The sequence below is a fragment of the Pararhizobium sp. O133 genome, from assembly GCF_051669845.1.
In the GTDB taxonomy this organism is placed as follows: domain Bacteria; phylum Pseudomonadota; class Alphaproteobacteria; order Rhizobiales; family Rhizobiaceae; genus Pararhizobium.
The window spans coordinates 114,308-157,550 of record NZ_CP196430.1 but is presented as its reverse complement, the minus strand read 5'-3'; the positions used below and the strand labels follow the sequence as shown (position 1 = coordinate 157,550).

The 43,243-nt window shown below is 57.9% G+C and carries 41 protein-coding genes and 2 pseudogenes (1 of these 43 only partly in view); 24 read left to right on the top strand and 19 right to left on the bottom strand.

The features are described from left to right. Positions 1 to 465 precede the first annotated feature (465 nt). Positions 466 to 891, bottom strand: coding sequence for a hypothetical protein (locus ACST81_RS27880; RefSeq protein ID WP_438754851.1), 426 nt, complete (start codon positions 889 to 891; stop codon positions 466 to 468). Between the two features lie 427 nt (positions 892 to 1,318). Between ACST81_RS27880 and ACST81_RS27875 the strand changes: the two genes are divergently transcribed. From ACST81_RS27875 to ACST81_RS27860, 4 genes are all read left to right on the top strand, one after another. Then, positions 1,319 to 2,311 carry a hypothetical protein gene (locus ACST81_RS27875; RefSeq protein ID WP_438754850.1) on the top strand — a complete coding sequence of 331 codons (993 nt, stop codon included), beginning with the start codon at positions 1,319 to 1,321 and terminating at the stop codon, positions 2,309 to 2,311. Between the two features lie 124 nt (positions 2,312 to 2,435). Then, positions 2,436 to 2,717: a hypothetical protein gene (locus ACST81_RS27870; RefSeq protein ID WP_438754848.1), complete on the top strand. Its 282-nt coding sequence runs from the start codon at positions 2,436 to 2,438 to the stop codon at positions 2,715 to 2,717. Further along, positions 2,717 to 4,582: an AAA family ATPase gene (locus tag ACST81_RS27865; RefSeq protein ID WP_438754846.1), complete on the top strand. Its 1,866-nt coding sequence runs from the start codon at positions 2,717 to 2,719 to the stop codon at positions 4,580 to 4,582. Before ACST81_RS27870 ends, ACST81_RS27865 begins: the two co-directional genes overlap by 1 nt. After that, the gene (locus tag ACST81_RS27860) at positions 4,579 to 5,307 is read left to right on the top strand and encodes an ATP-dependent Zn protease (protein WP_438754844.1); all 729 of its coding nucleotides are present in this window, start codon (positions 4,579 to 4,581) and stop codon (positions 5,305 to 5,307) included. The genes ACST81_RS27865 and ACST81_RS27860 overlap by 4 nt, the downstream gene beginning before the upstream one ends. A 1,167-nt stretch (positions 5,308 to 6,474) precedes the next feature. On the opposite strand, the gene ACST81_RS27855 is transcribed toward ACST81_RS27860, so the two are convergent. After that, entirely contained in the window at positions 6,475 to 6,873 is a 399-nt protein-coding gene (locus ACST81_RS27855) for a WGR domain-containing protein (RefSeq protein ID WP_438754843.1), read from the bottom strand. A gap of 820 nt (positions 6,874 to 7,693) precedes the next feature. On the opposite strand from ACST81_RS27855, the gene ACST81_RS27850 reads away from it, so the two are divergent. After that, positions 7,694 to 8,788, top strand: a complete 1,095-nt coding sequence (locus ACST81_RS27850) for a hypothetical protein (protein WP_438754841.1) — start codon at positions 7,694 to 7,696, stop codon at positions 8,786 to 8,788. Between the two features lie 1,377 nt (positions 8,789 to 10,165). Further along, positions 10,166 to 10,462, top strand: a complete 297-nt coding sequence (locus ACST81_RS27845; protein WP_438754839.1) for a BA14K family protein — start codon at positions 10,166 to 10,168, stop codon at positions 10,460 to 10,462. Between the two features lie 187 nt (positions 10,463 to 10,649). On the opposite strand, the gene ACST81_RS27840 is transcribed toward ACST81_RS27845, so the two are convergent. Further along, the gene (locus tag ACST81_RS27840; protein WP_438754837.1) at positions 10,650 to 11,516 is read right to left on the bottom strand and encodes a transglutaminase-like domain-containing protein; all 867 of its coding nucleotides are present in this window, start codon (positions 11,514 to 11,516) and stop codon (positions 10,650 to 10,652) included. 258 nt (positions 11,517 to 11,774) lie between these two features. Here ACST81_RS27840 and ACST81_RS27835 point away from each other — a divergent pair, with 258 nt between their 5' ends. The 6 genes from ACST81_RS27835 to arsH are packed head-to-tail and all read left to right on the top strand — an operon-like array spanning position 11,775 to position 15,294. Beyond that, positions 11,775 to 12,128, top strand: a complete 354-nt coding sequence (locus ACST81_RS27835; RefSeq protein ID WP_060509672.1) for an ArsR/SmtB family transcription factor — start codon at positions 11,775 to 11,777, stop codon at positions 12,126 to 12,128. Then, the gene (gene arsN2, locus ACST81_RS27830; RefSeq protein WP_438754835.1) at positions 12,125 to 12,565 is read left to right on the top strand and encodes an arsenic resistance N-acetyltransferase ArsN2; all 441 of its coding nucleotides are present in this window, start codon (positions 12,125 to 12,127) and stop codon (positions 12,563 to 12,565) included. The genes ACST81_RS27835 and arsN2 overlap by 4 nt, the downstream gene beginning before the upstream one ends. A gap of 15 nt (positions 12,566 to 12,580) precedes the next feature. Further along, a complete protein-coding gene (locus ACST81_RS27825) occupies positions 12,581 to 13,108 on the top strand; it encodes an arsenate reductase ArsC (protein ID WP_438754834.1) in 528 nt (175 codons plus the stop codon). Then, positions 13,108 to 14,166: an ACR3 family arsenite efflux transporter gene (gene arsB, locus ACST81_RS27820; protein WP_438754832.1), complete on the top strand. Its 1,059-nt coding sequence runs from the start codon at positions 13,108 to 13,110 to the stop codon at positions 14,164 to 14,166. The genes ACST81_RS27825 and arsB overlap by 1 nt, the downstream gene beginning before the upstream one ends. 2 nt (positions 14,167 to 14,168) lie before the next feature. Further along, on the top strand, positions 14,169 to 14,591 hold the full coding sequence (gene arsC, locus ACST81_RS27815) for an arsenate reductase (glutaredoxin) (RefSeq protein WP_438754830.1): 423 nt from the start codon (positions 14,169 to 14,171) through the stop codon (positions 14,589 to 14,591). Continuing rightward, positions 14,566 to 15,294, top strand: coding sequence for an arsenical resistance protein ArsH (gene arsH, locus ACST81_RS27810; protein WP_438754978.1), 729 nt, complete (start codon positions 14,566 to 14,568; stop codon positions 15,292 to 15,294). Before arsC ends, arsH begins: the two co-directional genes overlap by 26 nt. A 3-nt stretch (positions 15,295 to 15,297) precedes the next feature. Here arsH and arsK read toward each other — a convergent pair whose 3' ends face one another. Genes arsK through ACST81_RS27795 form a run of 3 tightly spaced genes read right to left on the bottom strand, consistent with a single transcriptional unit; the run spans position 15,298 to position 17,377 of the window. Continuing rightward, positions 15,298 to 16,503 (bottom strand): arsenite efflux MFS transporter ArsK, encoded by a 1,206-nt coding sequence (arsK, locus tag ACST81_RS27805; RefSeq protein WP_438754976.1) that lies wholly within the window; start codon positions 16,501 to 16,503, stop codon positions 15,298 to 15,300. Next, the gene (locus tag ACST81_RS27800) at positions 16,496 to 16,861 is read right to left on the bottom strand and encodes an ArsR/SmtB family transcription factor (protein WP_438754828.1); all 366 of its coding nucleotides are present in this window, start codon (positions 16,859 to 16,861) and stop codon (positions 16,496 to 16,498) included. The genes arsK and ACST81_RS27800 overlap by 8 nt, the downstream gene beginning before the upstream one ends. A 3-nt stretch (positions 16,862 to 16,864) precedes the next feature. Then, positions 16,865 to 17,377, bottom strand: a complete 513-nt coding sequence (locus ACST81_RS27795) for an ATP-dependent nuclease (protein ID WP_438754826.1) — start codon at positions 17,375 to 17,377, stop codon at positions 16,865 to 16,867. Positions 17,378 to 17,588: 211 nt separating this feature from the next. On the opposite strand from ACST81_RS27795, the gene ACST81_RS27790 reads away from it, so the two are divergent. Then, entirely contained in the window at positions 17,589 to 18,041 is a 453-nt protein-coding gene (locus tag ACST81_RS27790; protein ID WP_438754825.1) for a GNAT family N-acetyltransferase, read from the top strand. An 890-nt stretch (positions 18,042 to 18,931) separates the two neighbouring features. Here ACST81_RS27790 and ACST81_RS27785 read toward each other — a convergent pair. Further along, positions 18,932 to 19,186, bottom strand: a complete 255-nt coding sequence (locus tag ACST81_RS27785; protein WP_438754823.1) for a hypothetical protein — start codon at positions 19,184 to 19,186, stop codon at positions 18,932 to 18,934. A 305-nt stretch (positions 19,187 to 19,491) separates the two neighbouring features. Between ACST81_RS27785 and ACST81_RS27780 the strand changes: the two genes are divergently transcribed. From ACST81_RS27780 to ACST81_RS27760, 5 genes and pseudogenes are all read left to right on the top strand, one after another. Then, positions 19,492 to 19,806 (top strand): hypothetical protein, encoded by a 315-nt coding sequence (locus tag ACST81_RS27780; RefSeq protein WP_438754821.1) that lies wholly within the window; start codon positions 19,492 to 19,494, stop codon positions 19,804 to 19,806. A 79-nt stretch (positions 19,807 to 19,885) separates the two neighbouring features. Then, a complete protein-coding gene (locus ACST81_RS27775; protein WP_438754819.1) occupies positions 19,886 to 20,653 on the top strand; it encodes an EAL domain-containing protein in 768 nt (255 codons plus the stop codon). 457 nt (positions 20,654 to 21,110) lie between these two features. Beyond that, positions 21,111 to 21,359, top strand: a complete 249-nt coding sequence (locus tag ACST81_RS27770) for a hypothetical protein (protein WP_438754817.1) — start codon at positions 21,111 to 21,113, stop codon at positions 21,357 to 21,359. Beyond that, a pseudogene (locus ACST81_RS27765) lies at positions 21,356 to 21,756 on the top strand (DUF2177 family protein). Before ACST81_RS27770 ends, ACST81_RS27765 begins: the two are co-directional and overlap by 4 nt. A 56-nt stretch (positions 21,757 to 21,812) precedes the next feature. Then, positions 21,813 to 25,061: a DEAD/DEAH box helicase gene (locus ACST81_RS27760; RefSeq protein ID WP_438754974.1), complete on the top strand. Its 3,249-nt coding sequence runs from the start codon at positions 21,813 to 21,815 to the stop codon at positions 25,059 to 25,061. A 328-nt stretch (positions 25,062 to 25,389) separates the two neighbouring features. Here ACST81_RS27760 and ACST81_RS27755 read toward each other — a convergent pair. Next, positions 25,390 to 25,572, bottom strand: a pseudogene (locus ACST81_RS27755) (carbohydrate kinase); the annotation flags it as partial. Between ACST81_RS27755 and ACST81_RS27750 the strand changes: the two are divergent. Beyond that, positions 25,507 to 26,064, top strand: a complete 558-nt coding sequence (locus tag ACST81_RS27750) for a cytochrome b/b6 domain-containing protein (RefSeq protein ID WP_438754972.1) — start codon at positions 25,507 to 25,509, stop codon at positions 26,062 to 26,064. The pseudogene ACST81_RS27755 and the gene ACST81_RS27750 sit on opposite strands and share 66 nt — an antisense overlap. A 147-nt stretch (positions 26,065 to 26,211) precedes the next feature. On the opposite strand, the gene ACST81_RS27745 is transcribed toward ACST81_RS27750, so the two are convergent. From ACST81_RS27745 to ACST81_RS27730, 4 genes are all read right to left on the bottom strand, one after another. Beyond that, on the bottom strand, positions 26,212 to 26,907 hold the full coding sequence (locus ACST81_RS27745) for a VIT1/CCC1 transporter family protein (protein ID WP_438754816.1): 696 nt from the start codon (positions 26,905 to 26,907) through the stop codon (positions 26,212 to 26,214). After that, complete coding sequence (locus ACST81_RS27740) at positions 26,904 to 27,308, bottom strand: OsmC family protein (protein ID WP_438754814.1); 405 nt, start codon at positions 27,306 to 27,308, stop codon at positions 26,904 to 26,906. Before ACST81_RS27740 ends, ACST81_RS27745 begins: the two co-directional genes overlap by 4 nt. Before the next feature lie 1,104 nt (positions 27,309 to 28,412). Beyond that, positions 28,413 to 28,874, bottom strand: a complete 462-nt coding sequence (locus ACST81_RS27735; protein WP_438754812.1) for a hypothetical protein — start codon at positions 28,872 to 28,874, stop codon at positions 28,413 to 28,415. A gap of 193 nt (positions 28,875 to 29,067) precedes the next feature. Beyond that, positions 29,068 to 29,889 (bottom strand): universal stress protein, encoded by an 822-nt coding sequence (locus ACST81_RS27730; protein ID WP_438754810.1) that lies wholly within the window; start codon positions 29,887 to 29,889, stop codon positions 29,068 to 29,070. Positions 29,890 to 30,133: 244 nt separating this feature from the next. Between ACST81_RS27730 and ACST81_RS27725 the strand changes: the two genes are divergently transcribed. Continuing rightward, positions 30,134 to 30,763 (top strand): Hsp20/alpha crystallin family protein, encoded by a 630-nt coding sequence (locus ACST81_RS27725; protein WP_438754809.1) that lies wholly within the window; start codon positions 30,134 to 30,136, stop codon positions 30,761 to 30,763. Here ACST81_RS27725 and ACST81_RS27720 read toward each other — a convergent pair. Beyond that, on the bottom strand, positions 30,729 to 31,376 hold the full coding sequence (locus ACST81_RS27720; protein ID WP_438754807.1) for a BON domain-containing protein: 648 nt from the start codon (positions 31,374 to 31,376) through the stop codon (positions 30,729 to 30,731). The genes ACST81_RS27725 and ACST81_RS27720 overlap by 35 nt on opposite strands. 142 nt (positions 31,377 to 31,518) lie before the next feature. Between ACST81_RS27720 and ACST81_RS27715 the strand changes: the two genes are divergently transcribed. After that, entirely contained in the window at positions 31,519 to 31,977 is a 459-nt protein-coding gene (locus tag ACST81_RS27715) for a pyridoxamine 5'-phosphate oxidase family protein (protein ID WP_438754805.1), read from the top strand. A gap of 119 nt (positions 31,978 to 32,096) precedes the next feature. Here the strand turns inward: ACST81_RS27715 and ACST81_RS27710 are convergent, their stop codons facing one another. The 3 genes from ACST81_RS27710 to ACST81_RS27700 form a co-directional block, all read right to left on the bottom strand. Continuing rightward, on the bottom strand, positions 32,097 to 32,930 hold the full coding sequence (locus ACST81_RS27710; protein ID WP_438754803.1) for a universal stress protein: 834 nt from the start codon (positions 32,928 to 32,930) through the stop codon (positions 32,097 to 32,099). A 157-nt stretch (positions 32,931 to 33,087) separates the two neighbouring features. Beyond that, positions 33,088 to 35,001 (bottom strand): PAS domain S-box protein, encoded by a 1,914-nt coding sequence (locus ACST81_RS27705; protein WP_438754802.1) that lies wholly within the window; start codon positions 34,999 to 35,001, stop codon positions 33,088 to 33,090. A gap of 14 nt (positions 35,002 to 35,015) precedes the next feature. Further along, positions 35,016 to 35,864 carry a Crp/Fnr family transcriptional regulator gene (locus tag ACST81_RS27700; RefSeq protein ID WP_438754800.1) on the bottom strand — a complete coding sequence of 283 codons (849 nt, stop codon included), beginning with the start codon at positions 35,862 to 35,864 and terminating at the stop codon, positions 35,016 to 35,018. A 53-nt stretch (positions 35,865 to 35,917) separates the two neighbouring features. Here ACST81_RS27700 and ACST81_RS27695 point away from each other — a divergent pair, with 53 nt between their 5' ends. Beyond that, positions 35,918 to 36,631 (top strand): response regulator, encoded by a 714-nt coding sequence (locus tag ACST81_RS27695; protein WP_438754798.1) that lies wholly within the window; start codon positions 35,918 to 35,920, stop codon positions 36,629 to 36,631. Positions 36,632 to 36,638: 7 nt separating this feature from the next. Here ACST81_RS27695 and ACST81_RS27690 read toward each other — a convergent pair whose 3' ends face one another. Beyond that, positions 36,639 to 37,088, bottom strand: a complete 450-nt coding sequence (locus ACST81_RS27690; protein ID WP_438754796.1) for a hypothetical protein — start codon at positions 37,086 to 37,088, stop codon at positions 36,639 to 36,641. Positions 37,089 to 37,309: 221 nt separating this feature from the next. Here ACST81_RS27690 and ACST81_RS27685 point away from each other — a divergent pair, with 221 nt between their 5' ends. Continuing rightward, positions 37,310 to 39,193, top strand: coding sequence for a heavy metal translocating P-type ATPase (locus ACST81_RS27685; RefSeq protein ID WP_438754795.1), 1,884 nt, complete (start codon positions 37,310 to 37,312; stop codon positions 39,191 to 39,193). 233 nt (positions 39,194 to 39,426) lie between these two features. Continuing rightward, positions 39,427 to 42,057 carry a magnesium-translocating P-type ATPase gene (mgtA, locus tag ACST81_RS27680; protein ID WP_438754970.1) on the top strand — a complete coding sequence of 877 codons (2,631 nt, stop codon included), beginning with the start codon at positions 39,427 to 39,429 and terminating at the stop codon, positions 42,055 to 42,057. Here the strand turns inward: mgtA and ACST81_RS27675 are convergent. Both ACST81_RS27675 and ACST81_RS27670 read right to left on the bottom strand, forming a co-directional pair. After that, positions 42,029 to 43,012 (bottom strand): zinc-dependent alcohol dehydrogenase family protein, encoded by a 984-nt coding sequence (locus ACST81_RS27675; RefSeq protein ID WP_438754794.1) that lies wholly within the window; start codon positions 43,010 to 43,012, stop codon positions 42,029 to 42,031. The genes mgtA and ACST81_RS27675 overlap by 29 nt on opposite strands. A gap of 183 nt (positions 43,013 to 43,195) precedes the next feature. Further along, positions 43,196 to 43,243, bottom strand: partial view of a BON domain-containing protein gene (locus ACST81_RS27670; RefSeq protein ID WP_438754792.1) — the 3' end only. It continues 270 nt past the right edge of the window; only the last 48 of its 318 coding nucleotides appear in the window; its start codon lies off the right edge, out of view; the stop codon is at positions 43,196 to 43,198.

The window sequence follows — 43,243 nt, the reverse complement described above, 5'->3', positions numbered from 1 at the left end:
AGGACCTTGGACCATTCTGTCGGTAAAATCACCGAAATCAGCGATATGCCGTCATTATGTCCGATTCTCTAATTCCAGCAAGGAAAATTGAGTTAACAAAAGGTTAACGACGCTAAGCAGTTGGGGGAGACCAGTCCTGGAGGCGTGAAAATGGACTAGCGCAGCTTATGTTATAGGGGTTGACTGCCGTCAATTTTACAGATTTCACAGCAACTCCAATAGCTTGGATAAAGATGCCACTTTCGTTTCCGCTCTGGTTCAGCCGCTGGTGCAATATCGGTATATTGGAATGGGTTTCGAGGCGCTGACCTCCGCATCATTTACCTTTCTTCGGTTAAAATGCCCGCGTAGCCGATCAGATTCCGGGCAGGGCGACGACATGACGGTTCGACGGCTTCGCGACATATATGACGTTGTGACCCATTGAAACAAATTGCGTTCGTTCGATTCACGACTTCCAAATTCTCATTTGCTATCAGCGAACAACGCTTCGTCCGGAATGGTGGCGACGAGGGGAGGCGAGGGGACATTGGCATGGCCAGAGAAACGAGAGCCGAGCGTAACAGGAAGCAGCGGGAACGGCAGCGTGCGCTGCGTGCTAAGCAGAAGACCGAGCGGCGACCGGGCCGTGACGACGTCGCGCGGGTGATGTTGCACTGGTTCATCCTTGGTGCGAAAGCAAAGGGCCGCGAACAAGAGCTCGACAGATCGATGGACGCCGTTGTGCGTCGGCTTGTAAAACAGGGGTTCGAGGAGCGCGCTTCCCTCGAGGTCTTCGAGCGCCTGATCGAAAAGTACACCGAGGAAAAATGGGACTTCCAGCACAAACAGCGCCTTCTCCATCCTGAGCAAGAGGGTGACGCTTCGTTGAGGTAGGATTTCCCGCCCCATTCTGTGGGCCCCCCATCGTGTCACCTGCTTTCAGCCTTTTCCGCGCAAACGTCATCCTGTGAAACGAACCGATTCCCCCCGTTACTCCGTCAAACAGCGTTTGCAGAAGAATCGTCTTCGACCGATCTCCGCATCGCGCGACATCATGGTGGGGTAGCGGAGGCAGCCACGTCCGGAAAAAGTAGCCTGCGTCTTAACCGAGAATTCACCACGATGATGACGCAGGGGTTCCCGCACGGCCAAAATGTGAGCCCGCCGTTAACGGTGATCGAGCCCATTTGATTTTTTTCGATAGGGATCCTTGAGATCTCCTGCGGGTCCTGCCAGGACTATGCGACTTCGGGTTGTCCGGAGTAGACGGCCCAAGCCGGTGTTTGCACCACCGACATGGGCCTGACCCTCAGCCTTCGTTGAAAGGAATCGGGCTATGAACACCAATACTGCCTCCATCACCATCGGGGAAGTTTCCTCTTCGACCATCGCTTCGATCTCGGCGATCACGCCACCGGCGCTGCGTCGCCATCCCCACATCGTCAACTATGCCGATGTCGCCGCCGATTTCGACGACCTCATCGACAAGGCGATCACCGCGATCAGCACCGGCGAGGCCGTTGCAGACGAAATCCTCGGGCATTATGTCCAGGTTGCCTCCCTCGTGCGTGCCGTCTCCTTCCGTGAAGGCAAGCTGCTCGAGCAGGCGATGCTGCGCCTGTCGCAGGTGAACCCCGATCTCGTCGTGCTGACCCAATCGCTCAAGCTGCCGCTGGTCAAGGCCGCGATCGAAGCGGTTTCCGGCAACGACTGGAGCGTGCTGGAAAGCATTCGCCTCGATTGCGACGCCGCGTCCAAGGGCACCTACACGCCCGACCTGGTCGTCATCAACAAGACGCGCCATGCAGCCGTGATCCTCGACCTCAAGCGCTCGCTCGCATCCTACGGCGACACGACACGCATGGAAGAGCTCAAGCTCAAGATGATGGCAACTGCGATGATCCTGCCGGACTGGCTGTACCGCACCCAGAAGCGCCTGATGGTCGATACCGTCGGCGTTGCGATCGTCGATGGCGCCAGCCGTCCGAGTGACCATTCCGCCGGAATCTGGGCACTGAACGAGATCGACGATCTCTTGGAAATCGATGGTGCTGCCGCCTGCATGGCGCATCTGCGTGCCCGCTTCGGGCGTCGCGTTCAGCAGCTTCTTGAAGCAGCAGCACGCCGTGCCCTCGATCTCAGCCAGCCGCCGGTGATCGCGGATTCGGCAACCGGTTCGCGCGTGCATCTGTTGAGCACCAACGGCACGACGACGCATGATCGTTCTGACGCCGATCTCGATGGCGAGATGGATCCGCATCAGGATAGCGATGCGCTGCCTGCGTCGCGCATCCGCATCGGCTTTGCGCGCCGCATGCTCGGCGCCTAGCACAGCACAGCAAACCCCCTGACCGCGGCGTGCTGACGAACGTCAGGCGAGAGCCGCGGTCTGCGCTTCCCAACTCCATGTCCACTGATCCCGATCGCAACACGCGGTTCGGCAAGGAGACCGCATGTCCTCGACAAAGACGAACAATTCACCGACCGCACACCGCATCAAAACTTCCCGTCCAATGAGACGGGGAGGAGAGGGCAGCAAGCCCTCTGATACGAATGTGGATGCCGCACTGATCATCGGGCTGTCGCTGGCACTTGCCCGAAGCCACGGGGCAGGGGACGTGCCCGATGCCCTTCGCCAGCGACTGGCAGCACTTGCTGAAATCGGCAACCCGGCTGCGGCCCTGGTCTGCGCATGGCTTGAAGCCAAAACCGCGACGTCGAAGGCGGTGCGGTGATGGACCGGCTCTCATCACTCTTCGTGCGACGGCTGCGCCAGATGGCCCGTCGTGCCCATCGTCACGTCGCATTGGAATGCGGCCTCGTCGACATGACGGTCGTACAGGTCGGGCGCCACAATATCCGGGTCTACCGTCCAGTGTTCGAGGTGGACGCCCTGACCGGCATCCTCGACACCGACGTGCACTGGATGCGGGCGCGCTTTCCAGCGCTGCTGACCAGCGATCCGATCTCACGCAGCGCCACCGGCGCCCATGCTGTTGACGGACCGTCGATCTGGCGCGGCCAACCCGACCGGACCTCGGTTGTTGATCGCCTCGATGCCTATGCGATGCGGGTCATCGATGCCTCGGCTCCGGACCTCCGTGCATCCGATCTTACCGTGACCCTGTTGTTGGCGCGCGCGCTCAGGGCCGACACCCATAATCTGCGCGATGTCATTGACGTTCTTCGGCAACCCGCACCCATCGTCAGCGTCACAGCCTTTGTCGAAGGATTCGAAAAGTCCTTCCTGCGGATGATCGAGACATCCGATCTTGTTCCGTTCGGACCCTACGTCAGCGCCAGCATCCAGTATCCGGTCGCAGGCCATGTGCGAGCCGATCTCGGAGATCAGCCCAGACGCCGTCTGCTTCATTGTGCCGCCGGCGATGTGCGCCGTGAGCGTGATGCGGCGCTCAAACGGCTCCTGGGGCAAGCGGTAGAGGAGGGGTGCCCGATCGTCGCTGTTGGCGAGACCGAGGACACCATCGTCGATAGGCTCGATGCAGCATCGGACCTGTCGCTTCACGCGCACGGGATTGATTCAAAGCTGATCGGTGATCTCGTCGAGTTTTTCTACGGCGCCATGGGAAAAACGTTGAGCGAACCGCTTATCGAACGGATCGAAACCGCAGCGCTGTCCCTGCACGATCTGAACCTGGCGTTTCGGCCGCGCCGTCCAATCGATCATGCCATGTCCGTGCTGGCGCGCCTCGCAGCCGTGCCTGGCGACAGTGACGGCGAGGATGAGAGCGCCCGGTCCGACCGCAAGATCATCACTGAGAGCACCGCGCAACGCAGGGAGGCCAGCCAGAAGGCGACGACGCAGCAGACCGGTTCGCGGGAGAAACGGCATACAAAAACCTCCGGGGCGGACATTATCCAACCCGTGGCGCCAGGGGAGGGCGCCGACACCAACGGGATCGACATCCTGCTGATCGAAGATCTCGCGGGTTACGGCGAGGCAAAGACATGGGCGCTCGAGTTGAAGGATGATCTCGTCGCCTACCGCAACGAAAGCGTCCGCTGGGCTGATTTGAGCACGCGACTGCTGCTGAGCGGTCCACCCGGTACGGGCAAGACGACATTCGCCAGGGCGCTTTGCAACAGCCTGCAGGTGCCGCTGGTGGCGACGTCGGTTTCGACCTGGCTTGAGGGCGGACATCTCGACACGGTTCTGCAGCGCATGAGCATGACGTTCCAAGAGGCGACCGCCCTTGCACCCGCGATCGTGTTCGTCGACGAGATCGACGGGATCGGCAAACGTGTCACGTCAGATCGAGACTATGCCGACTATTGGAATGCTGTGGTCAACAAGGCCCTCGAACTGCTCGACGGTGCCGTGAAGACGCACGGCATCGTCGTCATTGGCGCCACGAACCGGCCGCAGCAGATCGATGCTGCCTTGACCCGGTCTGGACGGTTGGAGAAGCACATTGTCATTCCCACGCCCGACATTGATGCCCTTGCAGGAATTCTGCGGCATCACCTGAAGTCGGACCTCGCTTGCCTTGCGAACCCGAACCCGCCACCCGTTGATGAAGACGTCGCCGGAGTTCTGGCGCCAACACCGCAGGATGATACCGAGGAGGGCCGCGGATGACGCACCAGAGATCAATCGCCACGGTCGAAGACAACTTGCGTCGTCTGGCGACCCGCGCCCAAGGTCAAAGCGGCGCCGATATCGAACGCGCGGTGCGAGAAGCCAGATCACGCGCCCGCAGGCAAGGCCGCGCGCTGACATACGCCGACATCGAGGCGGCCATTCGTGGTCGTCGACCGCCGCTCAATCCGCGTACGCGATGGCGCATTGCCGTTCATGAAGCAGGCCATGCGATTGTGCACCATCACCTTCGTCTCGGGTGCATCCAGGGACTGACCATCGACACCGAGAGCGGCGGACACAACACGCTGACGTTCAACAACCGCCTGCGCGACGAGCGCGCATGGTACGACAACATGCTGGCGATGTTGATGGCCGGGCGCGCAGCCGAAGTGCTTGTGCTTGGAACGGCATCCGGCGGTTCCGGCGGCGCCGACGAAAGCGATCTGGCACGGGCCACCCGGATGGCGCTCGACATGGAGACGGTGCTTGGCTTCGGGACCGACCCGTTGGTGTATCGTCATCATGCAGATCCGACGCGGGCCATCGCCAACGACGCCGGGCTGCGGCAGGCAATCCAACGGCGGTTACACGTGGCGCTCGGCTTTGCCACGGAAACTCTGATGGAGAGACGACCCGTCTTTGATCGGCTGACGCGTGAGCTGTTCGAGATGCAGGCGATGGACAAAGACGCGGTCGCCACAATCCTGATGGAGCCGGCGTGAAGCGGGAGGCAGGGAGTCGTCAATCGAAATACGTCGTCACAGGTTGCCGGCAAGACGAAACAAATTGCGGTCATTCGATTCGAAGTTATCGGGGAACGATTCACTGTTGCCGGCGAACGATTCAAAACTACAGATTTTTGATTCCAAACGCGTGCCGGGCGATTCCGCGTCGGGGTCAAGACCCGTTGCGAGGTGCTGGCAATGGAATGAACATTGCCGGCACGTTGAGACAAATTGCGCTCATTCGATTCCAAACCCTGGAATTCCGATTCTTTTTTGAACGGATGGGGCAAGGGGGCTCCAGCGCAGGGAGCTGTGCCGCCGGCATGATCTGTCAGCAAATACTGATGCCAGGGCGCCCGTTGGGCGCCCTGTCTCAAATCTTGGCGCCAGCCTTCCTGCATGTGGGTTCCCACTGAGGCGAGGAGGGGCCGGGCCGGCGGCATGAGGGGCCTTTGTCTGACAAGAGGCCGGCTGTACCCCGCGCCCGCACCGGATGCGTGCCGCGAGCATTCAGGTCTCCATTTCTAGTCCTTGGCGACGGTCATCGGACGCGATGAGTCTATCGTCTCCGCCTGTGCCCGATTGTGGCGCCGGACATCCGCCCTTTCCGTCCGTGGCCTCTTTACCGGGCAATCGTCCTCTGCCTGTCAAACGTCGTTTGCATGATTTGACATTGCTCCCCCCATTACTCCTGCAAACAGCGTTTGCAGCGGAATCGTTTAATTTGGATGCTTCACGGGTTTGCACACGAGGTGCTTACCGCGCCGAGGCTCAGGGCAGGTACCGCCAGCGACCTCAAGCAGCGCCGGTTCTCCGCCACGAGCGCTGGCTGCGTTCAGCCGTCCTTCAGTCCTGATATACCCCCAGGGCGTCGGTTCACGCGAGTTCTGGATTGATCAGGCCTGTCCGCAGCCGCGAGACCCGGCACGGGGGAGGAGGGCACGCCCGAAGCAGTCTTCTTACGTTAAACGCCGATGCCGACCCGTCGAGGCTCGAAGCGACCCTGTGCTCCTGAAGGGCTGCTCTCTATCCTGGGACAGGCCCCTCTGCACGCCGTCGTCGTGGTCACCTGACAATCGGTCTCTCTCCATCAAGTATCGTTGCAGATTGCGGCATTTCTCCCCCCGTTACTCCTGCAAACAACGTTTGCAACGTAATCGCTCGTCATGCCTGGTCACCAGTTTTAACGACCGGCAGATAACCGCGCCTGCGCTTCACACCGAGCAGCATCAGAAACTCTCGAACGGCGTCGTGCTCACGGTCGTGGGTTCTGACGCGCTGTCGGCCGCCGGTCCCGATCCGTCCCCAGCGTCGCACGAGCGTCATCTCTCCAAACAGGTTCGTCTCGATAGACAGGGCATAGAAGCGGGCCATGCCCCGCGCGGCGTCCTTTCGTTCGATGTAGATACGGTACGGTGTGATCATGCGACGAATCTGCCGCGGGACGCGTGCGCCGTCCAACGACAAATATGAATCGATCGTCGCTGATTGATTCACGATTGTGATCGTTTCCGTCGCGGAGAAGTTGGTCGTGAGGGTTGGTTCCGCAAGAATGATCAACATCCGAGTGGCCGTCTCGGCACGCGTTCACTTGATGCAATCGGCGTTTGCAGCTGAATCGGAAATCTCGGTTTTTGAATCGTTGCCCAGCACCTCCGAATCAAATGTCCGAGGCTTTGAATCGAATGAGCGCAATTTGAGATGCGTTGCCGGCACATTGCCACAGCTTGAAATGACGTACCCCTCACAGCTGCTCCCGGTGAAACACATTCCCGAGGGTCTGAATCAAAAATCTCGAAAAAAGAATCGAGTGACCGCAAATTGTCTCAACGTGCCGACACGTTGAAATGACGTGGTGGCAACCGTCGATCGGCGATAGAACGGTCGCCAACGGGCATTATGGCGGCCCTGGGCGCAGAGCAGTCGCCACCTCTCCTCCCAATGTGGGGGTGGAAAAATGCCGTGGATTTATCCAGCCTCGCGGGCAGCGTCGACACCTGTTCGGGTGCGAAAATTCGAATACTGGGATTTGCAGGCAGCGGCCACAAAGTTACTGATTTGCTCGCCCTCCAGCTTGCGGAGGAACTTTGGACGAGACCGTTTAGCGTTGCGGCAAGATCAGCTCCATTACCTGCTGACTGCTCCGTAAATAACGTCGATTTTATTATCAAGCAACATAATTGATACGGTAAGCAACAGAGTTTCAGATTAATTATCTACATCGCCAATATTGCGTATATCTGTCATTTTTAACGTCATTTTAAAGTTTTAAGCGCAGTTATTACTTTAACACACCGTTACTTGCGATTTGCGTTTCTGCAATATTCGGGGATAATAGGGGCATCCGGTCAAACGGATACAACGAGTTCAACGGAGTACTACAATGTCTCAGACAAGCCAGACTGCTTCTTCTTTCCTCACCTCCACCAACCTTGCGACGCTCGGTGTTGACTTGGCGACACAGGCCAAACTTCAACGGGTCGCCGAGGACCTCGCTGCCTTCGGACGACGCAGTACCGAACAGGCTTTCGGTGTTGGAGAATGTCTCAACGAGGCAGCAAAGCTTCTGCCGGAAGGGGCCTTCCCCAAATGGGTGAAGCCCGCCTGCGGTCTCCAGGTCCGCAGTGCCCGCGCCTACATCGCGGTGTTCCGCAATCTTTCTCCGTACCGCGACGAGCTCGTCGACCTGGCGGTCAGCACCACGGTGCTCTTCCATCTGAGTGCGGCAGCACCCGACCAGATCGAGGCGGCAATGACCTTTGCCGAGGACAATGGACGTCTTCAGGTCGCAGATGTGAAAGCGATCCTTCGAGAGGGCGATGAAGGCGACGGCATGAAGCCAGGCTCCGATCACTTCTCTGCCGGCGGTCTCGCCGGCCTGAAGAGTCTGATGGCGATCAAGGCGCGCGATGGCCTCAAGCTCTATGTGGCACATGTCGATCAGATCCGGCAAAAGCTCCTTGCTGCGCTCGGCAAGAAGCGGGTCATCAAGGAGGCGCTGGTCAAGGAAGTCCAGGATCTCGCCCGCATCGCCAGGGCGGAGCTGGAAAGCCTTGCCCTGTTCATCGAGACGGACGGCGACTTCCTGGGCCGCAGCCCTCGGGCAACCACCTTCCCGAAGGCCAGCGAATGGGCAGGGGTCAACGACACGCTCTTGAAACTCGGCAACGTCGAGAGCTGGCCGAAGTCGGCCGCGGTGCGAGAGTGGCTCGAGACCGAGGTCCTGCCGGTGCTTGACTGGTCGACCTCGAAAGAGCGAAAGCCGAAATGGCCGTTCGCTCGCCCTGCAACCGAAGCGTCAGCGACCGAACCTTCGATCGCCGCGGATAACGACAACGCGTCTGAAGAGGTCGACGCCGACGGCTTCGAGCCTTCGGAAGACGCCGCAGTCGTCCGCCAGCAGGTAGCCGAAGCTCCGTCGCTTGCGAACGAGCAACAAGACCTGGACGAGACCTCACCGGCGGTCGCCATGGCGTGAGCGTCACAACACATCGAAGGCCGGCTTTGCCGGCCTTCGAAAACCAACACCGAGAGGGCCGCATCGCGGCCCTTTTCCATGTCCGGACTTCTGGCATCTCGACGCCGATGAAATCCGCCTTCGCTGCCAAAGCGGTTCGGCGGATGTCGACAGCGTCGAAACGGTCATGAGGTCCGGTGCTGGAAAACATCCCGCGACCTTGCTCCGTTCATGGTTGCCCGGTTCGTCCGGGCCCCTAAAGGCCGAGCGAGCCTTCGAAGCTGGTCGCCCCGGCATCGGCTCCAGACTTCCCCACTCTTGTCGTTCTTGTCATCGCCGGCAGTCACGATCCGATCAAACAGCCCCCAGGCTCTGCGCCGCGATGCTCGGGTGTCATCTGGTCGTAGTCGACACAGCAGTTCCACCGACCGCCCCGGCGGTCGACGCAGCCCAATCCGGGAAAACGTCGAGGTCGGCTCAGCCAGTCGTGGGGTCCTCGCGGTGCAAACGTCCTCCGAATGTCACCCCGCGCGGATCTCGCGAACTCACTTTCCATACAAGCTTCGGCCGAATTGAGTTGCCGGGCGAAATCCAGACTGACCTTCACCCGCTCGGAACGACCACATGGGACGGTGTCCCAGCTTACACATGCAACGCCGGTCACGTGGGCCTCACGCTCGTCCATCGAGCCTTCCGCCGTTCGTGCCGCCGTGTCTCTCGCGCAAAAGAGAGTTGACGTGTCTCAACGCCGAGATTCCAAAAGTGCAATTATTGCACCGATGGCCGGAGGGCGGATCAATTGATAAACCGGGTCAATTGCCTGCAATTCGGGGAAGCGGGCGATCTCGCCACCAAATCGGCCCAAGCATGTGTCGACGTTTCGTCGCGCACCGAATGCGACGAAAGATCGAGCTCTCGACCGTGCGCCGTTGTTTGAACGTGAGAGGCATCGCACCAATGGCAGGGACTTGATGCCCAATGCCTGTTTGATCTGCCTCCCATCATGGACTTCCGGTTCGTCCGTCAAGCCTTGCGCCGTTCGTGCCACCGCTTCTCTCGCAAAAAAGAGTTCACGGGAGCCAACGCCGGGATTCCAAAAGTGCAATTATTGCACCGACGCCCGCAGGGCGTATCCATCAACAAGGCGTCTCGATTGCTCGCAATTCTCGCAAGCAGGAGGTCTTGCCGCCAGGTTGGTCCTTGTGGATGCGATGAAGTCTGGCTCATGACCGTGGGACGTTTTTGAACAGGCGAGGGGACATCGCCACCGAAGGAACGATGAACGCCTGCTACCTGTTTTGATCTGCTTCCCATCATGCAGTTGCGTGCCTGCCATGTGGCAGGGGAACAACTTCCCGAAATCGGTCGTTCACTGATAATCAAACACTGGATTTTCCGATGCCCCGACTGACCGAAATCCTTACAACGCTCGCGATGACAGGCCTGCTCCTTATTGTAACGCAGGTGTCAGCCAGCGCGTTTCATCTCCAGCCGTCATCCGGCGCGGTGCCCTCAAGCACCGCATCATTCGCAGAAGGCAGCAACCCAGAAAATGAGGCAAGTGTCCCACTGCTGTCGCTGCTGGACGTTCAACATATCCGCTGGTGTGCGGCTCGGTACGCTTCTTATCATCCAACGGATAACACCTACGCCAGCCGCTCCGGCCATCGCTTGGTATGTCGGTCACCGGGCTGAGATGTGGCGAAGACGCGTATCGCCGCTACGGCTTTGCGCCTTCATTTCGGCTGTTGAGGTAACTCGGGCGGACGCGTGATAGCAGGCTATCTAGTTACTACTTCCGTGAAGCGTCAACACCGTAATTGGAACCTTCGGTCGCATAGTACCCGAGCATGCAGAACTTCAGCCGACGAGCTTTGAGTACCTACTGCGCCACTGAAACCGTCTCGCGAATCTGCCTGACAGCATTGAAGACCTCTCCAGGCATGCCGAACCCTGGAGTGCCATAGAGTAAACGGAGCTCTTCCCAATGACGGTCGGGGTCGAGCAGGACCTCCGCTAAATGATCGAAGCGTCGCAGTTGCTCCGCGCTGATCTCCGCGTCTGGGGATGGCATCGCCCCCCAGTCGTCCCACGGCAGCATCTCGACCTTGTTCAGGCTGGCGAGGTCACGGATCATATTTGAGGCGATGAACCAGAAGCCGCCTTCATCGAAGATGCCAAAGCGATTGGGGTCGTCCTCGCCACGCCGGCAGAGTTGCCAGGCCTGGGCGGCCAGCAGGAACTCACCCGACGGCAAGTCGAGAGTGTCGAAGACCAGCCCCAGTTCTGCACGCTGAAAGTCATCGATCTGAAAATCGACCATCCGCCAGCGATCACCATTCCAGACCTCCACGACCCAGTGGTCGATCGCCTTGTCGGGAGCGAAATAAGTGCCGAAACCGCACCGCGACCTGGCCGCACGGCCGTTCGCTCGCAAGGCCGACACCGCGAGCAGCGAGAAATGGCTGCAGACACCAACCGCGCGATCCGCAGCAGGACGTGGTGAATTGCCCCCCGCAAGGAGGCCGTCCAGTATGGCATCCACCGATCTCCTTTGCGAGAGTTCTCGGCGCTCCGGGGTCAGCTCTTCGCCATATTTCGACGCCCAGTGTTCGTGAAGCATTCTTCCCTGGATCCAGGTGGCTAGGTCGGCGATGTTCGTTGGAGCGCCTGCCAGCCCGGCCTTATTCTTCTTTGCCGTGGAATGCGGGCCCGGCTCTCGGAAGTAGTCCAGCGTAACCATGTCCATGAGTATCCTCCAAGGCCGGATGATCCAGAGAGGGCGCATCGGTGTCAAGCACACGGTGAACGGCCGCGTCGGGGCCGGCCGCGGAAATGATTTCCGCAAAGCGCCTTCATTTCTGTCATAGCATCCAAAGTAGCGGCGCAACAAAAGCGGACATTGCGGTAAATTTGGAAAAGGCATTGTGCACCGAAGGGCACTTATCCCAACTCCGACCATCCTCCGGCGGGTTGACACACGTTATATATCCGTTATTCTGGATATATGGAAAACAACAGTGCAATCAGCGCGCTCTCGGCGCTTGCCCAAGCGACGCGGCTCGAAACCTTCAGGACCCTGGTTCGTCATGAACCCGAAGGTGTTCCCGCCGGCGAGCTTGCGAGGATGCTCGACGTTCCACAGAACACAATGTCAGCCCACCTTGCCACGCTGGCGAGGGCAGGGCTCATTAAAAGCGAGCGCCAGAGCCGTTCAATTATCTACCGGGCGGATCTCGACGTGTTCCGTGACCTGACACTGTTCCTGCTGAAGGACTGCTGCGGAGGATCGGCCGAACTGTGCGCACCGTTGATCGCCGAACTCACGCCCTGTTGCGCGCCTGCCGCGAGGCCGTCATGACGTCGATCAAGCTTGAGCCTGTCGGAGGCGACGACCCCGGATTTAAGGCGGCTCTGATCGAGGCGCACCTGCCGACCGACGATATTGGCGACAATGGCCGCTCGTTCTACAGGGCCGTGACGGATAACGGCGCCATCGTCGGTTACTCCGGAATCGAGGACTGCGGCGACGCCTGCCTCCTCAGGTCGCTGGTCATTCTGCCGGAATACCGTCGCCGAGAGTTAGGCAGAATCCTTGTACACATGACGATTGAGCAAGCGGGAGAGGCATCGACTGTCTATCTCGCGACCACCACAGCCTCCGGGTTCTTCGAAATCCTGGGCTTTTCCGTCGTGGCCCGACCTGACGTTCCCGCTGCCGTTCTTTCGACCCGCCAGCTTTCGGGCATCTGCCCGGCCTCGGCGACCATCATGAAGCTTACTAGGCCACCGACCTAACAACGGAACACGACCATGACCGACAAGACCTACAACGTGCTGTTCCTCTGCACGGGCAATTCCGCTCGCTCTATACTCGGCGAATCCATTCTCAATCATGAGGGCAAAGGCCGCTTCCGCGCCTTCTCCGCTGGCAGCCATCCCAAGGGCGGAGTCAATCCACATGCTCTTCGCGAGCTTGTGGCGCTCGGTTATCCATCCAAGGGTTTCTCGTCGAAGAGCTGGGACGTCTTTGCAGAACCCGGCGCTCCCCAGATGGATTTCATTTTCACCGTCTGCGACAGCGCTGCGGGCGAGGCCTGCCCGGTGTGGCTCGGCCATCCGATGACAGCCCACTGGGGTGTCGAAGACCCGGCGGCCGTCGAAGGATCGGACGCCGAGGTGCAGCGCGCCTTCGCGCAGGCCGCGAGATTCCTCAAGAACCGCATCTCTGCCTTCCTCAGCCTGCCGCTGACCTCGATCGACAGAATGGCGCTTGAGCAGAAGCTCCGCCAGATCGGTCGGATGGAGGGTTCGACCGGAACACAGGGGAAGACAGTCTGATGTCCATGTTCGAACGCTACCTGACCGTATGGGTCGGCCTGTGCATCGTCGTCGGGATCGCTCTCGGTCATCTGATGCCCGGTGTATTCCAGACCATCGCTTCGGCAGAGATCGCCAAGGTCAACATTCCCGTGGCGATCCTCATCTGGCTGATGATCATCCCGATGCTCCTGAAGATCGACTTCCGTTCGCTCTCCAAAGTCGGTAGCTACTGGCGCGGCATCGGGGTGACGCTCTTCATCAACTGGATGGTCAAGCCGTTCTCGATGGCCCTGCTCGGCTGGCTATTCGTGGGATGGCTGTTCCGGCCCTATCTGCCCGCCGACCAGATCGACTCCTATATTGCGGGCCTGATCATCCTGGCGGCAGCGCCCTGTACGGCAATGGTTTTTGTCTGGAGCAATCTCACCAAGGGCGAACCACTGTTCACGCTTTCACAGGTCGCGCTGAACGACGCCATCATGATCGTCGCATTTGCACCCGTCGTCGGACTGCTCCTTGGGCTTTCTGCGATCACCGTGCCGTGGGACACGCTGGCGATCTCGGTGGCGCTCTACATCGTCGTGCCGGTTGTGATCGCGCAGATCATCAGAGGTCGCCTCACGGCTGGTGGCACGGAGCGCGCGCTCGACGCCGTTCTTGCGAGGCTCCAGCCGCTGTCGCTTGTCGCGCTTCTGGCGACGCTGGTGCTGTTGTTCGGCTTCCAGGGGGAGCAGATCATCGCGCAGCCGACGATCATCGCCCTCCTGGCTATTCCGATCCTGATCCAGGTCTATTTCAACTCCGGGCTCGCCTATATTCTCAACAGGATTGCCGGGGAGCGCCATTGTGTTGCCGGCCCCTCGGCTCTGATCGGAGCATCCAACTTCTTCGAACTGGCTGTCGCCGCCGCTATCAGCCTTTTCGGCTTCCAGTCCGGGGCGGCGCTGGCGACCGTGGTCGGCGTCCTCATCGAGGTCCCGGTGATGCTCTCGGTCGTCTGGATCGTGAACCGCTCCAAGGGCTGGTACGAAGCTGCGCCCGCCGTCTCCCGAAACACTGCTACGACAAGGACCTGATCATGGACGTCACCATCTATCACAACCCCGATTGCGGGACCTCGCGCAACACGCTGGCCATGATCCGCCATGCTGGCATCGAGCCAACCGTCGTCGAGTATCTGAAGACCCCGCCGACGCGCGAGGAACTCGTCAAGATGATCTCGGATGCCGGACTGACGGTCAGGCAGGCGATCCGCGAAAAGGGGACGCCGTACGCGGACCTTCGCCTCGACGATCCGAGCCTGACAGACGACCAACTGCTCGACGCAATGCTGAAGGAGCCGATCCTCATCAATCGACCGTTCGTCGTGACGCCCCTCGGCACGAGGCTCGCCCGGCCGTCCGAAGCGGTGCTCGACATCCTGCCCGACACCTTGAAGGGTCCCTTCACCAAGGAAGATGGCGAACAGGTTATCGATCGGGAGGGCAAGCGCATTGTCTGAGACATTCCCGGCACTCAAGGAGGATTACCTCCATCAGCCCGATCTCGAAGCATTGCGGCCAGCCTTCTCGACGCACAAGCCACGCATCCTGATCCTCTACGGCTCGCTTCGGGAGGTGTCTTACAGCCGACTTCTTGCTCATGAGGCTCGAAGACTGCTCGAACGCCTCGGCTGCGATGTCAGGGTCTTTGATCCCAAAGGACTACCGCTACCGGACGAGTCCGCGGCGACCCATCCGAAGGTGATGGAATTGCGCGCGTTGTCCGAATGGTCCGAGGGCCAGGTCTGGGTCAGTCCGGAGCGTCACGGGGCGATGACCGGCGTGATGAAATCGCAGATCGACTGGATACCGCTCGCGGTCGGATCGGTGCGCCCCACGCAAGGGCGGACGCTTGCGCTGATGCAGGTGTCGGGAGGGTCGCAGTCCTTCAACGCCCTTGGGCAGATGCGTATCCTCGGCCGGTGGATGCGGATGATCACGATCCCGAACCAGAGCAGCGTCGCGAAAGCCTATCAGGAGTTCGACGCCGACGGCCGGATGAAGGCGTCGTCGTATTACGACCGTGTCGTGGATGTCTGCGAGGAAATGGTGAAGTTCACCATCCTGACAAGGGACGCGTCATCCTACTTGACGGACCGTTACAGCGAGCGCGTCGAGGATGCCGCCAAGCTCGAGCAGCGGGTCTCGCTGAAATCCATTTGAGGTTTAGTTCGCCGCCGTTACTGGCCGTCTCGACGATGTCGCGACGGCGACGAACAACAGAATACCGAGAACGCCGAGCAAGGCGTTGGCGAACAGGGCGACACCGATACCGAGGTTCTCCATCGCGGTGGAAAAGACAAACGGAGCCGCGGCGCCGACGGCGAGTCGAGCGGCCGCCATCTTTCCGGTTATCGCCCCGTAGCCTTCGCTTCCGAACAGGTACAGCGGCAGGCTTCCCTGAGCGATGCTGTTGATGCCGGAACCCAGGCCGAGGCAGACCACGAAAACGACGGCGCCGGGCAACGATCCTCCTGAGATTCCGAGGATCGCGACTCCAGCGACGATAAGCACGGCCGACAGGATGGCCAGGGCCGGTGGTGAAAGGCTCGTCCCGAAGATCATGTTGATCAGGCGGCTCAAGACCTGAGCAGGCCCGAACAGCGCTCCGATCATGACCGCTGCGGTACCGAGACCAAGCGCTGTCAGCATCGGCACCATGTGAGCGAGGATGGCCGCCAGCGTGAAGCCCAGAAGCGCAAACGCCATGGAGACGAGAAGCATGCCCCTGCGACGCGTCTCAGGTTCGAGCGCACCGGCGACGACCTCCCGCGGTCTGACAACCTGCGCTTTAGAAGCGACCCGTCCGACGCGCATGATCCAAACGTGCAGCGGCATACAGACAAGAAGGTTGAGCGCGGCAAAAACGAGGTAGATCTCCCGCCACGACAGAAAGCCCGTGAGAGCTGCGGAAATCGGCCAGAAGATAGTCGAGGCGAACCCTGCTATCAGCGTGAGATAGGTGATGCTCCGCGCCGCCGTTTTGGGGTCGCTTTCCACCAAAGCGGCGAAGGCAGCCTGGTACTGAACCATCCCCGACGCCACTTCGAGAAAGACGATGGCAAGCGCGAAGACGGCCACGGACGGCGACCAGGCACACAATGCCAGCGTGGCGGCGGAAAGCGCCGACCCGGCCGTCATGACGTTCGCCGCGCCGACACGGTCCATATGGCGGCCGATGAAGGTTGCCGAAAGGCCTCCGACGAAGAGGGATATCGAGAAGATGCCGAACACCCATTCCAGGCTTAGGCCAAGATCAGCGGCCATGCCCGGAGCGAGGATCGAGAACGAGTAGTAGAGCGTGCCGTAGCCGATGATCTGGGTCAGTCCCAGCGCGGAGACGATGCCCGCAGGGATATTTGTTTTACGCAACGGTCGCGTCCCCGAGTGCCTCTTGCGGCGCACAACACCCTTCCGATCGCTCGACCGATGCGCGGATGACCGGGTGAGCAGAGCAGCAATCCTCCATCAGGAATTTCACCAGCTCGGCGAGTGCGTCGTAGCTTGCCGTGTAGATGATGGAGCGGGATTCACGTCGCTGGCTGATCAAGCCAGCGTGGTCCAGTTCCTTGAGGTGAAAACTGAGGTTAGACGGCGAGACGCCCATGCGCTCAGAGATCGCGCCGGCAGCCAGCCCCCCTGGTCCGGCTACAACCAGCGTCCTGACAATCCCGAGACGGGTTTCCTGAGAGAGGGCTGAAAAACTGGCCAGGGCTTGACGTTCATCCACAATTCAACAATCCTTGAAGCATTGAAATAACTGAGTAGCAAAGATGAACCACAGCGACAAGGCCGCCAGTGCCCGCTTTGCGTCCCGCAGCGGCGGCAAATAGACATGTCGCACCATGTCCTGGCAGCCGGGCTCGGGCGCGTTGCCTTCCTTGCCGGCCCAGATTGTCGGGCGAATTCCCGTCCGGCTGCCATCAAAACGCAATCCGAATGAAGCTTTGGTCAGCGTGGCATCGGTGGCAGCGCTGATCAGACGTCCTTGCTGGCCGGTCGTCAGGCCTGAGAAATGCGCCTCGAGTTCGAAGTGCGGAACCGCGCTCTGAAACCTCACATCCGTCGACTCGCAGTAAATCTCGCGGCGGCCGCCGAGCGGTATCGTCAGGAGCCGGATCGCATCGATCGCATTACTTTTGCCGCCGTTGTTCTCGCCCACCAGCACGGTCAGATCTTGCTGAAAATGGATCTCGCAATCGTCGAATGACCTGTAATTTTTGAGTTTCGTGGAAGATAAATACATTCACTGCCCCCACAGTGTTGTCATGATTTCATTTTTGCGGTGATTATAACTGAATAGTATCATCCAGCGATAGTCTTGGCGGAAGAAGCGGGACGGCGCCGTCGCATGGACGGTCTCGTTGCCCCGGCCGCTTGAGCTGGTATGCTGCCCGTGCTGCCACTCGATGTCGATGGCGTGACCGGGGTAAGCGCATTCAACGGGAGGACCACGCTTGGATCAATGCCACGCCGGACAGATTGCCACCTTGCTCAACACGCGCAATCAGCTCGTTAAAAACTATGACGCCAAGGCCATTCTGGCTGCGCGCGCGCGATTTCTGTTCGAGGTGCGTGATGATCAGGTCGTTGGGTGCGTCGAAGTGAAGAAAGTCCAGTGGTATCAGGCGGAGGTCAATCACCTCACGGTCCACGAGGACTATTGTCGGCAGGGGATAGCGCAGGCGCTTCTCGATGCTGCCACCGCGCGTGCCATCAAAGACAGAGCCCGCATCCTGCAGTGTACGATCAGGGACAACAATGATGAGAGTGCGGGCCTGTTTCTGAAGAACGGCTTCGTGCGAACAACCTTGTTCCTGTACCCGGACACCGGGAACAATGTCGGGGTCTACCAGAAGGTGATCTCCCCAGCCAAAGCAGCCGGATTAAGCGCCGCAATGGGCGCCTGAAACTTTGCGTGGCGGTAACGGACAGGCAAACTTTGCCCGATGCGATGGAGGAGAATGGCAGGTTACCCCCGAGCGCTCCCCAGCACCGGACCATCTGGAATCGGCCCCATTTCGGTCATTCTGCGTAAGACAACGCGACGTAACGCGCTTAGCGATTTCAGCGCGTTAGATCTGTTAAAATTACCGGGGCGAAGGTTCGGATCTTTTCCCACCGGGGTTGTGGAAGCTCGGGCGCTTGAAGGTTCGTGACAACGCTGAACTGCGATGTTGCCATACGCAGGCGGCAATTAGATGATGCCGGTTCAGCTCCACAATCATCGCCCTCAGCAGGCAGTACGATTCAAATCGCGCTGCTTAAGGGAACCACCAGGCCTGCACTTGGTTGCTCTTTACGCTAGGCATCTGTCCGCACGGGTTAGGATGCGTGAAACACTTTTCAGAAGGAGAAACGAATGAGTCACTCTGACGACCATCCTGAACAAGATCCTGCCGAGGGTTCGCGAGAAATCGTTGAGCGCGATCTCATCAAGCAAGCCGATAAACGGCGAGATGCCAAGAACGGTGAGAGCCACAACCCCGCTGAAACGTCCTCCGCTGGCGCAGAGGCGGCCGAGCCGTCGCCGGGAAACTGAAGATTTGCAATCAGAGAGAATGGCTATGGCAGATCGCAGCACCACCACGATTATGGCCGTGTTCAATACGCGCGCGGCTCAATATGTGTTTCCCGCAGCCAATGACGGTTTGTAGTTAACGGACGAAGTCGGTCGCTTGCGACCGGGGACATGCGAACTGGACCGCCTTTAAGGCAAATCGAGAAAGGGGTCTCCATAGTGCGCCGAAGGCAGTTGATGTGGATGCGCTAGATTGTGATGTCGGCCGGAATAGCCGTTTCAACCAGCGCGAATGCACAGGCAATCCAGATTGTCGCGCTGGGCGATAGCAATACTGCTGGTCTTGTGGTCGGAAAAAAGAAATGCTTTTCCTACAATTATGGAAACGTCGCTTCGGCTGCCGGCTACGATGTCACAGTTTCCAACCAGCGAATCACCGGCGACACGACGAGCGGCATGCCTTCCCGCCTCGGGCAGGCTGTTCCATGTGGCCGCAAGATCGCCGTTGTACAAGGCGATAACGATCCGGGTCACGGCGTTTCGCCTCAAACTACGGGCGAAAATGCGATACCAATCTGAGGAGATTACATTCCAGCGGACTAAAAGTGGTCCTTTGCGGATTGTCCAGCGACCAGTGGAGCCGAATTGCGCGTCGCCATCACGCTATGCGACTTCCGGGCAGCGTGTGTTTTGACGCCAGTAATCGCGGATTTGACGATCTTCACATGAACAAAGCCGGCTACAAGGTCGTGGCGGCACATCTCCTTCCGATCGTTCGAGATCTTCTGGGCCGGCAGTAGGAGAAGTCGAGCGGGCAAGGCCGTGAGCAGCAGCTCGCAATGCAGGCCTATCTCAGTAGTGGGGCGGTCAAGTCTAACCAAACATCAGGTGGTCAAGGATTGCATAGTTGCGTCGACGACGGCAAATTGGCTTTGTCGACCTCATGGCGAAACCGTCGCAACTATCGTGCGAAAGCTATGACCGCAATCGCCGATCCAATTCGACGCGCAGGCATTTGCATGCTCGCTGAAACAATTCTTGTCGTCGAAGATGAATTGCAGATCCGCTTCGACATCGTTGATGCCTTCAAAGCAGGGCGGCATAGGGACGCAGTGCGCCTGCTCGCATATCAGCGGGAAATAGGATGTTCATAGATGAGAAGTTGCGTGGTGAGGAGGGAAACTTAATCAGTTCCCTTTAGACCTGTGGACTTTAGGAGAGAGGATCCCCACCGTGTCGACCCTATGCAACGGATGTCGTGACGGCCAAGCGTTCGACTTGCCCTTTACGATGGCATTCCAACCAATCGTCGATCTTAAAACCGGCGCCATCTTTGCCCATGAGGCGTTGGTTCGAGGCCCGGACGGTGAAGGCGCCGGCTCGGTCTTGAGCCAGGTCAGCAACGGTAATCGCTATGCCTTCGACCAGCAATGCCGCGTGAAGGCCATCGAGCTCGCCGCGAGGCTCTACAACGCTGACGACGATGTCAAACTCTCAATTAATTTCATGCCGAACGCGGTGTATGAACCGCGTGCCTGTATTCGGTTGACGCTTGCGACCGCAATGAAGGTCGGTTTCCCGCTACACCGGATCATCTTCGAATTTACCGAAGACGAGAGGCTTGACACAAAGCATGTCCTTCACATCCTGCGCACCTACCGAGACATGGGGTTCAAGACGGCGATCGACGATTTCGGAGCGGGGCATGCCGGTCTCGGCCTGCTTACTCATTTCCAGCCCGACATCGTCAAACTGGATATGAACATCATCAGAAAGATCGATACCGATAAAGTGAGGCGCACGATCGTCAAGCACACCCTTCAAATGCTTGAAGAGCTTTCCATCGTCCCGTTATGCGAGGGCGTGGAAACAACGGAAGAATTGAAGGTCTTGCGTGATCTGGGCGTCTCGCTTGTTCAAGGTTATGTTTTGGCCAAGCCAATGTTGGAAGGCCTCGCCAAGCCGGTCGCTTTCGACCATTTGCTTGTCGACGCAGCTTGACAGGTCCGAGATAGACACTTCATCGATGCGGCCAGGGATGAACCCTCGCCGATTGACGAACACGCCGTCCGCCATGAGCTGGCAGATGGCCGACCTTACTCAACTGCCGTATCTTTGAATCATGCGCATTGCCGCCCGTCATTCGTCCCACCACCGTAGGTTCGAACCAAGGCTGTGAGAATTGCAGTCCCGCGCGCAATAAGCCCGGCCACGAGGTCATAGGCGTTTTAGCAACGCGATAACACCTCTCGGTAAGTGGTCCATCGATCATCGTCGTCTGTCGATCGCGCGAACTCAAAAGCGTTGAACGACTATCTCGTGGTCCAGCGAGTAAGCTGGAGCGAATGTATCACAACACTGACGATCAACGGGTTCGGATTTGGGTCTGATAGTCGCCGCTCAATTCCAAAGGCTAGGAACAGCCAACCGATCCGCGAGTTATCGCGAAATGAATGGAATGATCACGAACACCGACACGATCGCGGCACAAGTCAAAACAGAGCTTTTGGCTCGTCCACTTGCCGAGACGGGTGGCAGCTTCGCAATTTCCTCTAATGAATTAACGACTCCATCCGCGACATGTTTGCTGACCATTTTAGTTCGAAACAATTCCGCACATGAGCGCTTCAAAATGCCGAAGCATGCGAGCAAGACCGCGATGCCTCGTCAGAGCACCGACTTACGGCAGAAAGGACGCCCACAATGAAAACATTCGCAATTGCTTATATTGCAACCCTTATTTCCTTCCTGATCACCGATGCCGTATGGTTGGGCTTTGTCGCTCGCAAATTTTACCAAGAGCAGCTCGGCGACCTGACGCTTCCGTCGCCCACTTTGCAGTCGCCGCGGTTTTCTACGTCTTCTTCGCTGCAGCGATTGTTGTGCTCGCCGTTCGACCGGGTCTTGAAGTCGGGTCGCTCTGGACTGCGGCCGGCTATGGCGTGGTGCTCGGTCTGGCGGCCTATGGAACCTACGATATGACCAATCTGTCAACGTTGAAGAACTGGCCAGTATTACTCACCATTGTCGACGTGATCTGGGGAGCTGTGTTGACGGGAATTGCGAGTGGATGCGGATATGCTGTCGCTCGACATTTCGCATAGCTGTCCTGATCCTCAACCAACTTGTAACCCTCAACAAACAGGAGATTAGCTTGCGCGTGCCCGAGTATTCAACAAGTGAGGCATCACCTGCTCCTGTCGAAATCTCAGATTCGTTGACCGCTGCAAAACTGATCGAAATCATGGATTCCGACCAGCGTCCGCATGCCTACATCGCGTTGACGGGGGGATCAGCAGAGCGGGTCGCAAGGGCAGCCACCTGTCTGGACCAAACTATCGAGGTTATCCTGCTACCGCCGTGGGACTGTCTTCCCTACGATCGCGTCGCACCGTCGAAGCAGGTGATGGGACGGCGTATGGATGCGCTGCGTGTCTGGCTGCAACCTTCATCCAAGCCGCGTCTGCTTATCACCTCACTAGCCGCATCGCTGCAGTCTATCCCGCCTTTTTCCGTCATTCGAGAAAGCGAGATGACTCTCAAAGTAGGACAGCCATTCGATCGTGACGCGTTCAAAGAGTTTGCTCAACGCACCGGCTACGTTGAGGAAGCGGTCGCTGACGACCCCGGCGAACTGGTCGTCCGCGAGGACGTCATAGATATTTTCCCCGCTGGCAGCTCAGTCCCGATGCGGATCGTTCTCGATGACGATGACGGGATTGAAGAGCTGCGGTTTTTCGATCCAAACACACAGCGAACCACCGATACTGTTCATGAAATGACATTTGGGCCCGCTTCAGAGCTTGTTTTCATGGATATTCCGGACATGGTTGGTGAGCGCACTTTGTCTGTCGAAAACCAGATGCTGCAGGCTTACCCTATAATGCAAACGCTCTTCGATATTGTTGCGGGCAGTTCCCTCTGCTTCCAGGAGGGCTGGGAAAGCAAACTGGAAGAACTCGTTGCGACCATACGAGACGCAACAGAAGCCCGTGCAGAGGCAAAGTTCGGCGAGCACCACCGACGAAATTCCTTCTACCTTGATCAGGGCCGGTTGCTGAAGGAAATTGCTCGTTTCGCCCGCTTCGACATCGATTACGCCGACGCTCGTCCACAAGGCTCGATCGAAGGACGCAATCGCCGAAAAGCACTGGTCAATTTTATAGATCAGCAGAAAAACGCGGGTCAATCCGTAGTACTCGCCGGCTGCGGCTCGGTTATGGATGGTGTGCTGCGCGCCGTGGCTCAGACGTCAGATCTGACGCCTGTCGATGATTGGAAAGCATGCCTTTCCGCGCCGGCGGGAGCTCTAGTGACTCTGAAATGCCGTTTGGATAGAGGGTTTGCGGTCCGACACATTCAGGTCGTGACGGCTGCGGACATCTTGGGCGAAGAGCCAGACGAGATCGATACTTCCTCATTCTTGAACGAGCCGCAAATTCAGCTCGGCGACGTTGTGGTTCATGAGGATCACGGCGTAGGAATATTGAAGGCGCTTGAAACGCTTGACGTTGAAGGAATTGGCCAGGATGCGGCGCGGCTTGAATATCGGGGCGGCGCCTCCATCCTCGTGCCGATGGCCGAGTTCGGTAGGCTTTGGCGTTACGGATCTTCGCCCGAAACAGTCACACTGGACAGCATACAGACCGAGGCGTGGTCCAAGCGTCGTTCTGCGATCGACAAGGACATTGAAAAAGCTGCTCGGCACCTGAAGCGGCTTGCCAAGGTTCGTCGGGAAACCTCCGCGGAGATTTTCGTCGCGCCTCAACGGGCGTACGCAGATTTCGTGCGGCGGTTTCCCTATTCCGAGTCAGCCCATCAGTCATTAGCGATCCGAGCGGTGTTGCAAGATTTGAGCTCTGGAAAGCCAATGAACCGCCTAGTCTGCGGCGATGTCGGTTTTGGCAAGACCGAGATTGCACTAAGGGCGGCCGCCGCTGTCGCCTTATGCGGTGCGCAAGTGGTGGTGATCGCTCCAACGACGGTTCTGGCCCGTCAGCATCATATCACCTTTGCGCGCCGGTTCGCCAACACGGATGTCAAAGTGGAGATGCTCTCAAGGATTGTCGATCGAAAGTCATCAGCGGATATAAAATCCGGCCTGGCCTCCGGCAACATCGGCGTTGTGATCGCGACGCAGGCGATTCTTGCAAAAGATGTTCGTTTCTCTCGGCTGGGGCTTTTAATCATTGATGAAGAGCATAAGTTTGGCTCGCGCGATAAGGAGGCGATGAGATCGCTTTCCCCTGAGTTGCATGTGCTGGCCATGTCGGCGACGCCGATCCCGCGGACGCTGCAGTCTGCGATGATCGGTATCCAGGATGTCAGCATCCTTGCGACATCACCATCAAAGCGTCGTCCTGTCAGAACGACGCTCGGATCATTTGATCGAGCTTCCATGCGCGTGGCGCTGCTGCGTGAGTTCCGTCGCGGCGGACAGAGTTTCGTCGTTGTGCCGCAAATCGAAGACATCGATGGTGTTCACGAAATGCTGAAAGACCTCGTTCCTGAACTATCGGTCCGCATCGCGCACGGCAAAATGAAAGCTGCGGACCTCGATGACGTCATGGTCGGATTTGGCGATGGGGATGGGGACATTCTTCTGTCCACCAACATCATTGAAAGCGGCCTCGATATCCCGCGTGCAAACACGATCTTCATATGGCGGGCCGATCGATTTGGCCTCGCTCAGTTACATCAGCTTCGGGGGAGGGTCGGACGTAGCCGGATCCAAGGCTCTGCGATGCTTCTTGCAGATGATGATATCTCGGAAGAAACGCGCGTTCGACTGTCAACCATGGAGGCATACGATCGCTTGGGCGCAGGCTTTGCATTGAGCATGCAAGATCTCGATATGCGCGGCGCCGGCGACATTGCGGGTGACGATCAGGCAGGGCACATGAAACTACTTGGCGTTAGTCTCTATCAGAAACTCTTAGAACGCGCGGTGCTGGCTAGCGGCAAAGAGGGATTTCGTGAACAGCAGGATGTTGCGATCAATATTGGCATTACCCAAACGATACCCGAAAACTACGTGTCGGACGGTACGGTGCGGCTCAACCTTTATACTCGACTGCTTCGCGCTCGTGATCAGAATACCCTGGATGAGTTGGAAGACGAGTTCAACGATCGTTTCGGTGAAGTTCTTGACGAAGTCTCCATACTTATCCGCCTTGCCAGGCTTCGCGTGGCAGCCAATCGATTTGATATCTCCAAAATAGCCGCTGGATCGCGTGGATTGGCGATCAGCTTTGCAACAAAGCCCAGTCGAAAGCGGCTTGAGGCGTTGCTGCAGAGCCATAACTGCGAATATCGCGACGATAGGCTCGTTATCAAACTACCGACGGACGATGGGCTAGAGCGGCTGTCATTCTTGGAGAAGGTGTTGCGAGAAAAAGTGCCAGCATGATCCTCAACCCGTTCCGGGTTAAACGTCTTCCAAAACACGATCGCTCTTTGTTCCTTTCGCACCGATTGGATGCCGGGGAACGACTTCGAAGCGTTGAAGGCATGCGTAGTGGTGCGACGGCGAGCGAAACAGCGACCCTTGCTATCACACCTGCCGGACCTGACGGCCCCGGATGAACGGCATGTAATAAACTCGCGGCCGGGGACACGCCTAAGCGTACCAAGAAATTCAAAATATTATATATTAATCAATGACTTGATGAAAAATGCATAAGCATATTTATGGAACTTAAACCTCTTTTTTTGTGAATGCCTTATGTTTTGTCCGCCTAGGTGATCTCGTAGCTCCAAGGTGAATTTGCGCCTGCGCGCGACACAGTGACGGCGGCCGCTTTGGCGCTCAGCGTCAGACCGTCGCACACGGCGCTTTCGCTCAGGGTTGCAACCTGCGACTTGGTAAGCAGGTCGTTCATCCTCAGCGAAGCCAGAATGCCCGCATCGAACGTGACCCCGTAGTCAGGCTGTTCCACTGGGCGCTGGTAGGTTTTTTCGCCTTCTCGTTCTTTACGGGCGACGAATGGAAGTCGGCTCATATTCTGTCGGGCTACATGATCGGGGTCCTGGTAGCCATCCGGGTTGTGTGGGGTCTCTTCGGGTCGGAGCATGCCCGGTTCGTCAACTTCGTTCGCAACCCCGTCACCGTTCTCAGGTTCCTTGCCGATACCGCCCGTATGCGCGCCAAACGCTACATCGGGCACAACCCAGCAGGCGGCGCGATGGTGATTGGGCTTCTCTTGATGATTGCGGGCATCGTCACCACCGGCACCATGATGACGACCGATGCCTTCTGGGGTATCGAATGGGTGGAAGACACCCACAAGACATTGGTCTATTCGACCGTTGGCCTGATCGTGCTTCACATTCTCGGGATCCTGCTCGCCAGCATCGAGCACCGCGAGAACCTCGTCCGCGCCATGATCACAGGCTGGAAACGCAGAAACTGAAATCGTAAGCCGGTCCTCAATCATCCTGCCGACATTCATGTTCCCGTGAAAGCATGCGCGGGAACGATCTCGTGAACCATTCGCGAAGCCGGTCCGTTGGTCGATCACGAAGTCTCGCCACGCGCCTCCGACAGACGCGTTGACCGTTCAGATGGCCTTCCCGACGACCGCACCGATACCTGCCGTCAGCGCCATCGCAAACGCGCCCCAGAATGTTACCCTCAAGGTCGCCCAGACGACATTTGCGCCGCCGGCTTTTGCGCCTATGGCACCCAGAAGGGCAAGAAACGCAAGGGAGGCAACCGATACGGTCGCGACCAGCATGGAGGCGGGTGACACCATGACCATACCAAGGGGCATCGCTGCTCCAACCGCAAAGGTTGCCGCCGAGGTGAGTGCGGCCTGAATTGGCCGCGCGGTGGTGATTTCGGATATGCCGAGTTCATCCTGCGCATGTGCGGCCAGTGCATCCCGGGCCATCATCTGATCGGCGACCTGTCGCGCCAGAATAACGTCGACGCCGCGCTTGACGTAGATCTGGGCGAGTTCTTCACGCTCGGCTTCGGGCTGAGTTGCCAGTTCCTTGCGCTCGCGGTCGAGGTCCGCCTTTTCGGTGTCAGCCTGCGAGCTCACCGAAACGTACTCGCCCGCCGCCATCGACATGGCACCCGCGACCAACCCGGCCACGCCTGCAACCAGAATTTCAGAGCTTGCCGCCGAGGCCGTCGCAACGCCGGCGATAAGGCTTGCCGTCGAGACAATGCCGTCATTGGCACCAAGGACGGCGGCACGCAGCCAGCCAATCCGCGAGACGAGGTGATTTTCCGAATGCAGACGGCTCATGTTTTTCTCCCGATCACGCCCTCGAGACGCACTGCGGCGGCGATCGTGTCGGAAATTGTACCGTACTTGCGGACATTCTTGTGCAGCAGTTCAAGGCGCTGATCGCTTTCAGTCGTATCGATGACCAATTGATAGTCGATCGAGGTGATTTTGGGCGGCGCGTCCTGCCGAACGGCATGAAGGGTGATGTCGACGCCCTGAAATTCGAAGTCGAGCATGGGTGCAACGCGTTCGATGCCCTTGATCATGCAGGCGGCCACCGCCGCCAGTAGCAATTCGGCTGGATTAAATGCGTCATCACGACCTGCAAGGCAGGTATCGAGCCATATTTCAGCCTGCTTCGCGAATGCAACACCGCCGAGCGCATCGACCCGGCGGGCATTGACTTTGTACTCCAGCATCGACGGAAACCTTTTCAAATCATGGCATGCCCGACGGCCACCCGTACCACCCTATCAGCAAGTCGAGATGCGCCGTTTGATCGGCATCAAGAAGACAGGACGATATTGAGAGCCAGGAGAACCAGGCTGGCAATAAGACCGGCGATGGAGACTTTAGAACGGGTGGACAAAAATACCGGGTAGCCGCGCGGCCACCCGCATCTTTGCGCGAATAGGGAAAGAGTGACGAACTATCGAAATACCCCTCGCGGTCGCGACGAGCGGGGTGATACGTCCTCGCAAGCACCGCGCGAAGCGATGCCGTCGACAAAGGGCGCCCGGCGACCCAGATACAGAATAAGCCTCCTCCGCTGTCGTCCTTGCACGCGTCTGAACGTTCAATATTGTTCGTGTCGACGACGCAGATCGTATTGTCCCACAAGGCTTGCCTACACTGGCTCTTCCCATTACACGAGGACGCTGCAGAGGGAGGATGCTAGTTGCAGCAGCGCTTGACATGCCTGGAAAGATCACATGTTTCAGTTGCTGCCGAACGCTGATTGTCAAGTTGATGATTGGTGGGATTGACCGTTTTCACGGCTGGAGCGGTTCCAAACGTAATTCTTCGAACCGGACGTCGCCATATCTCGTCGCCTCTTCCTCGGTACGGAACGACCTGTGCTCACTGTGGTCAACCGCCGTAAGGGTAACGACCCAAACACCTTGAAACGGAAGAACAACGAGGCGTAAGCTCTGCATTTGAGATGGGGGCATTAGAAGAATCCAAGATGAATGCTCATGTGACAATGATGGCAATCGCACGCCAAATCACTGACTTAAATCAAACGCTCTAAGTTTGGGCAAAGATTGTCGTGGCATTTGCCATTACGTGGACAGCCCGCTGTTCACTGACGAATGAGGCAGATGTGCCGCCCGTGGCTTCGCAGGGTTGGCATTGTGCCTTGCGCTGTCCCCGGAAAGCGACCGGGCTGTCGCAGCTCATAGCTCTGGTTGAGGGAACGGTCCAAGCTTGGATTCCCGACCGCAATCGAACCGAACACTTCGCTAAGACGCCCCATCCAAGCGTCTTTTGATCCAGCTCAATGATTAAAGTCCGATCGTTGCCTATTTAGAGAAGACCATTTCTGAAAGCACTCGCAAGACGCAACGTGTTGATGTGGCAACGAGGTCGAAATGAATATCGTAGAGATCAAAATCGAACTGGAAGATCGTCGTCGTGGACTTGAGAAGCGCCTCACAATGATAGACAGCGACCTTGGCCGAGAATTGGATGACGACAGTGGCGACCGAGCGATCGAGACTGAGAATGACGAGGTCCTCATTGGGTTGGAACGGAGCGGTCGCGAAGAACTGAAGGCGATCCTCTCTGCCCTCGATCGCATAGAACAGGGAGACTTCGGGCGATGCGTGCTTTGCGGAGGAGATATAGGTGAGCCTAGACTCAAAGCGTTGCCGTTCACGCCTTATTGCGTCGAGTGCGCCCGTGAAACCGAAACCGCGTAAGGTCAGATCGAGGCCGACACCCGCATTTGAGATAGCGATCTGCGGCGAGTGAGTGGCGCCCAAGGCGCTGTTCCCGACAGATTTGCGACTCTCGACCAACATCCTTCGCCGCAATTGGCATCAGGCCGCCTGACCATGACTGACGGTAGCCTTTCGCTCATGAAAGGCGCGTTATTAAGCGTATACCTCAGTTGTGCTGAGACTAGCCGACACCGATAGATGCCGGGTTACAGCTGTTATCGCATTTTGGGGCCCCTCAATGTGCTAGGAGCATCGGGATTTCGGACCCTGCAAGAAAGGACTGGGTGACACCACCCAACAGGCGTTCTCTCAATCGCGAATGCCCGTAACCGCCGGCAATGAGCAGGTCGGCTCGATACTCCTTTGCCACCCCCTGAAGCACCGTTGCGGCACGCTCTCCATCGGCACGCCTTTTTGCTACGTCCACCGACAGGCCGCCTTTTTGCAATGCTGCAGCAAAACGATCAAATAGTTCTTCGTCAATCGCCTTGTCATCGACGACCGATATCAGCACGATCTTTCGGGACTGGTCCAGGAACGGCCGCGCCCCGGTGAGCGCCCGTGCCAAAGTCGCGCTTCCGTCCCAGGCGATCGCAATCACGTCGACGCGCCCGCAGGATGTCTCGCTGGGATACAGAACAACAGGTCTCCCACTGTCAAAAAGGATGCTCTCCACGAGTGATCGGGCCGTTGGAACAGCTTCCATGATGGAACAGTCGTAGATCCGTGCTCTTCTCGAAATCGTCTCACCAATTTGGGGTTCCAAGGTCTCGACATAGGAGATCGTTGCGCTAATCCCAGCGGTGTCTGCGTAGTCCCTTACCGCTTGCGCCAGAAACTCCGCGTTATCGCGACTTGTACCTTCAGCGTCTGCACTCATTTTCGCGATGTCCAAGACGGGTGGAAATGCGCTGTGTACATTTGGTATTTTCACCCTGGCGATCGTTACATTCAGATCCGCGCTCTGATTTCGGGCAAAAGTGATCGCGTTCTGGAGTAGCGTGAACGAACTTGGATCTGGATAGGTCGTCAACGGCAGGTGAAACTGAGGCTTCATGGGGCATCTCCTTTCAAGATATCCTGATTCTTGCGCTGATCGAGCGTCATCGCCTCGGTTTGGCGCACACCGATCATGCCAGGATGTTTGCTAGAATACGCCAATTGGCGGTTCGCGGTTTGATGCCGATCAATGTTCACACCCTCCGACAGGCTAAGATGAAAACACATCTCGATCACATGAGATGAAAAGAGTGGGAGCGCGCCTCCCGTCCGAATCATCAAGGTAAATGGAGATTGAAAACGTGGCTGAACATCCTGCTAATCTTCCAACCAACATCGAGCCGAAAACGCCGTCGACATCAGGCCGCTGGTCTCCCTTCGAGAGTCTTCGCTCGGAAATTGACCGGGTCTTCAATGACTTTACACCGGGTTTTTTCGATCGGACCTTTTCTCGATTGCCGGCGGCATTTCAGGGTAACGCGCCGGCCGTCGATTTTGTCGAAAAGGACGACGCCTATGAGTTGACCGCCGAGCTACGCGGCATCGATCCCAAGGAGCTTGATGTCACACTGTCGAACGGCATCCTCACGTTAAAAGGCGAAAAGAGCGAACGCGAGGAGAGAAAAGATGGAGACTATTACTTGTCCGAACGCCGCTACGGGTCTTTCCAGCGGGATATCCAGCTTCCAGAAGCGGTAGATCCCGACAAGATCGACGCCTCGTTTGCCAACGGACTTTTGAACGTCACTCTTCCGAAAAAGCCACAAATGCGCAGAAGAACAATAGGAAGATCGCTATCAAGGCGGCCTGATCGCAATCGAACCAATGACAGCCAATATGTTGGCGATCAATGTAGAAAGAAGCGCGGGAGAACGGTCCGTCCGCGCTTCTTCAGTATCAGGATACACGAATACGATTTTCGACCAGGCTGACGCCGGGGACCGACCACGCGGCCTGTTCCGCTGCCCGGCGTTCGCTCCAGGCGTGGACGTCACCCTCCAAAGTCACCTTGTCGTGTGCCACATTGACCTTGACCGCAGCCGCTTCAATGAGAGCGTGCCGTTGCAATGCTGCCTCTATCCGATGTTTGACATCAACGACACTTGCCTTCGGCTTGACTTCCAATACGTTGACAACGCCGACGACCCCGCCGAGTTTCTTGACCGCGTCTTCCGCGGCTTGCCGCTGGAAATGCCACGGCACTTCCCCGGAAAGCGTGATCCAGCCTTTGTGAACCTTGATGTCAACCGCGGCGTCGGGAAGTGCGGTATCCCATGATAAGATGTCGAGCGCTCTCGCAGCGATCTCGTCATCTGCATGGCGCTTGTGTCCAGGCCATCGAACCTCGATCTCGCTGGCGACGGCCCGAACACCTCTGACGCGTTGGGAAATCGACTCAGCCATCAATTTTTGGGTGTAGGATTCCACGTGTCCAGAAAGCGTTGCGATCCCGTGTTCGACGGCAACACCAATCTGGGCGGCGTCGAGGCTCGGATCGTACTTTAGTTCGTAGAGGATATCCCTTCGAATTTTTCGGTCGTCCATGTCTTACTCCATCCATTCAAGAGGCAGGATGTACCTCGCTTTCAAAGTGAACCAAGGGACGACAATATTTTTTGCGCTCGATCAAGGATGAGAGAGGCGATCCGCGTTAACCTCATATGCGTTAAAATGAGGAGGTTCTGTGATGACTTACATCTTGAAAGACCTTACCGAAGGAGAGTGCCGTGCGGTGCTTAGCAAAGCCCGTTTCGGCCACCTCGCCTGTTGCAAGGACGGTCAACCCTATGTCGTCCCAATCTATTTTGTCGCCGATCAAGGGACGATCTACAGCTTTTCGATGCGGGGCAAGAAGGTCGAGTGGATGCGGGCGAACAACAACGTCTGCCTGCAGGTCGATGCGGATGGTGAAGGCAAGGGATGGGGTAGCGTTATCGTCGAGGGTCGATTTGAAGAATATCCGGATACGGAAGCGTGGCATAACCAAAGACTGCACGCTTGGTCGGTTTTACAGCAATATCCTGACTGGTGGGAGATTGGCGCCCTGAAGCCGGACGAACTGCCAATATCGTCAGCGTCTCCGCATCTCTTTTACGGGATTGTCGTTCGAGAGATCCACGGACGCAGAGCGAGCCTCGTGGGATAGTGAGGACTCGATATTGAGAGAGGCCGCCCAGATTTGCATTTGGGCGGCCGATACATTTGTCGAGGTCCAGTGGCCTGCTACTGCTTCTGCGGTGACCCTTTCCATCGCCGAAATACGGCTTAATGAGCCAAAAACAGTGGAATCTTGGCCTCTTTCAACATCGAATGCGTCACCCCGCCGAACAAACGTTGTGCCAAACGCGGATGGTTATAGGCGCCCATGACGATCATGTCGGCAGATACATCAATCGCATGTTGCCGCAACGTTTCATCGATAGGCCGTCCGCCACCCGAAATCCGATCGACTGCAGCGTTGACGCCGTGCCGCGCAAGGTAGCGAGCGATGTCTGCGCCCGGCTCTTCACCATTGCCGGAACTGGTCGCGAGGGGATCGACTAGCGCGACGTGGACCTCGCCCGCGCTCTTCAGAAAATCAAGGGACAGCTGGGCTGCGCGAGCTGCCTCGTCGCTGGAATCCCAGGCGAGGAGGACTGCCTTTGGCGCGGCACTGATGTCGCGACCCGTTGGATTGAGCAGGATCGGCGTTGGTGAATGGAAGAGAGCACCGTCAATGACCTGCTTGCGGAACTGCTCATCGCGTGCGGCTTGAGGTCCGACCAAAACGATATCGGCGTAAAGCGCGCGCACGGCGATATCATCCGCGGCCCAGGCGAATTCGGTATAGATGTCCTGGACATCCCAGGAGATCTCGCTTTTTTCCAGCAACGATTTGATGGCACTCGCTGCCGTGTCGAGTTCCTCGATCTCGCGCTGTCGCTCTTCGACCCACACTGTGGAAATGACGTCATATGTGCCGATGTAGGGGCCGGCTCCCATCGATACCACGAGCGCAGTCAGGTGGGCTTGGTGCGTGTCACAGAACGTGATGGCACTCTCCACGTCCTTGTGGAATTTGGTGACATCGAGGACACCGAGAACTGTCTTGATCGTCATGGTCAGAGCCTTTCCTGTTTGAGGATCGTCTTGAGCATAGTCAAGTTAGCCACTGGTCACATTGATCTGGCGCAAATACGAACGGCGGAGGCGATGTCGCTGACCCTCATCGAGACGCCTTTCGCAGCTAATCACGGTCACCAATGCGGAGGAGTTGTCAGTCCAGAAGCTGGCGCAAGCGTACTGCCAGTTCGCGCGTCGTGTAGGGCTTTTTCAACCAGCTCGCGTTTTTCAGCAGGCTTCCGCTGGTAATCTCGGGCGATGCATACCCGGACGTCAGCAACACAGCGATGTCGGGACGCCGCTCCTTGACCGCCTGCGCCAGCCGGTCGCCGGTCAGGGGTCCCGGCATTATGATGTCAGTGAATACGAGGGCAATTTCTGGTGTTTGTTCGAAGAGCGCAAGCGCGTCAGTCCCGTCCTCCGCCTCCAACACCTGATATCCCAGGTCTTTCAACCGCGAGACAGCCACGCGTCGCACCCGCGGATCATCCTCGACGACGAGGACAAGTTCCTCGCCCGTTGGGAGTGCGACATTGTCGGTGCCAGGTGGACCGGCGGGGACGACTGCGCCTTGTTGGACTGGCAGGAAGATTCGAACGCTCGTTCCTTGGGCCGTTTCGCTGTAGAGTTGGACATGCCCACCAGACTGGCGGGCAAAACCGTAGACCATGCTTAATCCGAGCCCGGTTCCCGCACCGACGGCTTTGGTCGTGAAGAAGGGCTCAAATGCACGCTGTTTGATTTCATCCGTCATGCCAGTCCCGGTATCGCTCACAGCGATGAGCACATACTCACCTGTCCTGACATGGGGATACATCGCCGCATAATCGACATCGAGGGTTACGCGGCTCACCTCGATCGTAAGGCGTCCGCCGTCCGGCATCGCGTCACGACCATTCAGGGCGAGATTGAGGATTGCGTTTTGTAGCTGTGACGCATCCACCAGGGCGAGATTGGCTGCGCCGGTCACGATGCTACGCAACTCCACTCTTTCCCCGAGCGTGCGCCTGAGAAGATCGGCAAAACCGTCGATCAGACGTCCTACGTCTTCGAACTTTGGATTGAGCGCCTGCCGGCGGCCGAAGGCAAGAAGCTGGCCGGTGATCTTCGCGCCGTCGTCCGCAGCAAGTTGTGCCTCACGGGCAAGGTGAAGGAGTTTTGGGTCTGAAAGTTTCGCCTCGAGCATTTCAAGATTGCCGCCGATGACAGTCAGCAGATTGTTGAAGTCGTGTGCGAGGCCGCCGGTCAGTTGACCGACCGCTTCCATCTTCTGTGCTTGGCGCAGTTCCTCTTCCATCCGATGGCGGCTTGTGAGGTCGCGAATGAAGCCTGTGAATACACGTTCGCCATTGGAGATCGCCTCGCCCACGGAAAGCTCCATTGGAAACAAAGTGCCGTCCTTGCGCAGGCCCGTGACCACCCGTCCATATCCGATAATGCGACGTTCGCCGGTTTCCATGTAGTGAGAAAGGTAGCCATCATGTGCACCGCGATACGGCTCGGGCATCAGTTGCTTAACATTCAAACCCTTCAGTTCCGCAGCTTGATAACCGAATAGTCGTTCCGCAGCCGCGCTAAAGGCAGTGATTGAACCCGCTTTGTCGATCACCACCATGGATTCTGGAACCGTAGCCAGGATGGAGGCCAAATGTGCCTCACGCTGTGCGAGGTCCCTCTCCGCCTGTTTCAGAATGGTGATGTCATTATTCGTCTGAAGGACCAACAAGGCGCCTGTGTGCTCCATGACCACACAGACAAAACGCGCAGCGATATAGAGATTGTGACCATCCTTGTGCCGGTGCTTGAGCTCCCCAGACCAGATGCCCGTCTCGCGGAGCTTGTTACGGATGTCGTCGATCGGTTCTGGAAACTCTGTGGCAAGAAGGTCGTGCACGATTGCGCCGATCGCCTCGGCACGGGACCACCCGTAAAGTGCCTCGCATCCCGCGGTCCAGCGCTCGATCACCCCGTCAAAGCGATGAACAATGACGCTCGCCCCACCGAGGATCCGTTCGATCTCGTCCAATCCGTGTTGAGTGACCGTTTGTAACGCTTGGAATTGAGGCATCGCGGTTCTTCGAATTAAGCGCTGGCGAACCGGAGCGCGTTCACCTCATCATGCACATCGGCCTCGCCATGAGAAGTGTCAACTTCACCGGCGAGCGTGATCAACTTTTCGATCTTAATTCTGTATTGATGACGCCCCTCTGCCGTGATGACACCACGCGAAGCGAGGCTGGAAAACGTCCGCGAAACCGTTTCGATTGTTAGGCCAAGATAATCTGCGATGTCCTGGCGTGTCATCGGCAGGTCGAGCTGAGACACAACGAAAGCTCCTCGGTCACGTCGAGCTGTCAGGACGAGGAATGTACAGACGCGTTCCTCTGCCGTTTTTGTCGCCAACAGGACCATCTGTTCCTGTGCCGCAGCCATCTCGTCGCTCAGTCGCGCAAAAAAGCTGGGCCGGAGTTCGGGCGACTGGTCCATCCTTTGCTGGAAGCTCTGCTTGGAAAAACGCCGGACCTTCGTCCTCGTCACCGCTTCGGACCCGTAGAGATACCGATCCATGAGCGAAATTCCAATCAGATCGCCAGCGTAGAGAAACCCGGTAATGACGCGGCGACCGTCGGAGAGTATCTTGAAGACTCTGACGAGACCTTCGACGATTTCGAACACATGCTTTGCGGGATCGCTCTGCCAGAAGATCGGTTGTCCCGGCTCGAATATTTCGATCGGCTGCCGGTCGAAGACGCACGCCAGGCTCGGCTGCAGGCGTGACGCCAGTGGAATGACGCTTTCAGAACGGTATTGACGAGCAGTTTCTGCCGGGACCATAACCATTTCCTCTCTCCTGTTTGACCAGGGGAGTTGAGCCGGTACAGGTGACGAGCGAACGCTAGGCCTGTAATAGTTAGCGCGAAATTGCAACAATTTGTAACAGATGCCAAACTACCTGCGACACTGTCGCGATTGGGCCTCATGCAATGCAGAACCTACTTGTCATCGACGATGACCCGCGCATCCGCGATATGCTGACACGCTATTTCCAGGATGAGGGATTCGGCGTGATGGCGGTGGCGGACGCCCCCTCGATGCGGGCCTGTATGGCATGCACCACCTTCGACGCGATTCTTCTTGATCTCGTCCTGCCCGGCGGCGACGACGGACTCGTGATCGCAAGAGAAATCCGTACAACGTCCGACATTCCAATCCTCATGCTGACGGGGCGCGACGACGTTATCGACAGAATTGTCGGACTGGAGATCGGGGCGGACGATTATATTGCCAAACCTTTTCACTTGAGGGAGGTACTGGCGCGCCTGCGCACGGTGCTTCGGCGGCGCGCGGCGATCAGCACTCCGAACGGACATGCCGATGTCGACGTCCTTGCCTTCCAAACCTTCACCCTCGACCTCGGCCGGCGCCTTGCGATGACTGCGGGCGGAAGCGAGATCTATTTGACGACGGGCGAATTCGATATGCTCGTCGTTCTCTGCCGCCACCCAAAACGCGTTTTTTCACGCGTGACCCTGATGGAACTCACCCGCGGTCGCAATCTCGATGCCTTTGACCGAAGTATCGACGCACAGATCGGTCGTTTGAGAAGAAAGATAGAACCTGACCCGTCCAGGCCCGATCTGATCAAATCGGTCAGGGGCGTGGGCTACGTCTTCACCGGCAAGCCTGTATCCCGATAGCACACGACTATTTCAGGATCAGTCGAACGCCATGATCCCAACGGCTATAGTCTAAACGCTGTAGCCGCCGCGTCCAATTGTCGGACGTCAATGTCCAGAAGCGAATGCTTGTGCATTCGGCTTTTGCGGCGATGCCCCGTAGCTTGTCGATAAGGGCCTTTGAGACCCCGGCCTCGTCTGCAGCGCTCGCAACGACGAAGATGGGCACATCAAGCATTCGTTTATGCGCGAAATCATCGCCAAGCTCGCACAACGCAAGTCCCTGAATCACACCCATCGGATTAAGCGCGATCCACGCCTGTTCCCCTTGATCCGCAACGTCGGTGTTGGTCGCCAGCCGAGCACAGTATCGTCGCCATGCCGCAAGATCGAGTACCGAGGCGACAGGTTCGATAAGCGGATAGGCTCTGTCCACATCAAACGGCTGGATCTGTGAAATAGTATAGATTGCTGACATACCCATTTCCTCAGTGAACCTCGAGGCCGAGCTTGACGCCGCCTTTCAAGCGATAGGCTTGCCGATGTCATTCGTCTCGAATGCCTACGAAAGCGGAAAGGCCAGCCTATTGCATTGCGACAGATCAATGCCGAACCTTTGAATTTAAGCTGAATTGGACATTCCAAGCCAACACCGGGCAGAACGCATGCGTTGCACCCTCCAACTCGCAAGGACTACCGATGATTTCCAAGCGCGGCGGCGAATTCCTGATAAAGATCCTGCGCTCGCGTGGCATCCTATTGGTGCTGACGGCCTCTATCAGTCTGCTGCTCGGGATCCTCTTTCTGATTGCTCAACGGTCGGAGCTGGCCGGGCTGGCATTCATGGCCGGAACCGTTCCAGTGCTGTTGGCGCTTATTGTCCAGATTGTTCGGTCGCTTCTCAAAGGCGACGCCGGACTCGATATCGTCGCAGCATTATCGATGGCCGTCGCCCTCGCCTTTGGCGAGCATCTTGCCGCCAATGTCGTGGCGTTGATGTATGCTGGCGGGCAACTGCTTGAGAGTTTCGCCTCCAGCCGCGCGGCGCGCGAGATGACCGCTTTGATGGGCAAGGTCGCTCACACGACTATGCGTTATGCCGGCGCTACTCTCGAAGAAGTTCCGATAAAGGACGTCTTGGCAGGCGACCGGTTGATGATCCGCCGCGGCGAGGTTCTACCCGTCGATGGTGTGATCCTCTCCGGCGAAGCGACGCTCGACGAGTCGGCCCTGACGGGTGAGGCCGTACCAAAACGCCATTTGGTCGACCAGGAAGTGTTGAGCGGCACCACGTCGGTTGGAGACATCTTTGATCTTACCACCCTTCGTCCGGCAGCCGAAAGCACTTATGCCGCCGTCGTCCGTCTGGTGGAGGCTGCCCAGCAGACCAAGGCGCCCATGGTGCGTCTGGCCGACCGATACGCGATCCTTTTCCTGATCGTCACCCTCTCGCTCGCCTTTGCCGCATGGTGGTTGTCCGGCGACCCGCGACGGGCTCTTGCCGTCCTGGTGATCGCAACACCTTGCCCTTTGATCCTTGCAGTGCCAGTGGCGATCATGTCCGGGATCTCTCGTTGTGCAGCGCAGGGTTGCCTTGTCAAGGATGGCGGCACACTTGAAGCGCTCGGGCGAGTTCGGGTCGCCATTCTTGATAAGACCGGTACGCTGACCCATGGCAAGGCGGCGGTGCGCGTCATCGAGACAGAGGGCTGGCTGGAGGCGGATGAGCTTCTGCGCCTTGCCGCTTCGCTCGATCAAGCCTCCGGGCATGTGTTCGCCTCAACTTTGATAGAGGCCGCTCATAACCGTGGCCTAACTCTTGAGTTGCCGACCAATGTCGATGAGGCGCCAGGTGATGGCATAGAAGGCTCCGTCGGTCACCATCGCGTCATCGTCGGTGGTGACGCCTTCGTCGCTGGTCGGGTCAAAGAAGCCATAAAGCCGACCGCAAAAAGCCAGCGCCGCGCGGGAGAAGCAACGATCTCCGTCGCTGTCGACGGGCGAATTGCCGGATCGATTGTGCTATCGGATCGGGTTCGTCCAGAGGCAAGAAAGGTTCTTCAAAAACTCCGTCATCATGGAATCCAGCGGATCGTCCTCGCATCTGGCGACAGGCTGGATGTTGCAATCAGGATCGGTAAAGACCTCGGTCTCGACGAAATTCTTGGCGAGCAAACACCAGCTTCCAAGGTCGCTGTCGTCGCGTCTGCGCGCCAATGGGGACCCGTCCTTATGGTCGGCGACGGCGTCAACGATTCTCCTGCTCTGGCGATGGCCGACGTAGGGGTGGCCTTGGGGGCTCGAGGCGCTGCCGCCGCCTCGCAGTCAGCTGGCGTCGTTTTGCTCGTCGACCGCCTCGAACCGGTCGCCGAGGCCTTAGGTATTGCCCAGAGGACAATTCATATAGCCAGACAAAGCGTATTAGCTGGCCTTGGTCTTTCTCTCGCCGGCATGATCGCTGCCGCCTTCGGGTATCTTCCTCCACTGCATGGAGCTCTCCTCCAGGAAGTTATAGATGTTGCCGTGATCTTGAATGCGTTGCGTGCATTGCGGTCGAGACGAGAAGCAGGTTCCGGGGAGTGAAGCCGAGAAAAGTTCACTCGCTGCCGGCGCAAAACAGAGGGCTTTGGCGGGCATCCATTACGCAACGTCCTCCACCTAACGGGACCAGCAACAACCGTGGGGTTTTGATGCGGATCAAAACCAGGTGTGAATTTTTATGTGACAAACACCGGGTGGCGTTTGACAAGACATTACGCGGTATTCTCGCTCGTTATTTTGCATCACGCTGCTGTAAGTTAATGGGAGATGTGACGATGCTGTCAAAGACATTCTGGACGTCGAGACGGCCAACAGAGAACGCGCCTGACGCCAATTACTGGTCGCGACCCGCGTCTTCACTCCTGTCGGACATGCATACTACCGTCCGGGGACTGTCGAATGATGACGCCGCCCAGCGTTTGCTCCAGTTCGGTGCCAACAGCATCGAACAGCAAAGGCACCCCACGGCGTTGGCAACATTTGCCCGGCAGTTTCGAAATCCGCTTGTCCTTATCCTAATCTTCGCTGCGGGTGTCTCGGCCTTGGTCGGGAACGGCAATGAGGCGGTCATCATCGGCCTGATCGTGCTAGCAAGTTGCGTCCTGAGTTTTACACAGGAGTACTCCGCCTCAAGGGCAATGGAGAGCCTGCGCAGGCAGATTTCCACAATGGCGGTTGTTTTGCGAAACGATGTGGAAAAAAGTGTGCCTGCGCAGGAGATTGTGCCCGGTGACATACTCAGATTGTCGGCTGGCAATCTCATTCCCGCAGACAGTATCATCCTCGAGGGCCGCGATTTTAACGTCAGTGAGGCGGCGTTGACCGGGGAAACATTCCCAGTGGTCAAATCTGCGGGCTTGTCGGCAATTAGTGCGACAGTCTCCCAACGCACCAACATGGTGTTCATGGGCACATCCGTGCGCAGCGGCACGGCAACCGTGTTGGTGGTCAGCACAGGAAACCAGACCGAGTTCGCGAAGATCGCCAAAGCCCTGGATGGCCAAATACCCGAAACGGACTTTGCCAGGGGCATTCGTCGCTTCGGCACACTGATGACCGAGATCATGCTGACGATCGTTATCGTTGTCTTCGTCTCCAACCTTCTCCTGCATCGGCCACTGATCGACTCCCTGCTTTTTTCGCTGGCGCTTGCAGTCGGGCTGACGCCGGAGCTTCTACCGGCAATCATCAGCATCACCCTTTCAAAAGGCGCGCGGAGGATGGCGGAGAACGGCGTCATTGTCAGACGGCTGGAAGCCATCGAGAATCTCGGCTGCATGGATATTCTTTGCACCGACAAGACCGGAACACTCACGGAAGGTGTCATTCATCTCGACGGTTGTTTTGGTACTGACGCGAGACCTTGCGACGAAGTCTATCGATGGGCGAAATTGAATGCGACCCTCCAGTCAGGTCTTAATAACCCTCTCGATGAAGCGATCGCTGCGGCGCCCGACAACCCAGGCGACCGGGATATCTCCACGTATTCGAAGATCGACGAAACTCCGTATGATTTCATTCGCAAGCGGCTGACAGTCGTCGTTCGCGAATCGCCCGGTGACCCGACCGATCTAATGATCTGCAAGGGAGCTGTGAGCAATGTAATGAGCGTATGTACGTCGGTCATGGTCACCGATCGGCCCGAGATCCTGGATGATGCGCGCAAGCAAAGCCTTGACGAGGCGTTCAAGGTTTGGAGTGCACAAGGTTTCCGCGTCCTTGGCCTGGCGATCCGCCGAATTGGTCGGCAGCCGACCTATAGTCGTGATGATGAGACACAAATGTCCTTCGCCGGTTTCCTGCTTTTTCTTGATCCGCCGAAAGCCGGTATCGAGGCCGCACTTGCCCATCTCACCAGCCGTGGTATCGGGATAAAAGTCATTACCGGCGATAACCGTTATGTCGCCCGGCACCTGGCCGAAACGATCGGCCTGGATTGTGAACAAGTCCTGACGGGCGACGAGCTCAATCGGATGACGAAGAGTGCCCTTTTCGGCAGGGCGTCCAAGACGAACCTTTTCGTTGAAATCGATCCGAACCAGAAAGAGCGGATCATCGCGGCGCTGCGGTCGCATGGCCACGTTGTCGGTTATTTGGGTGACGGAATAAACGACGCGCCTGCTCTCCACGAAGCAGACATTGGCATTTCCGTCGATGGCGCAGTCGATGTTGCCCGCGAGGCCGCAGATATGATTCTTCTAAAGCAGGACCTGGGTGTCCTTCTGCGCGGTATCGACGATGGTCGCCGGACTTTCGCCAATACGATGAAATATGTGTCGATCACGACCAGTGCCAATTTCGGCAACATGATCAGCATGGCCATTGCATCACTGTTCCTGCCCTTCCTGCCATTGCTGGCCAAGCAGATCTTGCTCAATAATCTTCTGTCGTCGATCCCATCGCTGGCTATAGCCAGCGACAATGTCGATCCGGGACAGATCGAAGCGCCCCACCGCTGGGACATCGGATCGGTGCGGAGGTTCATGTTTAGCTTTGGGCTCGTCAGCTCTGCCTTCGATTTTCTGACCTTCGGCTTTCTACTTTTGGTCATACACGCAACGCACGATATCTTCAGGACTGCCTGGTTTATCGAATCTCTGATCACACAACTTGCCATCGTGCTCATCGTGCGCACACATTTTCCGTTCTGGAAGAGCCGCCCGAGCCCCTTGCTTTCGAGCATGACGCTGGCAATCGCGCTGCTAGCTGTCGCAATTCCCTATCTCCCTTTTGCCGATTGGTTCGGCTTCGTGCCTCTTCCATTGTCAGTCATGGTTGGGCTCGTGGGGATCACGATGACGTATCTCATCGTCTCGGAAGCAACGAAACGGTGGTTTTTCGCGCGGGAGCAGCAACATGGGGGCCATCTTGGCAAGGTCAGGGCACCAATACGGCGGCACCGCTGAGACGGCCGTGGCGCAGGTCCGCAAGAGCCTCGTTTGCCTTCTCGAGCGGATAGGGTGTCGTGTGGGGCCGGACCCCGGCTGAAATTGCGATGGGGAAGAACTCTTCGGCATCCTGTCGTGTGAGATTGGCGACCGTCAACAGTTCGCGCTCGCCCCACAAGACCGCATAGGGCATGGAGGGGATGTCGCTCATGCGGATGCCGCCACAGACGACCCTCCCGCCCTTTCGCACGCTCTTGAGAGCGGCGGGCACGAGTGTTCCCACGGGCGCAAAGATGATGGCCGCATCCAGTTCGACCGGCGGCGTCACATGGTAACCTCCGGCCCACCGTGCTCCCATGCTGCGAGCGAAATCCTGCGCGATTTGATCGCCTGGCGTCGTGAACGCGTAGACGTCCCTGCGTTGCCAGATGCAGACCTGCGCGATGATATGTGCGGCGGCTCCGAACCCATAGAAGCCGATCTTCTTGCCACCGCCCGCCTTCTTCAGGCATCTCCAGCCAATGAGGCCGGCACACAGCAAGGGTGCGAGTGCGACGGGATCCGCGTGCAGATCAAGGTCAAATGCGAAACCGGCATCCTCCACAACATGCGTGGCAAAGCCTCCGTCCCGGCTATAGCCGGTGAACTGTGGCCGATCGCAAAGATTTTCCGCCTTCGACAGGCAGTAAGAGCAAATCCCGCAAGTGTGACCCAGCCATGGCACGCCGCCCCGGCGACCGAGCCGCGCTGGGTCCACACCCTCTCCCACCGCATCCACGATCCCAACGATCTCGTGACCGGGGATCAGCGGCAGCTTCGGTTGGGGCAACTCTCCGTCGACCACATGCAGATCCGTTCTGCACACAGCGCAGGCTTCGACCTTGAGCCGGATCTCGCCTGCCAAGGGAAGCGGGTCTTGCCTTTCGACCATCACCAACGGCGTGCCGATCGCCCCAATAACCATCGCTTTCATGAATCAACTCCCTCCTCCCGGCTGGAACCGGCAAAAGTTCCTTCGAAAGAATAAAGATCATGGGCGCTCAGAAACACATCATCGCCGCGATCTCCAGACCGATTAATCCTGGAGGATTTGTGCAAGCAGCAAGAATGCCGACGGCGCGACCACGGCCGCGCCGATGCCTTGATGCTTCGGAACTCAGGAAACTCTGATGTGGTCGACGACCGCCTTCACGCCCGGTGCTGA

Bases quoted from the DNA above. Each gene is read 5' to 3' on its own strand.
- ACST81_RS27880 (WP_438754851.1), bottom strand. From the start codon at position 891: ATGGGGCGGGAAATCCTACCTCAACGAAGCGTCACCCTCTTGCTCAGG.
- ACST81_RS27875 (WP_438754850.1), top strand. From the start codon at position 1,319: ATGAACACCAATACTGCCTCCATCACCATCGGGGAAGTTTCCTCTTCG.
- ACST81_RS27870 (WP_438754848.1), top strand. From the start codon at position 2,436: ATGTCCTCGACAAAGACGAACAATTCACCGACCGCACACCGCATCAAA.
- ACST81_RS27865 (WP_438754846.1), top strand. From the start codon at position 2,717: ATGGACCGGCTCTCATCACTCTTCGTGCGACGGCTGCGCCAGATGGCC.
- ACST81_RS27860 (WP_438754844.1), top strand. From the start codon at position 4,579: ATGACGCACCAGAGATCAATCGCCACGGTCGAAGACAACTTGCGTCGT.
- ACST81_RS27855 (WP_438754843.1), bottom strand. From the start codon at position 6,873: ATGTTGATCATTCTTGCGGAACCAACCCTCACGACCAACTTCTCCGCG.
- ACST81_RS27850 (WP_438754841.1), top strand. From the start codon at position 7,694: ATGTCTCAGACAAGCCAGACTGCTTCTTCTTTCCTCACCTCCACCAAC.
- ACST81_RS27845 (WP_438754839.1), top strand. From the start codon at position 10,166: ATGCCCCGACTGACCGAAATCCTTACAACGCTCGCGATGACAGGCCTG.
- ACST81_RS27840 (WP_438754837.1), bottom strand. From the start codon at position 11,516: ATGGACATGGTTACGCTGGACTACTTCCGAGAGCCGGGCCCGCATTCC.
- ACST81_RS27835 (WP_060509672.1), top strand. From the start codon at position 11,775: ATGGAAAACAACAGTGCAATCAGCGCGCTCTCGGCGCTTGCCCAAGCG.
- arsN2 (WP_438754835.1), top strand. From the start codon at position 12,125: ATGACGTCGATCAAGCTTGAGCCTGTCGGAGGCGACGACCCCGGATTT.
- ACST81_RS27825 (WP_438754834.1), top strand. From the start codon at position 12,581: ATGACCGACAAGACCTACAACGTGCTGTTCCTCTGCACGGGCAATTCC.
- arsB (WP_438754832.1), top strand. From the start codon at position 13,108: ATGTCCATGTTCGAACGCTACCTGACCGTATGGGTCGGCCTGTGCATC.
- arsC (WP_438754830.1), top strand. From the start codon at position 14,169: ATGGACGTCACCATCTATCACAACCCCGATTGCGGGACCTCGCGCAAC.
- ACST81_RS27795 (WP_438754826.1), bottom strand. From the start codon at position 17,377: ATGTATTTATCTTCCACGAAACTCAAAAATTACAGGTCATTCGACGAT.
- ACST81_RS27780 (WP_438754821.1), top strand. From the start codon at position 19,492: ATGCAGGCCTATCTCAGTAGTGGGGCGGTCAAGTCTAACCAAACATCA.
- ACST81_RS27770 (WP_438754817.1), top strand. From the start codon at position 21,111: ATGATCACGAACACCGACACGATCGCGGCACAAGTCAAAACAGAGCTT.
- ACST81_RS27745 (WP_438754816.1), bottom strand. From the start codon at position 26,907: ATGAGCCGTCTGCATTCGGAAAATCACCTCGTCTCGCGGATTGGCTGG.
- ACST81_RS27740 (WP_438754814.1), bottom strand. From the start codon at position 27,308: ATGCTGGAGTACAAAGTCAATGCCCGCCGGGTCGATGCGCTCGGCGGT.
- ACST81_RS27730 (WP_438754810.1), bottom strand. From the start codon at position 29,889: ATGAAGCCTCAGTTTCACCTGCCGTTGACGACCTATCCAGATCCAAGT.
- ACST81_RS27720 (WP_438754807.1), bottom strand. From the start codon at position 31,376: ATGGACGACCGAAAAATTCGAAGGGATATCCTCTACGAACTAAAGTAC.
- ACST81_RS27715 (WP_438754805.1), top strand. From the start codon at position 31,519: ATGACTTACATCTTGAAAGACCTTACCGAAGGAGAGTGCCGTGCGGTG.
- ACST81_RS27710 (WP_438754803.1), bottom strand. From the start codon at position 32,930: ATGACGATCAAGACAGTTCTCGGTGTCCTCGATGTCACCAAATTCCAC.
- ACST81_RS27705 (WP_438754802.1), bottom strand. From the start codon at position 35,001: ATGCCTCAATTCCAAGCGTTACAAACGGTCACTCAACACGGATTGGAC.
- ACST81_RS27695 (WP_438754798.1), top strand. From the start codon at position 35,918: ATGCAGAACCTACTTGTCATCGACGATGACCCGCGCATCCGCGATATG.
- ACST81_RS27690 (WP_438754796.1), bottom strand. From the start codon at position 37,088: ATGTCAGCAATCTATACTATTTCACAGATCCAGCCGTTTGATGTGGAC.
- ACST81_RS27685 (WP_438754795.1), top strand. From the start codon at position 37,310: ATGATTTCCAAGCGCGGCGGCGAATTCCTGATAAAGATCCTGCGCTCG.
- mgtA (WP_438754970.1), top strand. From the start codon at position 39,427: ATGCTGTCAAAGACATTCTGGACGTCGAGACGGCCAACAGAGAACGCG.
- ACST81_RS27675 (WP_438754794.1), bottom strand. From the start codon at position 43,012: ATGAAAGCGATGGTTATTGGGGCGATCGGCACGCCGTTGGTGATGGTC.